Consider the following 56,413-nt stretch of genomic DNA (forward strand, 5'->3'; position numbering starts at 1 on the left):
CCGCGTAGGTGAGGACGGCGCTCATCTGGAGCAGCGTCTTGAGCTTGGCCCTGATGTGGTCGGCGGACACGGCGTCGAAGGCCTCGGCGCAGTCGCCGCCCTGGAGCAGGAACGCCTCGCCACGGGCGACGGCTCCCATCCGGGCGCGCAGCTGGTCGCACTCGCCGGCGAAGACGAGCGGAGGATACGACTCGAGGTCCGCGATCACATCGCGCAGAGCCTCGGCATCGGGGTACTCGGGCTGCTGCGCCGCGGGCAGGTCTCGCCAGGTCGCCTTGGCGACGGCGTGGGAATCAGCGTTCACGGTCACACGGACAACATTACGGGGTTCTTCGTCCGGTCCTGTCCCACCGCCCAGTGGCTGAGACGAGTGCCCGGAATGTCGGGCGCTGATCTTGATGACGGCGGGGGGTGTTACCCTCGGCCCCGTTTCTCGACAACTTCGACGACATTGTCGAACACAGCTGAACACAGGGGTGGGCGTGGCACAGGGACATCGCAGGGACCGCAAGAGGAAACGCCTCCTGTACGGAACCGTGGCCGCGGTCGCCGCCACGGCCGCGATCGGCACCCTCGCGGTCGCCTCGCCGAACCTCCTGGGCTCGGCCGGCGACGACAAGGCGGTCCGGGACGCCTCCCTCCAGGAGCAGTTCGCGAGCGCCGCGCGGGAGTTCGGCGTGCCGCAGAGCGTGCTGATGGCGGTGTCGTACCAGCAGACCCGCTGGGAGTCCCACGACGGCGAGCCGAGCACGACCGGCGCGTACAACGTGATGGGTCTCACGAAGGTCGAGCCCGGGGACGTGGCGCAGAAGGTCACCGACGAGCAGATCGACCACTTCAACGGCTCCGGCCGGCCGGAGATCGAGAAGAAGTTCGACCGCGCGGAGGTCCGGCGGATCCTGGAGAAGGCGCTCGTCGACACCGACGACCCCCGGCTCCACACCCTGGACGAGGCCGCCGGGCTGATCGGCAGCTCCACCGAGGCCGTCCAGAACGACACCCGCGCCTCCGTCCGGGCCGGTGCGGCGCTGCTCGCCGCGTACCAGAAGCGGGCGGGCGCCGAGCTGTCCGACGAGCCGGGCGACTGGTACCCGGCCGTGGCGCGCTACAGCCAGTCCCCGAAGAAGAAGGGCGCCGACCTCTTCGCGAAGCGCGTCTTCGAGTCGATCAGGAAGGGCGAGCGGGCCCTCACCCTCGACGGCGAGTCCGTCGCCCTGCCGGCCGATCCGTCGGCCGAGCCGGTCAAGCCGTCGAACGTGCCGCTGGCGGCGAGCTTCGCGAGCACGGCGGCGGTCCCGACCCCCGAGTGCCCCGCAGGCCTGAACTGCGACTTCGTGCCGGTCCGCACGGACCTCGGCGGCGCGCGCAATTACACCCTCGGCGACCGCCCGAACCAGGGCCTGGACATCCGCCAGATCGTCATCCACGACACCGAGGGCCCCTACCAGGGCTCGCTCGACGCGCTCACCGACCCCAAGGGGGCGGGCAGCGCCCACTATCTGATCCGGGCCCAGGACGGCCAGGTCACCCAGATGCTGGAGAACAGGCAGCTGGCGTGGCACGCGGGCAACTGGACGCACAACATGCACTCCATCGGCGTGGAGCACGAGGGCTACGCCATCAAGGAGGGGAGCTGGTACACCGAGCCGCAGTACCGGTCCTCCGCCGAGCTGGTGAAGTTCCTGGCGAAGACGTACGGCGTGCCGATCGACCGCGAGCACATCATCGGGCACGACGAGGTGGCGCTCCAGACGGACAACCGGCTCAGCAGCCTGCACTGGGACGCGGGCCCGTACTGGGACTGGAACTACTACATGTCCCTCCTGGGCGCCCCGCAGGGCGACAAGGGCGCGGGCGCTCCGCTCCGGGCCGGCCAGGTGGTCCGCGTGGTGCCGCCGTTCACCACGGCGAACCAGCCGAAGCTGTCCACCGGCGGCAAGGCCGTCCCGGCCCGCCCGTCCAACTTCGGCTACCTCTACGCGTCGCCCTCGACGGACGCGGCGACGCTGACCGACCCGTACTTCAACTCCCTGTGGACCGAGGGCTCGAACTACGGCAACAAGGTCCGCGCCGGCGGCCTCTACGTCGTGGCCGAGGCGCAGGCCGACTGGACGGCGATCTGGTACGCGGGCAAGAAGGCCTGGTTCCAGAACCCCGGCGGCCAGTACACCGTCCCGGTGCCCGGCGCCACGACCGTGAAGGTCCGCTCCGGCCTCTCCTCGGTCAAGGTCTTCGGCCGCTCCTTCCCGGAGACCGCCGCCTACACCGCGGCGAACCTGAAGCCGCCGGGCGACGAGAACGACCCGCTGTCGAAGTTCTCGTTCGCCGCCGGCCAGGCCTACGTCAAGGCCGGTCCCGCCGTCGTGGGCGACGACTGGTTCGGCACCGAGCAGAAGAACGTCGTCGGCTCCGTCCCGTACGTGCCGATCCGCTTCCACCACAAGATCGTCTGGGTGAAGCAGAGCGAGGTCACCGAGGCCCCCGGCACCGCCCCCGTCCGCGCCGACAACCGCTACAACCTGCTCTCCCGCGACGCCTCCGGCGTCCTCTGGCAGCACCAGGGCACCGGCGACGCCACCACCCCGTTCCTGGCCCGGTACCGGGTCGGCAGCGGCTGGCAGGGCTACGACGCGATCACCCCGCTGACGGCCCTCGGGGCCGACGGCACCGGGGACGCCGTGGCCCGGGAGCCCGGCGGCGTGCTCTGGTACTACCAGGGCAGCGGCAACCCGTCGGCGCCGTTCAAGGCCCGGCTGCGGGTCGGCGGCGGCTGGCAGGTCTACGACACCGTCGTCGGCATCCGCGACCTGACCGGGGACGGCAGGCCGGACCTGCTCGCCCGCGAGAAGTCGGGCGTCCTGTGGCTGTACCGGGGCACCGGCACCCCGGCGACGCCGTTCGCCCCCCGGGAGCGGATCGGCACCGGCTGGCAGATCTACAACAGCATCATCAGCACCGGCGACCTCAGCGGCGACGGCAAGCCCGACTTCATCGGCCGCGACACCGCCGGCGTGCTGTGGCTGTACCGGGGCACCGGCAACGCCACTTCCCCGTACGCCGCGCGCCTCAAGGTCGGCACCGGCTGGCAGATCTACAACAGCGTCGTCGGGCCGAGCGACCTCACCGGGGACGGCAGGGTCGACTTCGTCGGCCGCGACGCCGCCGGCGACCTGTGGCTCTACCGGGGCACGGGCAACGCCACCTCCCCGTACACCGCGCGCGTCAGGATCGGCGGCGGCTGGCAGGCCTACAACCCGGTCTTCTGACCGGACGGGACCGCTCCGGGGCCCGGCCCGCACCGTCCGCGGTGTGGACCGGGCCCCTTTCCCGTGCCGGCTGGGCTACAGTGCTCGCATGTACGCGCCCCTGAACCAGGACTGGTGGTGGACCGCTCATCCGGCGGCCCACTGACTGCGCGTACACCGACACACGCGAAGGCCGCCCGAGGGGCGGCCTTTCCCGCATCCGGGGCCGTTCCTCTCCGCACCCCCACGGAAGGAACGACCGACCCCATGGACCTCTCCCGTCTGCTCGACGACTCCTGCCCTCCCTTCGCCCTGCTGCGCAGGCGCACCCCGGGCCGCGACCACGACACCGTCGAGGTGCTGATCGGCCGGGTCCACGAGGCCGGGCGCCTCGCGGAGCTGCCCGTGGGCCCGCTGCCGGCGCTCGCGCTCGTGCCCTTCCGGCAGATCCGGGAGCGCGGCTTCGACGTGCGCGACGACGGCACCCCGCTCTCCGTGCTCGTCGCCGACGAGGCGTACGAGCTGCCGCTCGCCGAGGTCCTGGAGCGGCTCCCCGCGCACGACGTGCGGGTCGAGGGCGGCGGGTTCGACGTCTCCGACGAGGAGTACGCGCGGACCGTGCGGCGGGTGATCGACGAGGAGATCGGCTCCGGCGAGGGCGCGAACTTCGTGATCCGGCGCACCTACACCGGGGAGGTCCCGGGCTTCGGGCGCGCCGACGCACTCGCCCTGTTCCGGCGGCTGCTGGCGGGCGAGCGGGGCGCGTACTGGACGTTCGTCGTGCACACCGGGGAGCGGACCCTGGTCGGGGCGAGCCCCGAGGCGCACGTCCGGATGGCGGGCGGGACGGTCGTGATGAACCCGATCAGCGGCACGTACCGCTACCCGGCCGGCGCCGCCCCCACCCCGGAGGACCTGCTCGCCTTCCTCGGCGACCGCAAGGAGACCGAGGAGCTGTCCATGGTGGTGGACGAGGAGCTGAAGATGATGTGCACGGTGGGCGACCGGGGCGGGGTGGTGATCGGCCCGCGCCTGAAGGAGATGGCGCACCTCGCGCACACCGAGTACGAGCTGCGCGGCCGGTCGTCCCTGGACGTGCGGGAGGTGCTGCGGGAGACGATGTTCGCGGCGACCGTCACCGGGTCGCCGGTGCAGAACGCCTGCCGGGTGATCGAGCGTCACGAGAGCGGCGGGCGCGGCTACTACGCGGGCGCCCTCGCCCTGCTCGGCACGGACGGGTCCGGCGCCCAGACGCTGGACTCCCCCATCCTGATCCGTACGGCCGACATCACCGCCGACGGGCGGCTGCGGGTGCCGGTGGGCGCGACCCTGGTGCGGCACTCGGACCCGGCGGGCGAGGTGGCCGAGACCCACGCCAAGGCGGCCGGGATCCTCACCGCGCTCGGCGTGCGGGAGGGCCGGCCGGCGGCGGAGGGGCCCGTCGCTGCCCGGCTGGCCGACGATCCCCGCGTCCGGGCCGCGCTCGACGCCCGCCGGGCGGACCTGGCGCCGTTCTGGCTGAAGATGCAGGTCCGGTCGGCCGAGCTGTCCGGGCACGCGCTGGTGGTGGACGCCGAGGACACCTTCACCGCGATGCTGGCGCACGTGCTGCGCTCCTCCGGCCTGGAGGTGTCGGTGCTGCGGTACGACGAGCCGGGGCTGCGGGAGCTGGCGCTCGCGCACGAGGGGCCGGTCGTCCTCGGTCCCGGGCCCGGCGACCCCTCGGACGCGGCCGACGCCAAGATGCGGTTCCTGCGCGGTCTGACCGCCGAACTGGTCCGGAACCACCGGCACGGCCTGCTCGGAGTGTGCCTCGGGCACGAGCTGATCGCCGCCGAACTGGGCCTGGAGATCGTCCGCAAGCGGGTGCCGTTCCAGGGCGCCCAGGTGCGGATCGACCTCTTCGGGCAGGAGCGGACGGTCGGCTTCTACAACAGCTTCACCGCCCGCTGCGACGACCGGGCGGCCGAGGAGCTGGCGCTGCACCGGATCGAGGTGAGCCGCGACCCGGGGACGGGCGAGGTGCACGCCCTGCGCGGGCCGGGCTTCGCCGGGGTGCAGTTCCACCCCGAGTCGGTCCTGACGACGGAGGGCGCGGCCCTGACGGCCTCGCTCCTCGCGGGCGTCCTGGTCTGAGGTCCCGCGCGTCCCCGGGACCCGGCCGCCGGGTCATCCGGTCCTGGGGACCAGGACGTTCTCGCTGCGGCGGCCGGCGATGTGGTCGAGGACGTTGCGGAGGGTGGTGTCGACGATCTGGCCGACGGCGTCCTCGGTGTAGTACGCCTGGTGGGAGGTGACCACCACGTTCGGGAAGGTGACCAGGCGGGCCAGGGTGTCGTCCTCGACCACCTCCAGGGACTTGTCGAGGAAGAACAGCCCGGCCTCCGCCTCGTACACGTCCAGGCCGACGCCGGTGAAGCGGCCGGCGCGCAGCTCGGTGACCAGGGCGTCGGTGTCGACGAGCCCGCCACGGCTGGAGTTCACCAGGATGGCGTCGTCCTTCATCGCCTTCAGGGCGGTGGCGTCGACGACGTGCCGGGTGGCGGGGAGCAGCGGCACGTGGAGGCTGACCAGGTCCGACTCCGCGAAGAGCCGCTCCTTCTCGACGTACCTCATGCCGAGGTCGACGCAGGCCGGGTTCTCGGCGACGTCCCAGCCGAGGAGCTTCATCCCGAAGCCGTGGGCGATCCGGGTGAAGGCCTCCCCGATCTTGCCGGTGCCGAGGACGCCGACGGTCCGCCCCCGCAGGTCGCGGCCCATCAGCCCGTCGAGCCGGAAGTCGAAGTCGCGGGTCCGGTTGGACGCGCGGACGATCCGGCGGTTGACGGCCATGGCGAGGGTCCAGGCGAACTCCGCGACCGAGTACGGCGAGTAGTACGACACCCGGGCGACGGTGAGGCCGAGGCGCTCGGCGACCTCCAGGTCGATGTTGTTGAAGCCGGTGGAGCGCTGGGCGATCATCTGCGTCCCGCCGGCCGCGAGGATCTGCAGGACGCGGTGGTCCAGGACGGCGTTGACGCTGGTGGAGACGATCTCGTAGCCGGCCGCGATGCGGGCGGTGTCCTCGGTGAGGAAGACGTCCAGGCAGTGGACGTCGTGGTACCCCTCGAAGGCCCGCTCGATGAGCGGCTTCTCGTCCGCCTGCACGCCGAATGCCAGGATTTCCACGCATACCCCTCGGTGCGGTGACGGGCCGGATGCCGGCGCCTGTGTCCTGTCAGCGCGAATATACGGCCTCGCCCCGGACCCGGCCCGTCGGACGGGCCTACGCCTCGTCGAGGCCCCGCTCGATGGCGTACCGGACGAGTTCCACCCGGTTGTGGAGCTGGAGCTTGCCGAGGGTGTTCTGGACGTGGTTCTGCACCGTGCGGTGCGAGATGACCAGGCGCTCGGCGATCTGCTTGTAGCTGAGGCCCTTGGCGACGAGCCGCAGGACCTCGGTCTCGCGCTCGGTCAGCTGGGGGGCCTTCGGCTCGTCGGTGCCGCTGACCGGGGCGGGCTCGGAGGCCAGCCGGCGGTACTCGCCGAGGACCAGGCCGGCCAGGCCGGGGGTGAAGACGGGGTCGCCGACGGCCGTGCGCCGGACCGCGTCGATCAGCTCCTCCGTACTGGCGGACTTGAGGAGGTAGCCGGTGGCGCCGGACTTGACCGCCTCCAGGACGTCGGCGTGCTCGCCGCTCGCCGAGAGCACGAGGACCCGCAGCTCGGGGCGGGCGCCGACGAGCTCCTTGCAGACCTGGACGCCGGGCTTGACCGGCAGGTTCAGGTCCAGGACGAGGACGTCGGGGGCGGCGGCCGCCGCGCGCCGCACGGCCTGCTCGCCGTCGCCCGCGGTGGCGACCACGTCGAAGCCCGCCTCGGCGAGGTCGCGGGCGACCGCATCCCGCCACATCGGGTGGTCGTCGACGACCATGACTCTGATCGGCTGCTCGCTCACTGCTTCTCCGCCTTACCCCGTGGGACCTTCAACTCGACTTCCGTGCCCTGTCCGGGGACCGAGACGACCTCGGCGCTGCCGCCCAGGTCCCGCAGCCTCCCCCGGATGGAGAGCGCGACGCCCATCCTGCCCTCGCCCTCCGCCTGCGCGAGACGGCCCTCCGGGATGCCGGGTCCGTCGTCCCGGACGGTGACGATCACCTCGTCGGGCCAGTCCTCGATCAGGATCCAGGCGTGGGCGTCCTCGCCCGCGTGCACCCTCACATTGTCCAGGGCGGCGCCGACGGCGGCGGCCAGCTCGCGGGCGGCGGGCGGCGGGAGCAGGACGGGGGCGCCGGGCTCGGAGAGGGTGACCCGGGACCCGGCGCGCGGGGCGATCAGGACGCGCAGGTCGACGGGGGCGGAGCCGTCGGCCTCGTCGTCCACCTCCACGACCCGGACCACGGCCCCCTCGGACTCGTCCTCGGAGACCAGGCTGGGCCGGTTGAGCCCGCCCGCCACCAGGGTGCGCAGGGCCACCTCCTGCTCGCCCGCCATCCTGCCGAGGTCGGCGGCCTCGCCGCCGAGCGCGGTGCCGCGCCGCTGGACCATCGCGAGGACCTGGAGGACGCCGTCGTGGATGTCGCGGGCGAGCCGCTCCCGCTCCCGGGTGGCGGCCTCGATCTCCAGGGCGCGGGCGAGGGTGCGCTCGGAGGCGCGGGCGACCTCGACGACGTATCCGATGGCGATGGAGGCGACCCAGACGAGGATCACGTTGTGGACGGTGTCCCGGCTGGGGTGGCCGCGCTCGACGATGTTGGCGACGGCGACGAGGGAGGAGGCGATGCCGGCCCAGCGCCAGCCGCCCTTGATGGCGAACGCGAGGACGGATCCGGCGGTCCATATGGACGGCAGGGTGGGGCCGTCGACCGACTGGGCGTGGGCGTCGGCGAGCGGGGTGAGGAGGATGCCGGTGAGGGCGACGGTGAGGTCGGCGACGAGGAAGCGCTTGGTGCAGCCGGCCGCGTTCGCCACCTTGGGGAGGGTGGCGAGGGTCCAGACGCACATCACCGCCAGGTAGACGACGCCGACCCAGGGCCGCTCGTACCGGTCCCGGCCGAAGACGAAGAGCAGGACGGCATAGACCATGGTCAGGACGCGGTAGCCGGTCAGCGCGCGCCACAGCGGCTGCTCGACCGACATCCGCACGACGCGCTCGCGCTTGGCCATCTCTCCCCCACCCCCTACCGGTACGGTTCCCTCCGCCCCGGCTGCTTCCCTGGACGGTTCTCGCCCGCCCCGGAATCCTCCACGACCGGCCTCCCGGCCTCCGCCCCCACGGCGGAACGATTCTCCCGCTCCGGCCCCTCGGCGAGACGGCCCTCCCCGCCTCCGGACCTTCAGCGGGACGATTCTCCCCCGCCCCGAGCCCCTCGCGGAGCGGCTTTCCGCACCCCCGGGGCCTTGGCGGGCGGCTTTCCCCCGTCTCCGACTCCCCGGCGGGGCGCTTCTCCCCGCCTCCGGACCTCTCGCGGGGCGATTCTCCCCCGGCCCGGGCCCTCGCGGGCGGCTTCCCCCGTCCTCGGGCCCTTCGTGGGGCGTCCTCCCCTGCTCCCCCGGCCTCCCGGGGCGGCTTCCGCTCCGGCCCGGGTCTCTCGGCGGGGAGCTTCTCACGGTCCTCGTCGGGGCGGGGCTTCGCAGGAGGGTGCTGCGGGGCGGGGGCTACGCCCCCGATTCCTCGCGGGCGGCGATCTCCGCCTTCACCGCCTCCTTGGCCGCCTTCTCCGCCTCCGCGATCTGCCGCTTGGCGGCGGTCGCGTAGATGTCGACGTACTCCTGGCCGGAGAGCTTCATGATCTCGTACATGACCTCGTCCGTCACCGAGCGGAGGATGAAGCGGTCGCCCTCCATGCCCCGGTAGCGGCTGAAGTCCAGCGGCTTGCCGATCCGGATCCCCGGGCGCATCAGCTTGGGGACCAGCTTGCCGGGCGGCTGGATCTTCTCGGTGTCGATCATCGCGACCGGGATCACGGGCGCGCCGGTGGCCAGGGCGACCCGCGCCAGGCCGCCGGGCTTGCCCCGGTACAGGCGTCCGTCCGGCGAGCGCGTGCCCTCGGGGTAGATGCCGAAGAGGCCGCCGCCCTCGATGACCTCGATGCCCGCCTTGATGGCCGCCTCGCCGGCGCCCCGCGCGCCCGAGCGGTCCACCGGCAGCTGGCCGACGCCCTTGAAGAAGGCGGCGGTGAGCTTGCCCTTCACCCCGGGGGTGGTGAAGTACTCGGCCTTGGCGATGAAGGTGACCTTGCGGTCGAGCACGGCCGGCAGGAAGAAGGAGTCCGAGAAGGACAGGTGGTTGCTCGCCAGGATGGCGGGCCCGTCGGCGGGAACGTTCTCCAGACCCTCCACCCAGGGCCGGAAGGCGATCTTCAGGGAGCCGCCGAGGGAGAACTTCATTGCGCCGTAGATCAACTCGCCATGCCTTCCGTGTGCCGTCGGCCACGACTTTATCCCGTACCGGCGTACGCCCCCCGCTACGGCCCTGGTCGGTGTCGGTCCGGTCGCGTACGGTGAAGGCCCTTCCCCATTTTCCGTCGCTTCGGCGCACCGGAGGCGCACGCGAGGGCGCCCCCGGGGACGCGTCCGGGGGCGAACGCGAAGCCGAGCGAACAGGAGACCCCGGTGCCGGTCCTTCCCGGAGCCGAGCCGTACCGCCATGAGGGCGGAGAGGTCGGCGTCCTTCTCTGTCACGGATTCACCGGTTCCCCGCAGTCGATGCGCCCGTGGGCCGAGTACCTGGCCGAGCGCGGTCTGTCGGTGTCGGTGCCGCTCCTGCCGGGGCACGGCACCCGCTGGCAGGACATGCGGCTCACCACCTGGCACGACTGGTACGCCGAGGTCGACCGGGCGCTGCGCGAGCTGCGGGAGCGGTGCTCGACCGTCTTCGTCTTCGGCCTCTCCATGGGCGGGGCCCTCGCGCTGCGGCTCGCCGCCCGGCACGGGGACGCGGTGCGGGGGCTCGTCCTGGTCAATCCGGGGAACAAGGTGCACGGCGTGGCCGCGCACGCGCTGCCGGTCGTCCGGCACCTGGTCCCCACCACGAAGGGCGTCGCCAACGACATCGCCAAGGAGGGCGTGACCGAGGTCGGCTACGACCGGGTGCCGCTGCACTCGGCGCACTCCCTGCGCCAGTTCTTCCGTACGGTCGACGGGGAGCTGCCGCAGGTCACGCAGCCGCTCGTACTGCTGCACAGCCCCCGGGACCACGTGGTGCCGCCGGCCGACTCGGCCAGGATCCTGAGCCGGGTCTCCTCGACGGACGTCCGGGAGGTCCTGCTGGAACAGAGCTACCACGTGGCGACGTTGGACCATGACGCGGAGCGCATCTTCGACGAGAGCCTGGCCTTCGTCGAGCGCCTCGCGCCGGAACCGGTCGGCGGGAAGGGGAGCAGGAGCGGTGGCTGATCAGCAGGACGGCGGAGACCGGGAGCCGCAGCCCATCGACGAGGAGGCGGCCTGGGCCGCGATCGTCGCCGGGTACGGCGAGGAGCCCGCGGACCCTCCGGGGACGAGGCCGTTCCGGCCGATCGAGAACCTGTCGCTGCCGGAGCCCGAGGACCCCGACGACGGGGACGGGACCGGGGGCCCGTCCGCCCCGAAGGCGACCGGGAAGCCGGACGCGGTCTGGAAGCCGAGGACGACCGGGCGGCCCGGGCCGGACGACGGGCCCGGGACGGACGGGAAGCCGGAGGCGGGCGGCGAGCCCGAGGCGGACGGGGACGGTCCGGAGAAGCCGGCGCTCGGCGGCTCGATCGTGTTCGCGCCCGGGGTGCGGCCCGCCGGCCCCCGGGACTTCTCCCCCGCCGAGCCGGAGGACGGCCCGGAGGGCTCCGAGGAGGGCCACTTCGTGCCGCCGGAGCCGCCCCCGCTGCCGGAGGCGGACGCGGCGGCCAAGTTCGCCTGGCTCGGCGTGATCGGCGGTCCGGTCCTGCTGCTCCTGGCCGTCCTGCTCCAGTGGGACATGACCTGGTGGCTGACGACGCTCTGCGTGGGCGGCTTCCTGGGCGGCTTCGCGACCCTGGTCGCGCGCATGAAGCACGACGACGACGAGGACGGCTTCGACGACCCGGGGCGCGGGGCGGTCGTCTAGAGGCCCCGGGCCGCGGCGTGGGCGCCTAGAGGTCCCGGGCCGCGGCGTGGGCGTCCAGAGGTCCCGAGTCCCGCGCGGTGGGCACGCGGACCGCCGCGAGGACCGGCAGGTGGTCCGTGGCGGCCCTCAGGTCGGCGGGGTCCAGGCCGGTCGGGACCCCGCAGCCGAGGAACTCGACGCCCGGGGTGGCCAGGACCGCGTCGATGCGCTGGTGGGGGTCCTCGGGGATCGAGGTGTGCTCGCCGCCCCACGGGGCCTCGGCCCAGCCGTCCCTGAGCTTCCCGGTGAGCCGGGTGAAGGCGGGGCCGCCGGGCCGTTCGTTGAGGTCGCCGCCGACGAGGACGTGCGGGGTGCCGAGGGCGGCGACCCGGTCGAGGACCAGGCCGGCCTGGGCGTACCGCTCGTCCTTCCGCAGGCTCAGGTGGCAGCTGATCAGCCCGACCCGGGCCCCGGCGAAGCGGACGACCGCCGTCGCCAGGCCCCGGCGGTGCAGCCCGGGGGTGAGCGGGAGCAGCACGTCCTCGGTGCGTTCCACGGTGGCCCGCAGGGAGCAGAGCAGCAGCGGTCCCGCGGCGGTGGCGCCGCCGCTCAGGACGACGAGGTCGCTCTTGGCGGCGAGCCGGGCGGCGTGCTTGCGCCAGCGGAAGAAGCGCGGGGCCTCCTGGACGAAGACGACGTCCGGGGCGCAGGCCCGGATGACCCGGGCGAGGGCGTCCTCGTCGTCGCGCATCGAGCGGACGTTGTAGCTCAGGACCCGGAGGACGGCCGAACCGTCTTCCTCGGTGCGGGAGTTGGGCAGTTCGGTGATCGCCATGGGGGTCAACATACGACGACCGCCCGCCGGGTCCGGGGGGACGCGGCGGGCGGTCGTCGTACGGCCTTCACAAGCCTTCGTACGGGCGAGTACGGGGGCTTCGCGCGGTGTCAGCCCTGGCGGGCCAGGTCCGCCGCGCCGACCAGGCCGGCCTTGTTGCCGAGCTGGGCGGCGAGGACCTGGGCGTGCGGGCGCCACTGGCCGCCGATCAGCCAGCGCCGGAAGGACTTGCGGATCGGGTCGAGGACGAGGTCGCCCTCGTCCGAGACGCCGCCGCCGACGATGAACGCCGAGGGGTCGAAGAGCGAGGCCAGGTCGGCGAGGCCTGCGCCGGCCCAGCGGGCCAGCTCCCGGAAGGAGTCGACGGCGACCGGGTCGCCGGCGCGGGCGGCCTGGCTGACGTGACGGCCCTCGATGCCCTCGGGGGTGCCGTCGCCGAGGCTCAGCAGGACCTCGGCGTTCTCCGGGGTGGCGTTGGCGCGCTGCCGGGCGTAGCGGACGAGGGCGCGCCCGGAGGCGTACTGCTCCCAGCAGCCCTGGCTGCCGCAGCCGCAGAGCAGGCCGTCGGGGACGACCCGGATGTGGCCGAATTCGGCGGCCACGCCGAAGCGGCCGCGGCGCAGCTTGTTGCCGATGATGATGCCGCCGCCGAGGCCGGTGCCGAGGGTGATGCAGATGACGTCCTCGTGGCCCTGGCCGGCGCCGAAGCGGTACTCGCCCCAGGCGGCGGCGTTGGCGTCGTTCTCGACGACGACGGGCAGGCCGACGCGCTGCTCGACCTTGTCCTTGAGCGGCTCGTGCCGCCAGTCGATGTTCGGCGCGAAGAGGACGGTGGCGCGCTTGTCGTCGACGTAGCCGGCGGCACCGATGCCCACGGCCTCGATCGCGTGGCCCCGGCCGGCCTGGGAGACCGCCGTGCTGATCGCGTCGACGATGCCCTCGGGGGTCGGCGGGGTGGGCACCTTGTGCGTGTCGAGGATGTTGCCCTCCTCGTCGACCACGCCGGCCGCGATCTTCGTGCCGCCGATGTCGACGCCGATGGTGAGTCCCATGTGTCCCTCAGTTTTCGGTCGAGCCCCGCTAGGGCCCACCGTACCCGAGGGGGAGGCGCGTCCTGATCAATCCAGGTCGATGTGCTGGCCGGTTCCGGGCCCTTCGCCGTCCTCGCGGGGCGGCTTCGGGGGCTCTTCCGCGGGGGTCCCTCCCCGGGTCCAGCGGGTCTCGTGGCCCTCGACGGCGGAGCGGTAGGCGGCGAGGAGTTCGCCGCCGGCGGCGGCGAGGTGGTCGAAGACCTGCGGGTTGCGCTCGACGACGGGCTCGACGGCGGCCTTCGCCTGGTCGACGAGCTGCTGGACGGTCCGCGCGGCCTGGGCCGCGAGGAGCGGGTTCCCGAAGCCCTCGGAGACCTTGCCCGCGACGGCGTCGAAGAGCTTCCGGAACTCCTCGGCGGCCGATCCGGGCCCGGCCCCGCGCTCGGCCCTGCGACGGGCCTTCTCCGCCTCCAGGTCCTCGGCGCACGCCTTGGCCCAGGCGTCCGAATCGCTCATGGCGCACTCCTCAGTCGGCTGGTACTTCGACGGTACACGGGGGTCAGGGGGTGCGGGGCCGGTCGGGCCAGAGTCCGGGGTCGGGGGTGAAGCGGACGCGGAGGTCGCCGTCGACGAGGCCGGCGCCGGTGACGGTGCAGCGGCGCAGGGCGCCGGGGAGGGGGAGGTTGCGGCGGAAGGGGCCGGCGGTCAGGAGCAGCTCGTCGCCGCGCCGGACGAGGGAGAGCTCCTCCTTGACGGCGCCGGGCAGGGGGAGGTGCCAGACGAGGACGCCGTCCTCCTCGCGCCGGTCCTCGACGGTCCACCCGGGCACGGGCGCGGGTTCGCCCTCGGCGGGGGCGAGGAGGGCGAGGTCGTCGGCCCCGCGCGGGGCGCGGCCGAGGTGCGGGAGCTCGTGGAGCACGCCGGTGCCGGTACGGAGCTCCGCCAGGTGCCGGTGCTGCTCGGCGGTCAGTCCGGCGAGCCAGGGGTCCTCGGAGCCGGCGGGCAGGAGCCGGTTGGCGACGACGGCGTCGAGGGCGAGGCGGTGGAGGGCGAGGCCGAGGCGGGCGGTGCGCAGGGCGCGGGTGGCGGCGGGTCCGGGTTCGAGGACGAGCCGGACGGTGGTGGCGGGGGCCTCCACGACGGCCTGGACGGCGGCGAGTTCGGCCTCCCAGCGGGCGGTGGTCTCGTACAGCCACTGCGCGGGCATGGGGACCCCGGCGAGCTGGGCGAGCATCGGGCGCAGGGCGCGGGCGGCCTGGCGCTCCTGGGGCAGGAGCCGGCGCAGGTAGCGGCGGAGCTGCTCGGGCAGCGCGAGGACGGCAAGGGCCTCGGGGAGCGGGGGCAGGTCCACGACGGCGAGTTCGTGGTCGCCGGAGGCGGCCTCGCGCAGGGCCCGCAGCAGGGCGAAGGAGCGGCTGCCGGGCAGCTCGGTCAGCTCGGCGTCCTCGAAGGGCGCGGCGCCGAGCAGGTCGAGGGCGACGCCGGAGCGGGCCTGGAGCGCGAGGAACTCACGCCGGAAGTCGACGGCGGGCTCGGGCCGCAGGACCCGCAGGTTCCCGTCCTCCGGCAGCCGCCCGGCGTCCTCGGAGACGAGCAGCACCCGCCGCCCGCCCCGCGCCCCGGCGAGAGCGGTCGCGGCGGCGACGGTGGTGCGCCCGGCGCCGCCGAGGCCGGTGACAAGGATGATCCGCATGAAGAGGACGCTACCCGCCTCCGGCGAGACGGTTTCCGGTGGCCCGTGGCGGAACCCCTCCTACCGGCCTGGGGCCGAAGGCGGCCCCACTCCTAGACCCGACCGGGACGAAGGGAACACCCGCCGCCGCGCCCCGGAAGAGGCCGTGCCCCGGCCCGGGCCGTCCCGCGTCGAGAGCAGCCCCGCCGGTCGCCGCAAGCGGCACACGGGTGCGGGGGCCCGCCCCGGGATACGCCCGGGGGCGAAGGCAGCACCGCCGCAGGCCCGTCCGGGGTGGAAGAAACGCCCGTCGCCGCAGGCGCAGGGGCCCGGGGCCAGCCGGAGGCGGTACGCCTCCCGGGCCCGCCCCGGCATCGAAGCCGACGCCTGCCCCGGGACCGACCCCGTCCCAGGGCCTGCCCATCGCCGCAGGCGACACACGGGTCCGGGAGCCCGCCCCGGGATCCACCCGGTCGCGAAGGCAGCATCCGCCGCAGGCGGCACACGCCCCGGGGCCGGTCCCGCCCATCGCCGCAGGCGCACGGACCCGAGGCCCGCCGCAAGCGGCACACAGCCCCGGGCCCCGCCCAGCGACAGGACCCGCACGGTCCCGGGGACCGTGCTCCCCGACCCCGTACCCGCCCCGCCGCGCAGCGACTACGCTCCGGATTCCACGCGCTTCTTCAGGCCCGCCAGGGCGCGGTCGATGATGACCTTCTCGGCCTTGCGCTTGATCATGCCGAGCATGGGGATCTTGACGTCGACGGTCAGCTGGTAGGTGACCTCGGTGCGGCGGCCGCCGTCGAGCGGGGTCAGGCGGTAGGAGCCGTCGAGGGAGCGGAGCATCTGGGACTTGACCAGGGTCCAGCTGACCTCGTCGGCGCCGGTCCAGGTGTACGCGAGGGTGTGGTCGTCCTTGATCGCGCCCGCGTCGAGGAGCAGCCGGACCTTCTCCGCGCGGCCGGCGGCGTCCTTCTCCAGGACCTCGGCCTCCTTCACCTCGCCCGTCCACTCGGGGTAGCGGGCGAAGTCGGCGATCACGCCCATGACGTCGGCCGGCGCCGCCTCGACGGTGATGCTCGAGCTGGTGTGTTCGGCCATCGCGGTGGCTCCTCCACTGTGCGGTCCGGCGGAAGTCGGGGGGCACGGGCGTGCCGGTGGCAGGCTATCGCGCCCGGGGTCCCGGCCCCGCCACGGGAAGGCCCGGGATCACCACTCCAGGGCGAAGGGCCTGCCGGTCGAGGCGAAGTGGCCGACGTTGACGCACTCGGTGGCGCCCACCCGCATCCGCCGGGCCAGCGGCTGGTGGACGTGGCCGAAGAGCGCGTAGCGCGGCCGGGTGCGCCGGATCGCGTCGAGCAGGGCCCGGCTGCCGCGCTCGAAGCGGCGGGCCACCGTGTCGTAGGTGAGGTCCGGGACCTCCGGCGGGATGTGGGAGCAGAGGACGTCGACCTCGCCGAGCGCCTCGACCTTCGCCGCGTACTCCTCGTCGGAGATCTCGTACGGCGTGCGCATCGGGGTGCGCAGGCCGCCGCCGACGAAGCCGAAGACGCGTCCGCCGAGCTCGACCCGCTCCCCGTCGAGGACGGTGGTCCCGGGCCGGGCGAACTCGGGCCAGAAGCGGGGGATGTCCACGTTCCCGTAGGTGGCGTACGTCGGGGTGGGGAAGGCGGCGAAGAGTTCGGCGTACTGCCGGCGCACGGCGGCCTCGATGGCGGTGGTGCGGTCGATGCCGAGCTCGGCCCAGAGGCGCCGGCCCAGGTCACGGGCCTCGTCGAAGCGGCGGGCGGTGCGCAGCTCGACGAGCCGGTCGGCGTTCTCGACGCCGAAGAGGTCGGGGAAGATGCCCCGGCCGTGGTCGGCGTAGTCGAGGAAGAGGACCAGGTCCCCGAGGCATATCAGGGCGTCGGCGCCGTCCCCCGCCCGGGCGAGGTCCCCGGCGTTGCCGTGCACGTCACTGACCACATGGACTCGCATGGAGCCACCTTAGGGGGCGTCCCCCGGCCCGGGTCGGGAATCGGGCGACGGGCCGTTCCCGGCCGCCCTACCTGCGGTTACTTCCGAGTCCGGAAACCGGTGGACTACTGTTCACAGAGCACCGTCATGCGTGTGTGACGCACGGAACATCTGACCGGGACCCCCTATCGGGAACCACGTACTGATGGGTAACGTCCGGGCAGTCCAGTCGTGCTCACCCCCACTGAGCACCTGACCGAATATGGACTACACCGGTGCATCACACAGAGCCGTGGCGCCGGCGCCCGATGAGGAGCAGCAGTCTTGCGCGAGTTCAGCCTTCCGGCCCTGTACGAGGTCCCCACGGACGGCAACCTGACGGATCTCATCCGCCGCAACGCCTCCCAGCACCCAGACGTCGCCGTGATGGGGCGCAAGGTCGACGGCGTCTGGACGGACGTCACCGCCACCGCGTTCCTCGCCGAGGTCCGGGGGGTCGCCAAGGGTCTGATCGCGGCGGGGGTGGAGCCGGGCGACCGGGTCGCGCTGCTCTCCCGCACCCGGTACGAGTGGGTGCTCCTCGACTTCGCGATCTGGAGCGCGGGCGGCGTGACCGTGCCGGTGTACGAGACCAGCTCACCGGAGCAGATCCAGTGGATCCTGGGCGACTCGGGCGCGAGCGCCGTCCTGGTGGAGAGCGCGGCGCACGAGGAGTCGGTGGCCTCGGTCCGGGCGGACCTGCCGGAGCTGAAGAACGTGTGGCGGATCGAGGACGACGCCGTCGCGCGCCTCACCGCCGAGGGGGCCGGGGTCTCCGACGAGCTGCTCGACGAGCGGATGTCGGCGGCGAACGCGGACGACCCGGCGACGATCGTCTACACCTCGGGCACCACGGGCCGCCCCAAGGGCTGCGTCCTGACCCACCGGGCCTTCTTCGCCGAGTGCGGCAACGTGGTCGAGCGGCTGAAGCCCCTCTTCCGCACGGGCGAGTGCTCGGTGCTGCTGTTCCTGCCGGCCGCGCACGTCTTCGGGCGGCTCGTCGAGGTGGCGTCCGTGATGGCGCCGATCCGGCTGGGCTGCGTCCCGGACATCAAGAACCTCACGGACGAGCTGGCCTCGTTCCGGCCGACGCTGATCCTGGGCGTGCCCCGGGTCTTCGAGAAGGTCTACAACTCGGCGCGGGCGAAGGCGCAGGCCGACGGCAAGGGCAAGATCTTCGACAAGGCCGCGCAGACGGCCATCGCGTACAGCCGGGCGCTCGGCACCCCGCAGGGCCCGTCCCTCGGTCTGCGGCTGAAGCACAAGGTCTTCGACAAGCTGGTCTTCGGCAAGCTGCGGGCGGTGCTCGGCGGGCGCGGCGAGTACGCGATCTCGGGCGGCGCGCCGCTGGGCGAGCGGCTCGGCCACTTCTTCCGGGGCATCGGCTTCACCGTCCTGGAGGGCTACGGCCTGACGGAGTCGTGCGCGGCGACCGCGTTCAACCCGTGGGACCGGCAGAAGATCGGCACGGTCGGGCAGCCGCTTCCGGGCTCGGTGGTGCGGATCGCCGACGACGGCGAGGTGCTGCTGCACGGCGAGCACGTCTTCTCGCGGTACTGGAACAACGAGGCGGCGACGGCCGAGGCGCTGGCCGACGGCTGGTTCCACACGGGTGACATCGGCACGCTCGACGAGGACGGCTATCTGGCGATCACCGGCCGGAAGAAGGAGATCCTGGTGACGGCGGGCGGCAAGAACGTCGCCCCGGCGGTCATCGAGGACCGGATCCGGGCGCACGCGCTGGTCGCGGAGTGCATGGTGGTCGGCGACGGGCGTCCGTTCGTGGGCGCGCTCGTCACCCTGGACGAGGAGTTCCTCGGGCGCTGGGCGGCCGAGCACGGCAAGCCGGCCGGTGCGACGGCGGCGACCCTGCGCGACGACGCGGAGCTCCTGGCCGAGGTCCAGCGGGCGATCGACGACGGCAACACGGCGGTGTCCAAGGCGGAGTCGGTCCGCAAGTTCCGTGTGCTGCCGGCCCAGTTCACGGAGGAGGCGGGGCACATCACCCCGTCCCTGAAGCTGAAGCGGAACGTGGTGGCGAAGGACTTCGCGGACGAGATCGAGGCGATCTACCGGGGCTGATCCCGGTACGCGCACGAAGAGGAGGCCCCGGACGGACCGTCCGGGGCCTCCTGCGTGCGCGCACCGCTCAGAGCAGCTCGCGCAGCCGCTCCGCGAGCAGGTCCCAGCGCCACTTCTCCTCGACCCAGGCCCGGCCGCGTTCGCCCATGCGGGCGCGGAGTTCGGGGTCGAGGAGGAGGGTGGTGACGCGGTCGGCGGTCTCCTCCGGGGAGTCGCCGCGCACGACCCAGCCCGTCTCGCCGTCGAGGACGGCGTCGGGGGCGCCGCCGGAGTCGCCCGCGACGACGGGCAGTCCGGTGGCGGAGGCCTCCAGATAGACGATGCCGAGGCCCTCGACGTCGAGGCCGCCGCGCCGGGTGCGGCAGGGCATGGCGAAGACGTCCCCGGCCCCGTAGTGGGCGGGCAGTTCGGCCCAGGGGACGGCGCCGGTGAAGCGTACGGATCCGGCCACGCCCGTCTCGGCGGCGAGGCGGCGCAGGTCCCTCTCGTACGGGCCGCCGCCGACGATCAGGAGGACGGCGTCCGGGACCCGGCGCAGGATGCCCGGCAGGGCCCTGATCAGGGTGTCCTGGCCCTTGCGCGGGACGAGCCGGGAGACGCAGACGACGACGGGCCGGTCGCTGAGCCCGAGGCGGGCGCGGACCGCGTCGCCGCCGGAGCCGGGGTGGAAGGTCTTCTCGTCGACGCCGGGCGGGAGCTGGACCATCCGGCCGGCGGCGGCCGGGGTGAGGGCCGAGGCGATCCGGGAGCGGGTGTACTCGCCGAGGTAGGTGATCGTGTCGGTGCCCTCGCCGATGCGGCGCAGCAGCTGCCGGGCGGCGGGCAGTTGGGCCCAGCCCGCCTCGTGGCCGTGGGTGGTCGCGACCAGGCGCCGGGCGCCGGCCCGGCGCAGGGCGGGGGCCATCAGGCCGAGCGGGGCGGCGGCGCCGAACCACACGGACGCGCAGCCGTGTTCGCGCAGCAGCGCGGTGGCGCGGGCGGTGACCCGGGGGGTCGGCAGCAGCATCGTGGTGCGGTCCCGGACGACGGTGAAGGGCTGTTCGGCGTCGAACGCGGCCGTCGCCTCGGCCCCTTCGCGGCCCCGCTTCCAGGTGGAGGCGTAGACCACGACCCGTTCGGGGTCCAGGCGGAGGGCCATGTTGTGCAGGAAGGCCTGGATTCCCCCGGGACGCGGCGGGAAGTCGTTGGTTACGATCAGGGTCTTGTGCATCGTGGCCGACAGTACGCGATCGCACCCACAGCCCGGCACCACCACTCCCCCGCGCGAGCGGGCCGACCGGACGAGGACGAGTCAGTGACGACGGGCGCAGTGGGGAAGGGCCCGCGCACGGGCCTGTGGCTTCCCGTCGGCCTCTGGAGCCTCACCCGGGTCCTCCTCCTGCTCTGCGTGTTCGACGTCGTGGAGGTCCCGGGACCGGACATCGCGTACGACGTCGAGAACATCTACCGGGGCTGGTACGAGGTGCTGCGGGCCGGCACCTATCCGCTGGACGACGTCACCTGGCAGTACCCGCCGGCGGCGGCGTTCGTGATGCTGGCCCCCGACCTGCTGCCGTTCCTCGGCTACGCGGCCGCCTTCTTCGTCCTGGCGCTGCTCTGCGACGCGCTGGTCTTCGGGCTCCTCCTGTACACGGGCCGCCGGGCGGGCCGGACGTTCCGGGGCGCCTGGATCTGGCTGGCGGGCGTCGCGCTGCTCGGCCCGACCGCGTACGCCCGGTACGACGTGATGGTGACCGCCGTCGCGGTGGCGGGGCTCCTGGCGGCCGGCCGGAGCCCGCGGGTGCTGGGCGCGCTCGCCGGTTTCGGGACGGTCCTGAAGGTGTGGCCGGCGCTGGTGCTCGTGGGCACCCCGAAGGGGCGGGCGACGCTCCGGTCCTGGTCGGCGGCGGCGGGCGCGGCGGCCGGGGTGCTGCTGCTGTGCGTGCTGTGGAAGCCGGGGGCGCTGTCCTTCCTCTCCTTCCAGCGGGACCGGGGGACCGAGGTGGAGTCCCTGGGCGCGACGGTCTTCCACGTCCTGCGGCACTTCGGCTGGGAGGGCGAGGTGCGGATGAACTACGGCTCGATGGAGTTCCTCGGCCCGTACGTGCCGGCGGTGTCGACGGCCGCGATGGCGGTGACGATCGGCGCCTTCGGCTGGCTGTTGCTCTGGCGGGTCAGGGCGCGCCGGTTCGTCTCCTCGACGGTGGCGGACGCGGCCTTCGTGGCGGTGCTGCTCTTCACGCTGACGAGCCGGGTGCTCTCCCCGCAGTACATGCTGTGGCTGGTCGGTCTGGCGGCGGTGTGCCTGGTCTTCCGGTCGAGCCGGATGGAGCGGCCCGCGCACCTGGTGGTCTGGGCGACGGCGGTGACGCAGTTCGAGTTCCCGGTGTGGTTCTGGCACGTGACGCGGAGCGACGCGCTGGGCATGGCGGTGCTGTTCACCCGCAACGGCCTGCTGGTCGCCGCCGCCGTCCTGGCCTGCCGGATCCTGTGGCGGCAGACGGTCACGGAGCCGCGCCTCGCCGCCGCGACCGTCCCCGCGCAGGCGGCACGCCCGGAGCGCGAGAAGGCCCTGTCGGGCTCGTTCCGCTGAGCGGGGACGCCCCCGCGAGGGTGATCCGGGCGAGGTACGGGCTCGCGGGGGTGCCCTCGAAGACCCCGGCGAGCGCGATGTACCCGCCGAGCGGGATCAGGTACGGGCCGACGCAGCGCAGGAAGAGCGCGCCCGCCGTTCGTCGCGGCCCGCGCCGAGCAGGTGGGCGCTGTGGATGGCGGCGGCCTGCCGGACGGCGTAGAAGGCCATGGTGGCGGCGTACATGGCCTTGGTGGCGATGCCGTGGGCGGCGGCCGGGGCGTGGGCGGGGTGGCCGGGGCCGCCGAGCAGGAGGGCGGCGAACGGTTCGCGCAGCAGGTGTCCGCCGAGCGCGAGCCCGACCCCTTCCGCCGGGGGATGCTGCGGATCGCCCGGGCGGCGGGCACGGCGGAGAAGGCCTGGCCGGCGGAGGTCCTGGAGGAGCTGGAGCGCCGGGCCGGTCAGCCGAGCTGATCCGCCACGTAGGCGCGCCAGTCCTCGGTGAAGGCCTCCGGGGTGGTGTCCAGGACGTCGTGGAGCGCGTTCTCCACCGCACCCTCCCGGCCCGGATGGGCGCCCACCGCCCGGTAGAAGGCGGTGAGCTCCGCCTCGCCCCAGCGCTCCGCGATCAGCTCGCAGGCCAGCCAGCCGCCCTCGTAGGCCCGGGCCAGGGCCTCCGCGTCCCCGCCGAAGGCGAAGTCGGCGTCCTCGGGGAGCCGGACGGGCTGCTCGCCGTCCCGGACCGCGCGGCGCAGCTCGGGGGCGGCCTGCGCGGGGGTGCGGTCCGCGTCCCGGTAGGCGATCCAGTCCGCGAAGCCCTCGGAGAGCCAGACCGGGGTCGACGGGGTGGTGTGGGCGCGGGTGGCGACGTGGACGGTCTCGTGGGTGAGGACCAGCTGCCGGCCGAAGTCGCCGAGCATCCCGTACGCGTCGGGGTTGACGATCACCCGGTCGGCGGGCGCGTCCGCCCCGCCCCTGGTCTCGCCCGTGGTGACGGCCGCTATCCCCCGGTAGGAGTCCCCCGGCGCCCCGAGCAGCTCCCCCATGGCGTCCAGGGAGCCGGGGACGAGGACGACCACCCGGCGGGCCCAGTCCTCGGGCCAGGCGCCGGTGACGGCGGGGACCGCCCGGTCGGCCGCCGCCGCGACCTCCCGGAGCCGCGCCCGGTCCCGGCCGGTGCCGAGGACCAGCGAGCGGGTGCCCCGGACGACCGTGACGTCCCCCTGCTCCCACAGCTGCCGGGGCGCCCCCTGCGCGGGCCGCTCGCCGGTCACGTACCAGCGTCCGCCGCGCTCGGTGAGGTCCAGGATCCGGGCGGTGGTGACGGGCCGCCGGTCGTGACCCCTGAGCCGGTGGCCGAGCTCGGCGCGGGCGGTGACCCGGTCGGGGGCGGTGCGCTCGACGCCGGTGACCTCGTACGACCAGCCGTCGAGCGGGACCGCCGCGAGCCGCCGGTAGACGGTGAGGGCGGCCGGGGCGTAGGCGGGGTCGAGGGCGGCCCGGTAGCCGGGCTCGTCGCGGGCGAGGAGGGCCCTGGCGTGCTCGTCGAGGAGCGCCTGGATCTCCCGGGACTCGGTCCGGGCGACGGGCCCGGTCCCCGCGCAGCCGACGAGGCCCGCCAGGGCGAGCAGCAGGGACAGCAGGCAGAAGACCGCCGGCCGTCGCGCTCCGTACCCCTGACCCGCCACGCCTCCGATCGTACGATCCGAACGGCGGACGCGGCTCCCGGGGCGGGCCCGGCCCGCCGGGGCCGGGGGCGGGGGCGCGTCCGGCTCAGACCCGGGTCACCGTCACGTGCGACATCATGTTCACCGGGTCGTAGCGGACCCGGGCGCCCGGGTAGGGGGCGTGGATGACCTGCCCGTTCCCGACGTAGATCGCCACGTGGCTGGCGTCGCCCCGGTACGTGACGAGGTCCCCGGGCTGCGCCTGCGCGAGCGGCACCTGCCGGCCCGCGTACCGCTGGGCGGCCGAGGTGCGCGGCAGGGCGATCCCGGCCTGGCGGTAGGACCAGACCATCAGGCCCGAGCAGTCGAAGGCGGAGGGGCCGGTCGCCCCCCACACGTACGGCCTGCCGACCGCGCTCCGGGCGGCGGCCACGGCGGCGGCGACCCGCGAGGAGACCGGGCCGGAGCCGACGGCGGCGGTCGGCTCCCCGGCCGGGCCGCCGAAGGCCCCTTCGGCGCGGGCGTCCTCGCGGCCGCCGGTGCGGGAGGCGCGCTCGTCGAAGTCGGCGCGCTGCTCGGCGGTGAGGGAGGCGAGCACCCGGCGGGCCTCGGCGAGCTTGCGCTCGACGATGCGCTTGTGGCGGGCGACCTCGGTCCGGCTGCGCTCCAGCTCGGCCAGGACCGTGCGGGCCTCGCTCCGCTGCTGGCCCAGGCGGCGCTGCTCGCGCCGGAGTTCGCCGAGCGCGTCGCTCTGGCGGGCGGTGAGCCGGTCGAGGGCCGAGGCGCGTTCGAGGTAGCTGTCCGGGTCGGAGGAGAGCAGCAGGGCGAGGGCGGGGTCGATGCCGCCGGAGCGGTACTGGGCCCCGGCGAGCGAGCCGAGGACGCCCCTCATGCGGTTGACGCGCTCCTGGCCCCGGGCCAGTCCGTCGCGGGCCCGGGAGACCGTGCGGCGCAGCTCGTCCGCCTTCTCGTCCGCCGCGTTGTAGCTCTCGGTGGCCCGCTCGGCCTCCTCGAAGAGGCGGTCGACCGTGGTCCGGGCGGCCCCGGTGCCGGCCCCGGGGTCGGCGCTCGCGGGGACGGCCCCGAGGGACGCGGCCGCGGTGGCCGCCGCGGCGGCGGTGAGGACGGTGACCCGGGCGGGTCGGCGGTGGGACGCCACGGATCGCGCTCCGTTCGGCTCGACGCAGACTGGCGCGGCAGACAGTAGCCGCTGCCACCCCCGCGTCCAACGAAGGCGCCGGGCACGCAAAGTGACGCCCCGCCGGAGAACACAGGTCACCGGCGGGGCGTCGGGTCAGCGCGGGTCGCGGGGAACCACCCGTTCGGGCGGCATGACGCGGCGGGTCGCGGGGTCAGCCCCCGATGCGGACGCCGAACTGGAACGTCCCCATGTAGTCCATGGACTCGTAGCGGACGCTGGCGCCCGGCTTGGGGGCGTGCAGGATCGTGTTGTTGCCCGCGTAGAGGCCCACGTGCGACAGGCTGTTGAAGAAGACCAGGTCGCCCGGCTTGAGCTGGCTGCGGCCGATCTTCACGCCGTCGTTCTGCTGGGTGTAGGTGACGCGGCTGAGGTCGGCGCCGGCCTGGCGGTAGGCCCACTGGGTCAGACCGGAGCAGTCGTACGCGTTGGGGCCCTCGGCACCGGAGACGTACGGCTTGCCGATCTGGGTGGCGGCGGCGCTGAGCGCGGCGGCGCCGAGGCCGCTCGCGGGGGCCTCGTTGCCGAGGTCGAGGCGCTCGCCGGCGGCGCGGCTGGCCCGCTGCTCCTTGGCCCGCTCCTCCTCCGCGATCCGGGCCTTCTCGGCCGCGGTGAGGGTGTTGAGGAGCTTCTGGGCCTCGGCCAGCTTGCCCTGGTACTTGCGCTTCTTGTCGCCGAGGGACTTGCGGACGCTCTCGAGGTCGCCGAGCTTCTCGGTGGCCTCGGCGCGCTGCTGGGAGAGGGTGCGCTGCTTGGCCTGGATGGCGGTGAGCACGTCGGCCTGCTGGGCGCTCAGCTGGTCGATCGCGGACGCCTTGTCGAGGTAGGTGTCCGGGTCGCCGGAGAGGAAGAGCTGGAGGGCCGGGTCGATGCCGCCGGAGCGGTACTGGGCGCTGGCGACCGAACCGATCTTGTCGCGCAGGGCGTTGAGCTCCTGCTGACCGCGGGCCACCTTGTCCTGGAGCTGACCGATCTCCTTCTGCAGCTTGCCCCGGCGCTCGTCGGCCTGGTTGTACTGCTCCGTGGCCTCCTCGGCCTCGTGGTGCAGCGCGTCGACCTTCGACTTGACCTCGTCGATCTTGGGCTTGGCGGGGGCCGCCTGGGCGCCGGACTGGGCGGTGAGGGCGACGGCCGCGGCCGCGGTCACGGTGAGCACGGTCACGCGGGTGCGGCTCGGCTGCTTGGGTCGACGGTGGGACGCCACGAAGGCGATCTCCTTCTTCCTCGAGCCGCCAACCGGTCAGGGGCAGGCGGTTCCTCCGCCGTCACCCCGGATGGGTGATCAACCGCGCGAAGGTTCGAGCCCCGACCCTAGTGACCGAGTTGTGATCATTCAAATCCCACCGGAGAAAATCTCGCTCACGCACCACATTATTTACATACATCGCACGGGCAGTGAGGGGCGGTTGACGGTCCGCCGTCCACAATCCGGGCATAAGGGCCAGGAGTTACGAGGGGCTACGAGAGCCGCGAAAGCCGCTTCAGCAACAAGGCGGACGCGACCGGACGCGCCCCCGCCTTCGCCACACCGTCGGCCACCTCGCGGTCCGTGGAGACCACCACCACCGGCCGCCCCGGCGGCTCCGCCCGCACCAGCTGCCGGATCAACTCGTCGGCCGTGACACCGGGCTTGGAGAACAGCACCCGCACCCCGCGCGGCGGCGCGAGCAGCACCGGGGCCGCCAGCTCCGCCCCGTCGAAGACGCAGGTGACCTCGGCGCCCGAGCGGGCCGCGAGGGCCGAGAGCCCGCCGAGCAGCCGCAGCCGCTGCTTCTCCAGCGGCATCGTCGGATAGCCGGTCTTGGTGACGTTGTAGCCGTCGACGACCAGATGGGTCTGCGGCAGCGACAGGAGCTGGTCCAGCAGCGCCGGGTCGGTCTCGGAGAGCGCCCGCGCCGCGATGTCCTTCGGGGACATCCGCCCCGGCTCCACCGCGTCCACGGTGTCCGCCGGATGCGTCGAGACGGGCGGCAGCGCGAGTTCGCGGCGCAGCCCCTGGGCCGCGTCGAGGACCGTGTCGAGCAGCAGTCGCAGCCGCATGTCCTCCACCGAACGCCCCTCGCGGGCGGTCCTGCGACTGGCCTCCAGGGCCGCCTCGACCTCGCCGAGCCGGGCCCGCAGCCGCCGGCTCTCGCTCTCGGCGGCCGACACCTGGGCCGCCGACTCGGCCCGCGCGGCCTCGATCTCGCCCTGGACCTTGCGCAGCGCGGCCTCGCCCCGCTTCACGTCGCTCTGCGCGCTGCGCAGCTTGCGGTGGAGCGACTCGGCCTCCTTGCGGGCCGCCTCCAGGTCGTGCCGCAACTGCTCGGTCTCGCCCCGGGAGCGGTCCCGGGCGGCGGCCAGCTCCTCGCGCAGCCGCTCCAGTTCGCGCCGGCCGGCCTCGTCGGCCCGCTCGGCGTCGGCCCGCAGGGCCTCCTCGCCCGCGGCGGCGACCAGCTTGACCCAGCCGGGCGGACGCAGCACGTAGGCGGCGGCGGCCACGTCGACGGGGTCGGCCGCCGCGGGCGGGGCGCCGCCCTCGACGGCTCCGGCCAGCTCGGGCTGGCCCTGCTTGAACCGCTCGCCGATCCGCTGCCGGAAGAGCGGATCGCTCTCCAGGGCGGCCGCCATCGCGTTGCCGGCGAACTTGGCCCGCCGGCTCGCGGTGAAGCGGGCGTACTGCCGCAGGGGCGCGGGCAGCTCCGCGACGGTCAGCCCGCCGAAGGCGTCCGCGACCAGCGCGACGACCCGCCGCCGCACGCCCTCCGGCAGCGGGTGGTCGAGCGTCTCGGCAGCGTCACCTGCCGCGCCGGCCGGCTCTCCACCGTGCGCGGGCTGCTCCACGATCCGTCACCCCTATGTCGTCCGCGCCGTCCCTCAGGAGGCGGCGCCCGGCCTGTCCACCAGTTCGATCCGGTCCACCGCGTTGCACCAGCGGCAGCGGACCGACTCGATGGTCTCACTGACCACCTGCCGCTCCTCGACCGTCGGCTCCCCCGCGAGGTCCAGATGGACGTACTCGACGACCTTGGACGAGCGGGTCACGTCGAAGCGGGTGAGGTTGCCGCAGAGCGTGCAGCGCCAGCGGGTCTCGGCGGTCGGCAGGGGAACCGTCGTCATCGAGCCGTCCTTCTTCCTGTTGCGTGGTACTCAGGTGCGGGAGCCGCGGTGCGCCGTCGAACTGCGGTCGTACTGCCCGCAACCCTACGGCCTCACGCGCGGGCGGGGGCACGGCGAGGCACTCTGTCCACTTCGTCCCGGGTGCGCCATCATCGGCCCATGATCGATTGGCGAAGCGCGGTGACCGGCACACTGCGGGGCGCCCGCGGCGGACCCGCGGTGACGTACGGGCTCATCGCCGCCTGCTGCCTCCTCTTCGCGTTCGGCCCGGTCTCCGGGCTGAACCCGGCGTACGGCACGGGGGACGCGCTCCTGGCGGCCCAGGGGTCGTACTTCCGCCGCTGGGGGGTCGTCCCCGCCGAGCTGATGAGCGGTGAGCCGCGCGCCCTGCTCACCCCGTTCACCGCGCTCTTCGTCCACGGCAGCTGGCTCCACCTGCTGGGGAACATGCTCTTCCTGTACGTCTTCGGCGCGATGGCCGAGGAGCGCATGGGCCGGGTCGCCTTCGCCCTCTTCTACCTGGCCACCGGCTGCCTCGCCCTCGCCGGGTACGCGGCGGCGCACGCCCACAGCGAGCAGACCCTCGTCGGGGCGTCGGGGGCGATCTCCGGGGTGCTCGGCGCCTTCCTCTTCCTCTTCCCGCGGTCCCGGGTCACCAGCCTCTTCCCCTTCCTCCTCTTCCTGCCGCTGCGCTTCCCCGCCTGGATCGTGCTGATCTTCTGGTTCACGCTCCAGTGGATGGCCGCGCGGGCGGCGGGCGCGGGGCCCGGCGTCGCCTATCTGGCTCATGTGGTGGGCTTCGCGATCGGCTTCCTCTACGCCTGGGTGCGCTATCGGGGTGGGGATAGAGTGAAGGCCCCAGCCGCGGCGACCGAGGGAGAAAGCCAGCCGTGATCACCGCGATCGTGCTCATCAAGACCAGCGTGGACCGCATCCCCGAGATCGCCGAGTCGATCGCGGCGCTCGACAGCGTCAGCGAGGTCTTCTCGGTGACCGGTACGTACGACCTGATCGCCATGGTCCGGGTGCCGCGCCACGACGACCTCGCGGACGTGATCCCCGGCAGCATCAGCAAGATCCCGGGCGTCGAGGCCACGGACACGCACGTCGCGTTCCGCACGTACTCGCAGCACGACCTGGAGGCGGCCTTCGCCATCGGTCTGGAGTCCTGAGGCTCCGTACGCGCGCACAGGGTGAAGGGGCCTCCCGGTCGGGAGGCCCCTTCACCCGTACGAGTGAGTGATCAGCCGCGGTCCGGGACGCAGCGGCCGTCCTCGGTGCGGTACTTCCACTGGGCGCCGTTCCGGACGAGCTCCTTCACGGCGCCGACGAACCGCTCCACGTGCTCGTCGGGCGTACCGGCGCCGAAGCTCACCCGGATGGCGTTGAGGGACCGCTCGCCGGGGGCCGCCTCGGGGGCGCCGCACTCGCCCGGGTCCTGCGGGTCGCTGCCGAGCAGGGTGCGGACCAGCGGGTGGGCGCAGAAGAGGCCGTCGCGGACGCCGATGCCGTACTCGGCGGAGAGCGCGGCAGCGAAGTGGGAGCTGTTCCAGCCCTCCACGACGAAGGAGATGACGCCGACGCGCGGGGCATCGTCGCCGAAGAGCGAGAGGACCCGGACCTCGGGGACCTCGGCCAGGCCCGCGCGGACCGTGGCGATCAGGTGGTTCTCGCGGGCGACGAGGGCGTCGAAGCCGGCCTCGGTGAGGGCCTTGCAGGCGGAGGCGATCGAGTAGACCCCGATGACGTTCGGGGAACCGGCCTCGTGCCGGGCCGCGGTGGTGTGCCACTCCACGTCCACACCACCGTCGGCCCGACGCGCCACCTTGCGGGAGGCGCCGCCGCCCGCGAGGTAGGGCTGGGAATCCTGGAGCCAGTCGGCGCGGCCGGCGAGGACGCCGGAGCCGAAGGGCGCGTACAGCTTGTGCCCGGAGAAGGCGACCCAGTCCACGTCGAGGTCGGTCACGGAGACCGGGTGGTGGGGCGCGAGCTGGGCGGCGTCGAGCACGATCCGGGCGCCGTGGGCGTGCGCGGCGGCGGCCAGCTCCTTGACCGGCCACAGCTCGCCGGTGACGTTGGAGGCGCCGGTGACGCAGACCAGGGCGGGGCCGTAGGGGTCGCGGTCGGCGAGGGCCCGCTCCAGGGTCTCGACGGCCTGGGCCGGGGTGCGGGGCGCGTTGAGGTAGGTGACCCGGGCGTCGCGCCACGGCAGCAGCGAGGCGTGGTGCTCGGTCTCGAAGACGAAGACCTGGCAGCCGGCCGGGATCGCGGCGGCGAGCAGGTTGAGCGAGTCGGTGGTGGAGCGGGTGAAGACGACCTGGTCGCCGGGGCGGCAGTCGAGGAACTCGGCGACGGTGGCCCGGCTGTTCTCGAAGAGGTCGGTGGAGAGCTGGGAGAGGTAGCCGGCGCCGCGGTGGACGCTGCCGTAGTAGGGGGCGTACGCGGCGACGTCGTCCCAGACCCGCTGGAGGGCCGGGGCGCTGGCCGCGTAGTCGAGCGCCGCGTAGGTCACCTCGCCGCCGGTGACGAGCGGGACGGTCACGTCCCGGCCGAGGACGGGCAGCGGGGCGGCGCAGCAGGGGTCGGCGGACTCGGTGGCGGCGGTCTCGACGGCCTCGGCGACGACGGTGGTGACGGCGGTGGCGGCGGCGTTCGGGCGTGCGGACATGGCGGTATCTCCCGGCGGGCGGTGCGGAATGGCTTCGGTGGTCCCGTACGCGGCCGGACACGGCGGGGTACGGGTGAGGCCTCGGAAGACGTGGGGGTACGCGGAAGGAACCCTGATCCGAGGGTGAAGAAGGGGCGGATTCGCCCTATCGCATTCGCTTGCTCACGGAAAAAGCTCCTCGAGAGACCAGGACCCCTGGTGTTCGAGGGGTCCGCGCTTGCCGTAGACCTCGCTGCCTACGGCCTGGTCATCACCCGGGGCACCCCGCCACGGACGGAGGGTTGCCGGACAGCAAGCCGGGGCCAAAACGCTGTCACTCGTGACCTGAAGAGCATCCTGCCACATGATCGCGGATGCGCAAGACCCCGGTCCGCATGGTGGACCGGGGCCGTACGGCGAAGGGGCCGGAGACTACGCGTTGCTGACGGCGATCCAGCGCTCCAGGGCCCGGCGGGCGGCGCCGGAGTCGATCGCCTCGGCGGCCTGCGCAATGCCGGCGCGGATCTGCTCCACCAGGGTCCCGTCCCCCGGCGCGAGGGCCGCGAGGGCCGCCGCCGAGTTGAGCAGCACCGCGTCCCGCACCGGACCGGTCTCCCCCGCGAGCAGCCGGCGGGCCACGTCCGCGTTGTACGAGGCGTCCGCGCCGCGCAGCGCCTCGACGGGCACCAGGTCGATGCCGGCGTCGCGCGGGTCGAAGGCCTCCTCGCGCACCGCGCCGTCGCGGACCACCCAGACCCGCGAGGTGGCCGTGGTGGTCAGCTCGTCGAGCCCGTCGTCGCCGCGGAAGACCAGGGCGGAGGAGCCGCGCTCGGCGAGCACCCCGGCGATGATCGGGGCCATCCGGGCGTCGGCGACCCCGGTCGCCTGGGCCCGGACGCGGGCCGGGTTGGTGAGCGGACCCAGGAAGTTGAAGGTGGTCCGGATGCCGAGCTCCTTGCGGGCCGCGGCGACGTGCCGCAGCGCCGGGTGGAACTTCACCGCGAAGCAGAAGGTGATGCCGGCCTCCTCGGCGACCTCGGCGACCCGGCGCGGGGTCAGCTCCAGGTTGACGCCGAGCTTCTCCAGGACGTCGGAGGCGCCGGAGGCGGAGGAGGCCGCCCGGTTGCCGTGCTTGACGACCTTGGCGCCGGTGCCGGCGACCACGATGGCGGACATGGTGGAGATGTTGACGGTCTTGGCGCCGTCGCCACCGGTGCCGACGATGTCGACGGAGGGGCCGGGCACCTCGATCGTGTTGGCGTGCTCGTACATCGTCCGGACGAGCCCGGCGATCTCCTCGACGGTCTCGCCCTTGGCGCGCAGGGCGACCGCGAAGCCGGCGATCTGCGCGTCGGTGGCCTCGCCGCGCAGGATGCGGTCCATGGCCCAGGCGGTGTCCTCGGCGCTCTGGTCGCGGCCGGACAGCAGGCCGTCCAGGACGACGGGCCAGGAGCGGCCCGCCGTGGTAGGTCCTCCAGCGGGGGTCGCAGCGCTCATGGCAGCTCCTGGTCATCGCGACGTGACGGATACGGCCCCACCCTATCGACCCCCGGGGACGGCAAAGAGCCCCGTCCATCGGATGGACGGGGCTCTCGCCGTGGCGAACTTCAGGTGTTCAGGCGATCAGTGGTGGCCGTGGCCGCTCTGGATCTCCTTGTACTCCTCGACGGTGGGCTTGGCGATCTGGCTGTCCTCGCCGTAGTAGCCCTTGTTGAGCTTGACCCGCAGCTTCTCCAGGCGGCCGATCTTCCGCTCGACGCCGTTCTCGTCGACGGCCGGCGGCAGCTCGGCGGGCGCGTACTGCTCGTGCGCCGTGAGGCGGTGCAGCTCGCCCTGGCTGAGCGGCTCGTGGACCTCGACGAACTCGCCGTGCGGCAGGCGCTTGATGATGCCCGACTCGCGGCCGTGCAGCACCTTGTCCTTGTCCCGGCGCTGGAGGCCGAGGCAGATCCGCTTGGTGACGATGAACGCGATGACCGGACCGGCGAAGAAGAAGATCCGCACGAACCAGGTGATCGAGTTGATCGACAGGTGGAAGTGGGTCGCCCAGAGGTCGTTTCCACCACCCACGAGCATGATCATGTACGCGGTGATCCAGGCGACGCCGAAGGCGGTGCGCGTCGGAGCGTTGCGCGGGCGCTGCGCGATGTGGTGCTCGCGCTTGTCGCCGGTGATCCAGGACTCGATGAACGGGTAGACCGCGATCGCGCCGAGCACCGCCGGGAAGATCGCCAGCGGGATCATCACGCCCAGGACGAGCGTGTGGCCCCAGAGGTTGATCTCCCAGCCCGGCATCACACGGATCAGACCCTCGGCGAAGCCCATGTACCAGTCGGGCTGGGCGCCGGTGGACACCTGGTCCGGGCGGTACGGGCCGAGGGCCCAAATCGGGTTGATCGAGGCGATCGCCGCGATGACCGCGATGACGCCGAAGACCAGGAAGAAGAAGCCTCCGGCCTTCGCCATGTACACGGGCAGCAGCGGCATGCCGACGACGTTCTTGTTCGTGCGGCCGGGGCCCTCGAACTGGGTGTGCTTGTGGACGAACACCAGGATGAGGTGGGCGACCATCAGGCCCAGCATGATGCCGGGCAGCAGCAGCACGTGCGCCGAGTAGAACCGGGCGACGAAGTCGCCGCCGGGGAACTCCCCGCCGAACAGGAACATCGAGAGGTACGTGCCGACGATCGGCACGGACAGGATCGCGCCCTGCATGAAGCGGACACCGGTGCCGGAGAGCAGGTCGTCCGGGAGCGAGTAACCGGTGAAGCCGGTGAACATGCCCAGGAAGAACAGCAGGAAGCCGAACAGCCAGTTGATCTCGCGCGGCTTGCGGAACGCGCCGGTGAAGAACACGCGCATCATGTGCACGAACATGCCGGCGAGGAAGATCAGCGCCGCCCAGTGGTGGATCTGCCGGATGAGCAGACCACCGCGCACCTCGAACGAGATGTGCATGGTCGAGTTGAACGCCTCGGACATCAGCTGTCCCTGGAGCGGGACGTAGGAGCCGGTGTACTCCACCTCGTTCATCGACGGGTGGAAGAACATCGTCAGATAGACGCCCGTCAGGATGATGATGATGAAGCTGTAGAGGCAGATCTCGCCCAGCATGAAGGACCAGTGGTCCGGGAAGATCTTCCGCATGTTGGCCTTGGCCAGCGTGTAGATCCCCAGGCGGCCGTCGGCCCAGTCGGCGACCCGCTCACCGGCGGGCGCCTTCTTCTTCGTATCGGTGACGGTGCTCATCCGCGCTCCCAGAAGGCAGGACCGACGGGCTCGTCGAAGTCGCCGAGCGCCTCCAGGAAGCCCTTGTCGTTCACGCCGATCCGCAGCTGCGGAAGGGCGTGACCGGCCGGGCCGAAGATGACGCGGGCGCCGTCGGAGAGGTCGAAGGTGGACTGGTGGCACGGGCAGAGGACGTGGTGCGTCTGCTGCTCGTACAGGGAGATCGGGCAGCCCACGTGGGTGCAGATCTTCGAGAACGCGACGATGCCCTCGTGCGACCACTCGAGCTCGCGCTTGTCCTTGATGTCCTCCGGCTGGATCCGGACGATCATCAGGGCGGCCTTGGCGATCTCGGTCTGGAAGTCGTGGTCGTGCTCCGAGAGGCCCTCGGGCATCGCGAAGGTCAGCGAACCGACCGCGACGTCCTCGGGACGCAGCGGCTCGTGCGTGTTCATGTTGATGAGCTGAAGACCCTTGGCCCACATCGTGGTCCGGAGCTTCTTCTCGGGCAGCGGGCCCATGTCGCGCAGCAGGACGATGCCGGAGAGCGGCACGAGCGACAGCGCGCCGAACATCGTGTTGCGGATGAGCTTGCGGCGGCCGATGCCGGACTCGGCGGCGCCGGCCGCGAAGTCCGCCATGACCTTCGCCTTGACCTCGGGCGACGCCGCGATCGGGTGGCGCTCGTCGGCGACCTCGACGTCGGACATCAGGGTGCGGGCCCAGTGGACCGCGCCCGCGCCGATGAAGAAGAGGGCCGCGCCGAGGGTCAGACCCAGGGCGAAGTTGAGCGCGGACACCCGGCCGAAGGGCCAGATGTACACGATCTTGTCGACCGGGAAGATCACGTACGAGGCGATGAAGCCGACGGTGGCCAGCATCGACAGCGTGAACATGAAGGCGACCGCGCGCTCGGACCGGCGGGCGGCCCGCTCGTCGATGTCCTGGATGCGGGGCTTGTGGGGCGGGAGGCCCGGGTCGGCGAACGGGTCGTCGGCGACCTTCACCGCGCCGTGCGCGGTGTCCTGCCCTGCCGGCAGGTTCTCTTCTGAAATCTCTTGGCTACTCATGACTTCTTGGCCTTAGCGGTGTGGGCCGCGACCCAGATGGCAACTGCGATCAGCGCACCCAGGCCGAAGACCCAGGCGAACAGGCCCTCGCTGACGGGACCGAGGCCACCGAGCGAGAGACCGCCCGGGCTGTCGGCCTTCTCGCCGTTGACGGCCTGGACGTACGCGATGATGTCCTTCTTCTGCTGCTCCGGCATGGTCGTGTCCGGGAAGGAGGGCATGTTCTGCGGGCCGGTCTGCATGGCCTCGTAGAGGTGCTTCGGGCTCACGCCTTCGAGGCTCGGCGCGTACTTGCCGTGGGTCAGCGCGCCACCCTCACCGGTGAAGTTGTGGCACTGGGCACAGTTGGTGCGGAACAGCTCGCCGCCCTTGGCGGCGTCGGCGCCCGCGGGATTGTACTGCTTCTCGGTCGGCGTGATCGGACCGGCGCCCAGGGAGGCGATGTACGCCGCGAGCTGGTCGATCTCGGCCTGCGAGTAGATGACCTTCTTCTTCGGGACCTGGGCGCCCGGCTGCTGGGCCGGCATACGGCCGGTGCCGACCTGGAAGTCGACGGAGGCCGAACCGACGCCGACGAGGGAGGGGCCGTCAGTGGTGCCCTGACCGCCGGTTCCGTGGCAGCTGGCGCAGCCGACGGAGTAGAGCTTCTTGCCCTCCTCGATGGCGAGGGACTGGGCGGTTTCATCTGCCTTCGCGGTGCCCGCCGGCGCGAACGCGGCGTACAGCCCCCCAGTGGCCGCCAGCGCGAGGAGTAGGACGACGACCGCCGCCAGCGGATGGCGTCGTCGTGCGGAGAGCTTTTTCACGGATTACCCCGGTGTCAGGATCTTCTGCGTCGATGCTTGCTGGATGTCTCGGTCCGCCGGGTCGGCGGGACCGATTACTTGATCATGTAGATCGTGGCGAAGAGGCCGATCCAGACGACATCGACGAAGTGCCAGTAGTAGGACACGACGATGGCGGCGGTTGCCTGCTCGTGAGTGAACCTCTTGGCGGCGTACGTCCGGCCCAGGACCAGCAGGAAGGCGATGAGACCGCCCGTCACGTGCAGGCCGTGGAAGCCGGTGGTCAGGTAGAACACGGAGCCGTACGGGTCCGACGAGAGCGAGAGGCCCTCGTGCTTCACCAGCTCGGTGTACTCGAAGACCTGGCCGCCGATGAAGATCGCACCCATCACGAACGTGATGATGAACCACGTCCTGAGCTTCTTCACGTCGCCCCGCTCGGCGGCGAAGACGCCGAGCTGGCAGGTGAGGGAGGAGAGCACCAGGATCGTGGTGTTGGTCGCCGAGAACGGGAAGTTCAGGGCGTCTGCCTTTTCCGTCCAGAAGTCGGCACCCGTCACCGATCGCAGGGTGAAGTACATCGCGAAGAGGGCCGCGAAGAACATCAGCTCGGAGCTCAACCAGATGATGGTTCCGACGCTGGTGAGGTTCGGTCGATTGACCGACGGGTGTGCGTGCCCTGTTTCTACTGTCGTTACTGTCGCCACGACCGACATTATGTCGGTCGCTTATCCCGCCCTCACTCCGGGGGGTGCCGTTCGGAGTGTCAGGGGGGTGTGTCCAGCCCGAACGGCCCAGTGCGGAGGCCCGGGGACACCCTTCGAACAGGTGTTGAACGGGTGTTGACGGGCTGTGGACCGGAGTAGCATCCGCCGCGTCGGACGACGACCTTCCCACGGACTTCCCCACGGAGGAACGATGCAGTCGAGTGCCACGGTCCTGGTCTACAGCGACGACGCGAACACGCGCGCGCAGGTGCGGCTCGCGGCCGGACGCAGGCCCGCGGCCGACGTTCCCCCGGTCGAGTTCGTGGAGTGCGCCACACTTCCCGCGGTCCTGGAGCGGCTGGACGCGGGCGGCGTCGACGTCTGCGTCCTGGACGGCGAGGCCGTGCCGGCGGGCGGCATGGGCGTCTGCCGGCAGATCAAGGACGAGGTCTTCCGGTGCCCGCCGGTGCTGCTGCTCATCGGGCGCCCGCAGGACGCCTGGCTGGCCACCTGGAGCCGGGCGGACGCCGCGGTCACCCTTCCGGTGGAACCGGTCGAGTTCGCGGCGTCCCTGGCCTCCCTGCTGCGCTCCCGCCTCTCGCTCGACGCGTGAGACGCGGGAGACGCGGGAGACGCGTGGGCTGACCGGGCCGGTCAGAGGGAGGGCCGCAGGCGGGCCTGCTCGGTGGAGACCACCGGTTCGCCGGCGGCCTCCACCAGGGCGCTGCCCTCGCGCCACTTGTCCCAGGACAGGTTCCAGTCGCCGAAGCCGTTGCCGAACCCCTCCATCGTGTCCCCGGAGCTGTTGACGGTCTTCACGATGTCGCCGGCGCGGACGGTCTCGAAGAACCAGGCCGCGTTCCCGGTCGACATGCCGACGCAGCCGTGGCTGACGTTCGCCACGCCCTGCGAGCCGACCGACCAGGGCGCGGCGTGCACGTACTCGCCGCTCCAGGTCACCCGGGTGGCGTAGTACACCGGCAGGTCGTACGACTCGGAGCTGCCCTCCGCGATGCCGACGGTGGTGCCCCGCATCCGGACGTAGTACTCCTTGCCGAGCACCACCTTGACGCCGTTGCGGGTGTCGAAGCCGGGCTTGCCGGTGGTGACCGGAATGGTGTTGATCACTTCTCCGTTGCGCTTCACCGTCATGTGGTGGGTGTCGGCGTCCGCGATGGCCTCGATCCGGTCGCCGATGGTGAGCTTCAGCGGCTGGGACGCGCCGCCGTAGAGCTTGTCGCCGACCTTGAGTCCGTCCAGGTTGCCGCTGACCGTGACGCGCGCGCCCGCGGGCCAGTACTCCTTCGGGCGGAAGTGCAGCTTCTTGTCGTCCACCCAGTACCAGGAGCCCTCGACGGAGGGGGTGGAGCGGACCTTGAGGGCCCGCTCGACGATCGCGCGGGAGGCCCGGTCCTTGACGGGGAGGCTGAGGTCGGCGGTGATGGGCTGTCCGACGCCGTACGTGCCCGCCTCCGGCCCGAAGGCCGCGGTCAGGGCCCGCTCGGCCGGGGCCGTCTCGAAGGTGAACGTACGGGCGCCGGGGGCGCCGTCCTCGTCCTCCGTGGCCACCCGGACCGTGTAGCGGGCGCCGGCCGCCAGGGTGGCGGTGGAGCGCCAGCGCCGCCCGTCCGCGGTGAGCTCGCCCGCGAGGTGGCGTCCGGAGGCGTCGACCGCGGTGACGTCGGTGATCCGGCCCTCGTCGCCCTTGGCGGTGATCTCCAGGGGCTTCTCGGGGTCCGCCTTGGCTCCGTCGGCGGGGGCGCTGACGGCGAGCTGGTCCGCCGCGTCGTACGCCTTCACCGTCAGCGGGTGGTCGTCCGATCCGGCGCACGCGGTGGCGCCCGCGGTGACGGTCACGGCCAACAGGGTGCAGCTCAGAACAGTCCGAATGCGCGGCGTGTCGTTCATGACCTCACCGTAAGAACAATCCTCGGAGGGGGCGCGCCGAGTGCTGCAAAAGAGGGGCCCGGACGCTTCGGTGACGAAGCGTCCGGGCCCCTCGGTGTGCTCCGGTGCGGAGCGGGGTACTGCTACTGGTTCTGGTTCTCGCCGCGGTAGAACTCGAAGACCCAGCCGAACAGGCCGACGAGGATCAGCGGGGCGGAGAAGTACAGGATCCACCAGCCCATCGCGACGGCGAGGAAGGCGAGCGCGCCGCCGATGCCGAGCGAGAGCGGCTGCCAGCTGTGCGGGGCGAAGAAGCCCAGCTCACCGGCCTCGTCCGCGACGTCGGCCTCCTTGTCGTCCTGGGCCATGGCGTCGACGCGCTTGGCCGTGAAGGCCAGGTAGTAGCCGATCATGATGGCCAGGCCGAAGGCCAGGAAGAGCGCCGTCGTGCCGACCGGCTCCTTGGACCAGACGCCGTACAGGATCGCCATGGCAAGGATGAAGACGCTCAGCCAGATGAACATCTTGCCCTGGATCTTCACTTGCCGGCCTCCTTGCTGCCCGTGAGGGCCTCGGCCTCGTGCGGCTTGTTCTCGAGCTGGTCGAGAGCGGCGATCTCAGGGTGGTGCAGGTCGAACGCCGGGGATTCGGAGCGGATCCGCGGCAGGGTGAGGAAGTTGTGCCGCGGCGGCGGGCAGGACGTCGCCCATTCGAGCGAACGGCCGTAGCCCCACGGGTCGTCGACCTCGATCTTCTTGCCGTACTTGGCGGTCTTCCAGACGTTGTAGAAGAACGGCAGGATCGACAGGCCCAGCAGGAAGGAGGAGATCGTCGAGATCGTGTTCAGCGCGGTGAAGCCGTCGGCGTCGAGGTAGTCCGCGTAACGACGCGGCATGCCCTCCGCACCGAGCCAGTGCTGCACCAGGAAGGTGCCGTGGAAGCCGATGAACAGCGTCCAGAAGGTCATCTTGCCGAGGCGCTCGTCCAGCATCTTGCCGGTGAACTTCGGCCACCAGAAGTGGAAGCCGGCGAACATCGCGAAGACGACGGTGCCGAAGACGACGTAGTGGAAGTGCGCCACGACGAAGTACGAGTCGGAGACGTGGAAGTCCATCGGGGGCGAGGCCAGGATGACGCCGGTCAGACCACCGAAGGTGAAGGTGATCAGGAAGCCGATCGTCCAGAGCATCGGTGTCTCGAAGGACAACGAGCCCTTCCACATCGTGCCGATCCAGTTGAAGAACTTCACGCCGGTCGGTACGGCGATGAGGAACGTCATGAAGGAGAAGAACGGCAGGAGCACGCCGCCGGTGACGTACATGTGGTGGGCCCACACGGTCACGGAGAGACCGGCGATGGCGATCGTCGCGGCCACCAGGCCGATGTAGCCGAACATCGGCTTGCGGCTGAAGACCGGGATGATCTCGGAGACGATGCCGAAGAACGGCAGGGCGATGATGTACACCTCTGGGTGTCCGAAGAACCAGAAGAGGTGCTGCCAGAGCAGGGCACCGCCGTTGGCCGCGTCGAAGACGTGGGCACCGAACTTGCGGTCCGCCTCCAGGGCGAACAGCGCGGCCGCCAGGACCGGGAAGGCGAGCAGGACCAGGACACCGGTCAGCAGCACGTTCCAGGTGAAGATCGGCATCCGGAACATCGTCATGCCGGGGGCGCGCATACAGATGATCGTGGTGATGAAGTTGACCGAGCCGAGGATCGTGCCGAAGCCGGAGAAGGCCAGACCCATGATCCACATGTCGGCGCCGACGCCCGGCGAGCGGACGGCGTCCGACAGCGGGGAGTAGGCGAACCAGCCGAAGTCGGCCGCACCCTGCGGGGTGAGGAAGCCGGCCACCGCGATGATCGAGCCGAAGAGGTAGAGCCAGTACGCGAACATGTTCAGCCGCGGGAACGCCACGTCGGGCGCGCCGATCTGCAGCGGCATGATCCAGTTCGCGAATCCGGCGAACAGCGGCGTCGCGAACATCAGCAGCATGATCGTGCCGTGCATCGTGAACGCCTGGTTGAACTGCTCGTTCGACATGATCTGCGTACCCGGACGGGCCAGCTCGGCGCGCATGAAGAGCGCCATCAGGCCGCCGATGCAGAAGAAGGCGAACGACGTGACCAGGTACATGGTCCCGATCGTCTTGTGGTCGGTGGTCGTCAGCCACTTCACCACGACATTGCCGGGCTGCTTGCGCCGGACGGGCAGCTCGTTCTCGTACGAGCCCTCGACCGCGGCGGCACCCTGGGTTTCGTTGTGGATGCTCACAGTTGGTTCTTCTCCGCATTCCTGGCCGGGTCCGTCTGCTCGATGCCAGACGGGATGTAGCCGGTCTGCCCCTTCTCGGCCAGCTCCTTCAGGTGCTGCTGGTAGCGCTCCGGGGAGACCACCTTGACGTTGAAGAGCATCCGGGAGTGGTCGACACCGCACAGCTCGGCGCACTTGCCGAGGAAGGTGCCCTCACGCGTCGGGGTCACCTCGAAGGAGTTGGTGTGACCCGGGATGACGTCCTGCTTCATCAGGAAGGGGACCACCCAGAAGGAGTGGATGACGTCGCGCGAGGTCAGGACGAACCGGACCTTCTCGCCCAGGGGCAGCCACAGGGTCGGGCCCGGGTTGCCGGTCTGCGGGTTCCGGTCGCCGGGGATGCCGGCGTCGTAGACGCCGCCCGCGTTCTCCGGGAAGTCGTCGATGAACTTGTCCGGAATCGAGGCGAGGTTCTTGTCCGTCTTGGCGTCGCCCTTCACACCGGGCACGTTCTCGACGTAGTTGAAGCCCCAGCTCCACTGGTAGCCGACCACGTTGACGGTGTGGGCGGGCTTGTCGGAGAGCTCCAGGAGCTTCGACTCGTCGCGCGCGGTGAAGTAGAAGAGCACCGAGACGATGATGAGCGGGGTGACCGTGTACAGCGCCTCGATGGGCATGTTGTAACGGGTCTGCGGAGGTACCTCGACCTTGGAGCGGGTGCGCCGGTGGAAGACGACGGACCAGAGGATCAGGCCCCACACCAGTACACCGGTGACGAGGGCGGCCGCCCAGGAGCCCTGCCACAGGGAGAGGATCCGGGGAGCCTCTTCCGTGACGGGGGTGGGCATACCAAGGCGGGGGAAGTCTTCCCAGTTGTACGAGCAGCCGGTGGCTGTCGCCAGGATCAGGCCCGCAGTCAGCACCTGCGGCAGCTTCCGCCGCATCGGGCGCCGCGACGAGCGGTCGGAGCCGTTGGGACTCACGTAGCGCCTTCCCGAGAGTCTCGGCCCGCGTTGGTCGGCCACGGCCGTCCGTCTCGCTGGTCGGTCGCCGCCCCGTGCCGCGGGCAGGGGTTTGGATGTTTATGCGGACCAAACCCTACTGGACGCTATTTGGGGTCGCGCGGGGAGGGTGCCCAACGCGCCGTCCGACTCCCCGAAGGGGTGGAGTCCGGGGTTCCGCAGGGGGGTCGGGCGCGCCCGTTCGGCGGCCCGGCGGCCGGTCGGGGGGCGGTTCTGACGGGGGCTCACCGGGGGCGGGCGGGGACGCGTGCGCGGGCCCGTGAGGGAGGGGCCGGGCGACACGCCGGGCGGACGGGGGGTGCCGGTGCGGTGGCGCCGGGAGGGGCGTCCGGGGCGGGCGGGGGCCGGGGCGGCGCACGCTCTACGGTGGGTGGATGCCGTACTTCGACGCCGCGTCCGCCGCCCCGCTGCACCCCGTCGCCCGTCAGGCGCTGCTCGCCTCCCTGGACGAGGGGTGGGCGGATCCGGCCCGGCTGTACCGGGAGGGGCGGAAGGCCCGGCTGCTGCTCGACGCGGCGCGGGAGGCGGCGGCGGAGGCGGTGGGCTGCCGCCCGGACGAGCTCGTGTTCACTCCTTCGGGGACGCGCGCGGTTCACGTGGGGGTCGCCGGGGCGCTCGCGGGCCGCCGGCGCGTCGGGAACCGGCTCGTGGTGTCGGCGGTCGAACACTCCTCCGTGCTGCACGCGGCCGGGACGCACGCGGCGGCCGGCGGGACGGTGTCCGAGGTGCCGGTGGACCGGACGGGGGCGGTGGACGCGGCGGCCTTCGCGGCGGCGCTCGACGGGGGGACGGCCCTGGCGTGTCTCCAGTCGGCCAACCACGAGGTGGGGACCGCGCAGCCGGTGGCCGAGGTCGCCGAGGCCTGCCGGGGGATCGGCGTGCCGCTGCTCGTGGACGCGGCCCAGTCGCTCGGCTGGGGTCCGGTGGAGGGCGGCTGGTCGCTGCTCGCGGCGAGCGCGCACAAGTGGGGCGGCCCGGCGGGGGTGGGGCTGCTCGCCGTGCGGAAGGGGGTGCGGTTCGCCCCGCAAGGCCCCGCGGACGAGCGGGAGTCGGGCCGGGCGCCGGGCTTCGAGAACCTGCCGGCGATCGTGGCGGCGGCGGCCTCGCTGCGGGCGGTCCGGGCGGAGGCGGCCGCCGAGGGGGCCCGGCTGCGGGAGCTCGTGGACCGGATCCGGGCGCGGGTGCCGGAGCTGGTGCCGGACGTGGAGGTGGTGGGCGATCCGGTGCGCCGGCTCCCCCACCTCGTCACCTTCTCCTGTCTCTACGTCGACGGGGAGACGCTGCTGCACGAGCTGGACCGGGAGGGTTTCTCCGTTTCGTCCGGTTCCTCGTGCACGAGTTCGACGCTGACGCCCAGCCATGTGCTGCGCGCGATGGGGGTGCTGAGCGAGGGGAACGTCCGGGTGTCCCTGCCGGCCGGCACCCCGGCGGAGGACGTGGACCGCTTCCTCAACGTGCTGCCGGGGGTGGTGGCGGGGGTGCGGGAACGGCTCGGCGCCCCGGCCGCGCCCGCCGCGGCCCCGGCGGCCGGTCCCGGCTCCCTGGTCGTGGACGCGCTGGGGCGGCGCTGCCCGATCCCGGTGATCGAGCTGGCGAAGGTGATCGGGGACGTCCCGGTGGGCGGCACGGTGACGGTCCTGGCGGACGACGAGGCGGCGCGCCTGGACATCCCGGCGTGGTGCGAGATGCGGGGCCAGGAGTACCTGGGCGAGGAGCCGTCCGAGCGGGGCGGCGTCGCGTACCTGGTGCGCCGGACGTCCTGACCGCGCGGGCCCGGGGCGTCCCGGGCCCGGCGGGGGCGGGGTCAGGCCAGGTGGGCGTGGACCTCGGCGGCGGCCTCGTCGCCGTACGCCTTGGTGAAGCGCTCCATGAAGTTGGCCCGGCCCAGGGTGTACTCCTGGGTGCCCAGGGTCTCGATGACGAGCGTGGCCACCATGCAGCCGACCTGCGCGGCGCGCTCGTGGCCGACGCCCCAGGTCAGACCGGTGAGGAAGCCGGCCCGGAAGGCGTCGCCGACGCCGGTCGGGTCGACCTTGGCCGTCTCCTCGGGGCAGCCGACCTCGATCGGGTCCTCGCCGACCCGCTCGATGCGCACGCCGCGCGAGCCGAGGGTGGTGACGCGGTGGCCGACGCGGGAGAGGATCTCCGCATCGGTCCAGCCGGTCTTGGACTCGATGAGGCCCTTCTCGTACTCGTTGGAGAAGAGGTAGGTGGCGCCGTCCAGGAGGGTGCGGATCTCCTGGCCGTCCATGCGCGCGATCTGCTGCGAGAAGTCCGCGGCGAAGGGGATGGACCGGGTCCGGCACTCCTCCGTGTGGCGGAGCATCGCCTCGGGGTCGTCGGCGCCGATCAGGACCAGGTCGAGGCCGCCCACGCGGTCGGCGACGGCCTTGAGCTCGATCAGCCGGGCCTCGCTCATCGCTCCCGTGTAGAAGGAGCCGATCTGGTTGTGGTCCCGGTCCGTGGTGCAGACGAAGCGGGCGGTGTGCAGGACTTCGGAGATGCGGACCGAGGAGGTGTCGACGCCGTGCCGGTCGAGCCAGGCCCGGTACTCGTCGAAGTCGAAGCCCGCGGCGCCCACCAGGACCGGACGGCTGCCGAGCTGCCCCATGCCGAAGCAGATGTTCGCGGCGACGCCTCCCCGGCGCACGTCCAGGTTGTCCACGAGGAAGGAGAGGGAGACCGTGTGCAGCTGGTCGGCCACCAGCTGGTCGGCGAACCGGCCGGGGAAGGTCATGAGGTGGTCGGTGGCGATGGAGCCGGTGACTGCGATACGCACGGCGGGCGCTCCTGCGGGAAGGCGGTAATGACAGTTCACGCTACCCGCTGGGGGCGGCCCTGCCGAACAGTGGAAACTACCCCAGAGTAGGTCTTTTCTCCGCGGGCCGGTGGTGCGTACGGTGCGCCCATGAGTCTCTACCCCGCTCCCCGTGAGCGACACGAGTCCGAGCTGAGCCTGGCGCAGCTGCGCGGCGACGGCGTCCGGATGGCCCCGCACTGGGTGGCCCCGGTGGAGCCGGAGTCCGCTCCGGTCTCCCCCGCCCTGATCAACGGCGTGGTGGTGCCGGCCGCCTCGGCCCGGCTGATCGCCGCCACCGCCGAGTACGGCGGCTGACGGAACCGTCCGGGCTCCCGCTCCGTCCCACCGGTGTCTTCGCACGGAGACGACCCAGGGCCGAAGGAGCTGAGCCGTGAGCGGTACGGAGAACGGTCGGAGGCGGCGGACGCTGCTCACCGCCTCGGTGGCGGCGGGCGTGCTGCTCGCCGGGGGCGGCGGGGTGTACCTCGCCACCGCGGCGTCCGGCGGCGGCGCGGACGGCGCGAGCCGGTCCGCCGACGCGGCCGGAGCCCCGTCGCCCCCGCGCCCGGGGAGCGACGGGAGTACGGACGGCGGTGCCGGGATCGCGCCCGGCGAGCCCGACCCGGGCGGCGGTCCGCGAGGGACCGTCTACAAAGCCAAGGGCCCACTCCCCCAGGGGCCCTCCTCGGCCGCGGTCCACCGGCCGGAGGGCCTGGTCACCTCGGCGGAGGTGACCAGGCTGGCCGATGCGCTCGGCCTCTCCGGGCGCCCCGTCCTGGCCGGTGACGTCTGGTCGATCGCGCCCGAGAAGGACGGCTCCGGGCCGCGCCTCGACGTGGCGCGGAAGGCGCCGGGGAACTGGACGTACTCCTGGTACGAGGGCGGTCCGGTCGGCGACACCTGTCTCAAGGGCAAGGCGTGCCCGCCGCCCGGGGAGACGAAGCCCTCGCGCGGCGGCTCGCCGGTGAGCGAGGCGGCGGCGAAGGCCGCGGCGGCCCCCGTCCTGAAGGCGATCGGCCAGGACGACGCGAAGGTGACCGCCGCCCAGGTGATGAACGGGTCCGTCCGGGTGGTCAACGCCGAGCCGGTGGTGGGCGGCCTGCCGACCTACGGCTGGTCGACGGGGCTGCACGTCGAGCCGGACGGCCGGGTATCCGGCGGCAGCGGGATGCTCAAGGAGCCGGCCGAGGGCGACTCGTACCCCGTGGTCGGGGCGGCGAAGGCGCTGGCGGAGCTGAACGAGGAATCCAAGGGCACGGGCCCGATCGGCATCGGCGGCTGCGCCACGCCCGTCCCGAACGGGGAGCCGGGGGCGGACGCGCCGGGCGCCGGGAAGCCGGGGGCGGACGTGCCGAGTGCCGGGAAGCCCGGGGCGGACGTGCCGAGTGCCGGGAAGCCGGAGGTCCCGGGGGCCGGGAAGCCCACGGGTGAGCCCGTTCCGCCCTGTCAGTCGCCCGCCGACCAGGGCCCGCCGGTCGAGGTGCCGGTGACGGGCGCGGTGTTCGGTCTCGCCGCGCGGGACGCGGACGGCGAGCGGCTGCTCGTACCGGCGTGGCTGTTCACGGCGGATCCGGTGGACGCGGCGCCGCACACGGTGGTGCGCACGGCGGTCGAGGAGCGGCAGCTGGCGCCGCCGGCGTCGACCCCGCCGGTGCCCGACGAGAGCCCGGCGCCGTCCCGGCAGATCCAGTCGTACAAGCCCGGGGACGACGGCCGGAAGCTGACGGTCGCCTTCTGGGGCGGGGTGTGCAGCACGTACGGGGTCACGGCGGAGCAGACCCCGGAGCGGGTCGTCCTGCGGATCGAGGAGTCCACGCCCGATCCGGACCGGATGTGCGTCGCCATGGCGGTGGAGGTGGTCCTGACGGTGGACCTGGACGCCCCGCTCGGCTCGCGGCCGGTGGTGGACGGGGCGAGCGGCGAGGCGGTGCCGCGCCGCTGACGTCCCCGTACACGCGTGAGGGCGGGCCCCGGAAGGAATTCCGGGGCCCGCCCTCGTTCACGCGTACGACTTAGCTGAACGAGTCGCCGCAGGCGCAGGAGCCCGTGGCGTTCGGGTTGTCGATGGTGAAGCCCTGCTTCTCGATGGTGTCGACGAAGTCGATCGAGGCACCGCCGAGGTACGGGGCGCTCATGCGGTCGGTGACGACCTTGACGCCGTCGAAGTCCTTCACGACGTCGCCGTCGAGCGAGCGCTCGTCGAAGAAGAGCTGGTAACGCAGGCCGGAGCAGCCACCGGGCTGAACGGCGACGCGCAGGGCCAGGTCCTCGCGGCCTTCCTGGTCGAGGAGGGCCTTGACCTTCGCCGCGGCGGCGTCGGACAGGAGGATGCCGTCGCTGACAGTGGTCTTCTCGTCCGATACGGACATCTGCTTCTCTCCCGGTGTGTACGGAGACTGCTTGCCGACGGTGGAAACCGACGGTGCCCCGGATTCATTCCGGGCCGAGTGGGGTTTTCCTTCTTTCATGCTCGCACACCCTGTCCAGCCGCGCGGAAGGCGAATTCGTCACATCGACACTATGGACATCGTCAACGTGACGTGAAGGGGTTATGATAGATAGCGTCATTTAGACGAAAAGGTTCCCCGAAGAAAGGGTGCGTGACGTGACCACGGCCCAAACCCGTCATGAGCTCGACGTTCAGCCGACGCCGCTCGCCCTCCTCCTGCTCGGCCGCGAGGCGGACCCGAAGAGCGAGCGCGGTGTGGAGTGCCCCGGCGATCTGCCGTCACCCTCCGACCCCGACCTCGTGGAACGCGCCCGCGCGGCCAAGGAGAAGCTCGGGGACAAGGTCTTCGTGCTCGGCCACCACTACCAGCGCGACGAGGTCATCCAGTTCGCCGACGTCACCGGCGACTCCTTCAAGCTCGCGCGCGACGCGGCCGCCAAGCCGGAGGCGGAGTACATCGTCTTCTGCGGCGTGCACTTCATGGCGGAGTCGGCCGACATCCTCACCGGCGACGAGCAGAAGGTCGTCCTGCCCGACCTCGCAGCCGGCTGTTCGATGGCCGACATGGCCACCGCCGAGCAGGTCGCCGAGTGCTGGGACGTGCTGACCGAGGCCGGGATCGCCGAGCAGGTCGTGCCCGTCTCGTACATGAACTCCTCGGCCGACATCAAGGCCTTCACCGGCAAGCACGGGGGCACCATCTGCACCTCGTCCAACGCCGAGCGGGCCCTGAACTGGGCGTTCGAGCAGGGGGAGCCCGGCACAACAAAGGTGCTGTTCCTGCCGGACCAGCACCTGGGCCGCAACACCGCCGTCCGCGACATGGGCATGTCCCTGGACGACTGCGTCCTGTACAACCCGCACAAGCCGAACGGCGGCCTGACCGTCGAGCAGCTGCGCGACGCCAAGATGATCCTGTGGCGGGGGCACTGCTCGGTGCACGGCCGGTTCTCGCTGGAGTCGGTCGAGGACGTACGGGCCCGCATCCCCGGGGTGAACGTGCTCGTGCACCCCGAGTGCCGGCACGAGGTCGTCGCCGCCGCGGACTACGTGGGCTCGACCGAGTACATCATCAACACCCTGGAGGCGGCCCCGGCCGGTTCCAAGTGGGCGATCGGCACGGAGCTGAACCTCGTCCGGCGGCTGGCCAACCGGTACGCCGACCAGGGCAAGGAGATCGTCTTCCTCGACAAGACGGTCTGCTTCTGCTCGACCATGAACCGCATCGACCTGCCGCACCTGGTGTGGGCCCTGGAGTCCCTGGCCGAGGGCAAGCTGATCAACCGGATCGAGGTCGACAAGGAGACGGAGAGCTTCGCGAAGCTGGCCCTGGAGCGGATGCTGGCGCTGCCGTAACGATTCACCCGGTACTCCCGCACCTACCGGAGTCCGTACGCCGAAGGGCGCCCCGCGCGTGTCGCGGGGCGCCCTTCGGCACGTGCCGGGTCCGGCTCAGTCCAGGAGGTCCAGCAGGCTCGCGTCCAGCGGCGAGACGTCCGGCTGCTCCGCGTTGTGCGCCATGTCGTCGTCCTTCGCCTTCTTCTTCGCGGCCCGCTTCTCCGCCTTCCTCTTCGCGCGGCGCTCCTTGCGGAGCTCCACCATCGCGTAGAGCGTCGGGACGAGGAGCAGGGTCAGCAGCGTCGAGGTGACCAGACCGCCGATCACGACCACGGCCAGCGGCTGGGCGATGAAGCCGCCCTCGCCGGTGATGCCGAGGGCCATCGGCAGCAGGGCGAAGATCGTCGCCAGGGCGGTCATCAGGATCGGGCGGAGCCGGTGCCGGCCGCCCTCGACGACCGCCTCGACGACGCCGAGGCCCCGCTCCCGGTACTGGTTGATCAGGTCGATCAGGACGATCGCGTTGGTGACGACGATGCCGATGAGCATCAACATGCCGATCATCGCCGGGACGCCCATGGCGGTGTCGGTGACCACCAGGAGGCCGATCGCGCCGGTCGCCGCGAACGGGATCGAGACCAGCAGGATCAGCGGCTGGACCAGCGACCGGAAGGTCGCGACCAGCAGCATGAAGACGATCGCGACGGCCGCGAGCATCGCGAGGAACAGGTTGAGGAAGGCCTCGTTCTGGTCCTCGGAGACGCCGCCGATGGTGGCGGTGGCGCCCGCCGGCAGGTCGAGCGCGTCGATCTCCGACTGCAGGGAGGCGCTGACCGCGCCGGTGTTGTCGCCGACCGGCTTGGCCGTGATCGTCGCGGCGCGGGCGCCGTCGATCCGGGTCATGGAGACCGGGCCGGGGACCAGCTCGACGACGGCGACGTCACCGAGCCGCACCGGGCCGAGGGGCAGCGCCTTCAGCTCGGCGAGCGTGGTGGCGGGCTTCGCCGAGGTGATGAGGACGTCCCGCTCGCTGTCGTCGAGGGTCGCCTTCGCGGCCGGGGTGCCCCGGACGGCCTGGGCGACGGCCATGCCGAGCGAGGCGGAGTCGAAGCCGGCGTCGGCCGCGGCGGGCTTCGCCGTGACGGAGACGCGCGGGACGGACTGCGAGAGGTCGCTCTGGACGTCGGTGACGTCCTCCATGCCGGCGATCGCGGCCCGGACCTGCTCGGAGGCCTTCTTCAGGACCTCGGCGTCGGCGGCCTTGACGACCACGCTCAGGTCCTGGCTGCCGAAGCCGTCACCGGCCGCGAGGGTGGTGTCGCCGATCCCGTCGAGGCCCGCGAGCCCCTTCTGGAGGGCGTCCCGCGTCTTCTCGTACGAGGCGGACTCCTCCAGGCTGATCTGGTACGAGGCCTGGTTCGCGCCCGTGCCGCCGCCGAAGGCCGCCATGAAGCCGGACGAGCCGACGGTGACCTGGTAGTCCTTGACACCCTCGGTCTCCGCGAGGAGCTTCTCGACCTTCTTCGCGGCCTCGTCGGAGGCGCTCAGGGAGGTGCCGGGAGCCAGCTCCTGTTTGATGCTGAGGACCTCCTGCTCGCCCTGGTCGAAGAAGTTCGTCTTCAGGAGCGGGGTCATGCCGAGGGTGACGACCAGGACGGCGAACGCGATGCCCAGGCTGGCGAGCCTGCGCCGGGTCGCGAACCGCAGGACCGGCACGTACAGGCGCTGGAGGCGGCTCTTCTCCTCCGCCTCCTCGGCCTTCCTGCGGGCCTCCGCCAGGTCCTCCGGCGTGCCCTCGGGGGCGCGCAGGAACCAGTACGAGAGGACCGGGACGACGGTCAGGGAGACGAGCAGCGAGGCCAGCAGGGCCGCCGTGATCGTCAGCGAGAACGAGGCGAACAGCTCGCCGACCATGCCGCCGGTCAGGCCGATCGGCAGGAAGACGGCGACGGTGGTGAGGGTGGAGGAGGTGACGGCGCCCGCCACCTCGCGGACCGCGGTGAGGATCGCCTCCCGGCGCTCCTCGCCGTAGCCGAGGTGGCGCTTGATGTTCTCCAGGACCACGATCGAGTCGTCGACGACCCGGCCGATGGCGATGGTGAGCGCGCCGAGCGTCAGCATGTTGAGCGAGAGGTCGCGGGTCCACAGCACGATGAGGGCGAGGACGACCGAGAGCGGGATGGAGACCGCGGTCACCAGGGTCGAGCGGACCGAGGTGAGGAAGACCAGGATGACCAGGACGGCCATGACGAGGCCGAGGGCGCCCTCGGTGGTGAGGCCGGAGACGGCCTTGGCGACGGCCGGGCCCTGGTCGGAGACGACGGTCAGCTCGGCGCCGGCGCCGAGGTCGCGGCGCAGCTCGGGGAGCTTCTCCGCGACGGCGTCGGAGATCGCGACGGCGCTGCCGTCCTTGTCCATGGTGGCCGTGACGGCGAGGCTGGGCTTGCCGTTGGTGCGGGTCAGGGAGGTGCGCGGGGACTCCTCCTGGCGGACGGTGGCCACGTCCGCGAGGCGGACGGCCCGGCCCTTGCCGGGGGCGGCCGCCGGGATGCGCAGGTCCTCGATCTGCTTCAGGGAGGTGTAGCCGCCGCCGACCTGGATCGTGCGGCTCTTGCCGTCCTCGGCGAAGGAGCCGGCCGGCATCGTGCCGCCGCCGGCGCGCAGGGCCTCGGCGAGCCGCATGGTGCTGAGCCCGGCGGCGGCGAGCTTCCGCTCGTCGGGGGTGACGGAGACCTGGAGGTCCTGGACGCCGCTGACGGAGACCTGGCCGACGCCCTCGATGTCCTGGAGGGCGGGCACGACGGTCCGGTCGAGGAGGTCCGCGAGGGCCTGCGGGTCCCTGTCGGAGGCGGCGGCGAGGACGACGGTCGGGATGTCGTCCGTGGAACCGGCCACGACCTGCGGGTCGACCGTGTCGGGGAGCTGGGCGCGGGCGCGGTTCACGGCCTGCTGGACGTCGGCGACGAGCTGCTTGGTGGACTCGTCGCCGTAGTCGAAGGAGGCCATGACGAGGGCCATGCCCTCGGAGGCGGTGGAGGTGACCGACTTCAGGCCGTCGACGGCCTTCAGGTTGTTCTCCAGGGGCTCCACGACCTGCTTCTCGACCACGTCGGGCGAGGCGCCCTGGTACGGGGCGAGGACCGAGACCACGGGCAGCTCGATCGAGGGGAACAGCTGCTGCTTGAGCTGCGGGATCGCGATCGCTCCGAACACGAGCGCGACGATGGACGTGAGCCCGATCAGGGCCCGTTGCGCGAGGCTGAATCTGGACAGCCAGGACATGGGATGGGGTCTCTCTTCCGTGGCGTACGCGTCGGCGGTGGGGAGCGGCCGGAACCGCGGCCTTCGACCGACCCGAGACGCCCCCGTCCATACGATCGGCCATGCGCCGCCGGAATTCCTCGGCCCCCGGGCGCACTTCCCCACGCCGCGCGTACCGCGTCTGGAGTACGCCCGCGGCCGGGGTCACTCCACCCTCGGGCGTACCAGTCCCGACTCGTAGGCGGTGACCACCAGCTGGGCCCGGTCGCGGGCGCCGAGCTTGGCCATGGTCCGGTTGACGTGGGTCTTCACGGTGAGCGGGCTGACGTCGAGCCGCCGGCCGATCTCGTCGTTGGACAGGCCGCCCGCGACGAGGACGAGGACCTCGCGCTCGCGGGCGGTGAGCGCGACGAGGCGCTCGGAGCGGGCCCGGACGCCCTCGCCCGCGGCGCCCGCGCCGTCGTCCCGGGCGCCCTGGGCGAGGAAGGTGGCGATCAGGCCCTTGGTGGCGGCCGGGGAGAGCAGGGCCTCGCCGGCGTGGGCGATCCGGATCGCGCCGAGCAGCTCCTCCGGTTCGGCGCCCTTGCCGAGGAAGCCGGAGGCCCCGGCGCGCAGCGACTGCACGACGTACTCGTCGACCTCGAAGGTGGTCAGCATGACGATCCGCACGCCGGAGAGGGCGGGGTCGGCGGTGATCGCGCGGGTGGCGGCGAGGCCGTCCGTGCCCGGCATCCGGATGTCCATCAGGACGACGTCGGGCCGTTCGGCGCGGGCCAGCTCGACGGCCCGGGCGCCGTCGGCGGCCTCGCCGACGACCTGCATGTCGGGTTCGGAGTCGACCAGGATCCGGAAGGCGCTGCGCAGCAGGGCCTGGTCGTCGGCGAGCAGCACCCGGATCGTCATGTGTCCTCTCCCTCGCCCTCCCCGGTGCGGGGGGCCACGGGCAGTATCGCCTGGACGCGGAAGCCGCCGCCGTAGCGGGGTGCGGTGGTCAGGGTGCCGCCGAGGGCGCCGACCCGCTCGCGCATCCCGAGGAGGCCGTGGCCGCCGGCCGGGGGGCGGGCGGGGGCGGGGGCGGGCGGGCCGTTGTCGAGGACGGTGATCTCGACCGTACGGCCCACCCGCACGACGCTGACCTCGGCCTCGGCGTCCGGTCCCGCGTGCTTGCGCACGTTGGTCAGGGCCTCCTGGACGATCCTGTAGGCGGCCAGGTCGACGGCGGCGGGCAGCGGCTTCTCGCCGTCGGTGCGGGCCAGGGCGACCGGGAGGCCGGCCTTGCGGAAGCTGTCGAGCAGCCCGTCGAGGACGGCGAGGCCGGGGGCGGGCTCGGTGGGGGCCTCGGGGTCGCCGGACTGGCGCAGCAGGCCGACGGTGGCGCGCAGCTCGTCGAGGGCGGAGCGGCTGGCCTCGCGGACGTGCGCGAGGGCCTCCTTGGCCTGGTCGGGGCGCTTCTCCATGAGGTGGGCGGCGACGCCGGCCTGGACGCTCACCAGGGCGATGTGGTGGGCGACGACGTCGTGGAGGTCGCGGGCGATCCGCAGCCGCTCCTCGGCGACCCGGCGCCCGGCCTCCTCCTCGCGGGTGCGTTCGGCGCGTTCGGCGCGCTCCCGGATGGCGTCGACGAAGGCCCGCCGGCTGCGGACGGCGTCCCCGGCGGCGGCCGCCATGCCGGTCCAGGCGAAGACGCCGAGGTTCTCCTGCGCGTACCAGGGGGTCGGGCCGAAGACCATGGCCGCGGCGGTGAGCACCGTCATGGTGGCGAGGCCGACCCGCCAGGTGGTGGGCCGGTCGGTGCGCGCGGCGACCGTGCAGAGCGCGACGACGACGCTCATGGCGATGGGGGCGGGTCTGGTGTCGTCGACCAGCTCGACGAGGGCGACCGACACGGTGAGGCAGAGCACGGCGAAGGGCCTGCGGCGGCGCCACACCAGCGCGACGGCCCCGGCGACCATGAGCAGCACGCTCCACGCGTCGGGCGCCCGGTCCCCGAACGTGGGCCCGCTGGGACTGCCGTGCGGGTCGGTGAAGGACCCGGCGACCATGCAGCCGAGCACCCCGAACGCCAGCACCGCGTCGAAGGCGAGCGGATGCGCCCGGAACCATCCGAGAAGCCGCCGAGCGGAAAGACCGCCGACGGCGGATCCGGTGGGAGTCACGGGAGGCAACGGTACGGGGCGGGGGGCGGTGACCGGGCCGCCGGGCCCGGAGGCGGGACCTGTGCCCCGGGCTCGGGGGCCGGGGGTCAGGGGCCCGGGGGCCAGAGGCCGGGGCCAGGGCTCAGGGTCCGGGGGCCGGAAGCCCGGTGGCCGGGGAGCCGGGCCCGCGACCGGGCCACCCGCTCCGGGGCGGGCAGGGACGGGGTCCGCGGTACGGGCCCGGGGGGCCGAAGGCGGAGGGTCCGGGTGTCCGGGATCGGGCCGCCTGCTCCGGGAGGGGCACGGATGGGGGTCCGGTACGAGCACGGGGCCGGAGGCCAAGGGGGCGGGGGCCCGGGGGTTCGGAGCCCGGGCGTTCGGCTCGGGGTCGTGGGGCCGCCGGGGCCGGCAGCGCGAAGGTCCCGGACCCCGAGGGGGCCGGGACCTTCGAGGCGAGAAAGGGTCAGCCGGGGATGAGGCCGTCGTCGGAGAGCATCTTCCTGACTTCCTCCAGGCTCGCGTCCGGGGCCGGGAGGATCAGTTCCGAGGGTTCCAGGACGTCGTCGGGGAGGGGATCGCCGAGGCGGCGGACCGCGTCGAGGAGGGCGCCGAGCGTGCGCCGGAAGCCGGTCGTGTCGCCGGTCTCCATCTCCGCGAGCAGTTCGTCGTCGAGCCGGTTCAGCTCGACGAAGTGGCTGTCGGCCAGCTTCCACTGGCCCTCCCCCATGATCCGTACGATCATGACGCGTCCTGTCTTCCGGAGAACCGAGGGCTACTTCTCGAAGCGCGGGTGGGACTGCTGCTGGTTCTGCTGCTGCGGCGCCGCCGTGCCGTTGCCGCCCTCCAGCGCCTGCTGCTGCGCCGACGGGCCCCCGGCCAGCTCGGCCTTCATCCGCTGGAGCTCCAGCTCGACGTCCGTGCCGCCGGAGAGCCGGTCCAGCTCCGCCTGGATGTCGTCCTTCGCGAGCCCGGACTGGTCGTCCAGGGCGCCCGAGGCGAGCAGCTCGTCGATCGCGCCGGCGCGCGCCTGGAGCTGGGCGGTCTTGTCCTCGGCCCGCTGGATCGCCAGGCCGACGTCGCTCATCTCCTCCGAGATGCCGGAGAAGGACTCCGCGATCCGGGTCTGGGCCTGGGCCGCCGTGTAGGTCGCCTTGATCGTCTCCTTCTTGGTGCGGAAGGCGTCGACCTTGGCCTGGAGACGCTGGGCGGCGAGGGTGAGCTTCTCCTCCTCGCCCTGGAGCGTCTGGTGCTGCACCTCCAGGTCGCTGACCTGCTGCTGGAGCGCGGCCCGCCGGGACAGCGCCTCGCGCGCCAGGTCCTCGCGGCCGAGCGCCAGCGCCTTGCGGCCCTGGTCCTCCAGCTTGGCGGACTGGCCCTGCAGCTGGTTCAGCTGGAGTTCGAGCCGCTTGCGGGAGGTGGCGACGTCGGCGACGCCCCGTCGCACCTTCTGCAGCAGCTCCAGCTGCTTCTGGTAGGAGTAGTCGAGCGTCTCGCGCGGATCCTCGGCCCGGTCAAGGGCCTTGTTCGCCTTCGCGCGGAAGATCATCCCCATACGCTTCATGACACCGCTCATGGGCTTCGCGCGCCCCCTTCTGACGGACTCGGCTCCAGCTCTTCAACAAGGTCCACAGTACGGGCCCCGACTCCATTACCGCACTGTTCGGAGCGGGATGCGCTCCTCCCCAAGGACGACTGCGTGCGGCGTCCCCTCCCGCGCAGGGAGTAGACGGAGTCCGGGGAAACCCGTGGCCTTCCCCCGTACGTACCGCCCAAGACGCAGTCCGTTAGCGGATCGTTCCCGCCCGGCATGGGGTTCATGCCCCCTACCCCGTACCCTTGGGTTTTGTGTTCCGTAGCCGTTCGAAGGACGAGAAGGCCCCCACCGACAAGGTGACGGCGGACCTCTCCACCCAGCAGCCCCGCGACCCCGAGGCCCCCAAGGGCCGCCCGACACCGAAGCGGAGCGAGGCGCAGTCCCAGCGCCGTCGCGCCTCGACGGTGCCGCTCGACCGCAAGGAGGCCGCCAAGCGCCAGCGCGAGGCACGCCGCTCGGACCTGGCCCGTCAGCGCGAGGCGTTGGCCAGTGGCGACGAGCGTTACCTGCCGGCCCGTGACAAGGGTCCGGTGCGCCGCTTCGTGCGCGACTTCGTCGACTCGCGGTTCGCGATCGCCGAGTTCTTCCTGCCGATGGCCGTGGTGATCCTCGTGCTGTCGCTGTTCGGCAACGCCAACCGGGCGCTGCAGAACATCTCGCTGCTCCTCTGGCTCGGCGTGATCATCCTGATCGTCATCGACTCGATCGGTCTGTGGATCCGGCTCAGGAAGCAGCTCAACGCCCGCTTCCCGAACGAGCCGAAGCGCGGAGCCGTGGCCTACGGTCTGATGCGTACGCTCCAGATGCGCCGACTGAGGCTGCCGAAGCCGCAGGTCAAGCGCGGAGAGCGACCCTGAGCGCCGACCGCTCGGAGTTCGGCGGCCCCCCGTTCGAGGGGTCCGCGTCGGAGGCGGCCGCTCCCGTGCTGCCCGCCGTCGCGCACTGGCCCGCCGGGACCGGCGGGCTGCGCGACACCATCCGTCAGGAGATCGTCGCGCGCCAGCTCGACGAGCAGATAACCGGCCGCTACCCCGTGGGGCAGCGGCTGCGGATCCTCGACGCGGGCATGGGGCAGGGCAACCAGGCCCTGCGCCTGGCCAGGGCCGGTCACACCGTGACCGGCCTCGAAGCCGATCCCGACCTCCTGAAGGCGGCCCGCGAGTCGCTGGCGACGGAGCCCGCCGGGATCCGCGAGCGGGTCCGGATGATCGAGGGCGACGGGCGCGAGACCGGGGTGCACTTCCTGCCCGGCAGCTTCGACGTAGTCCTCTGCCACGGCGTCCTCATGTACGCGGACGAGCCGGACGCGCTGCTCGCGGGCCTGGCCCGGATGCTGGCCCCCGGGGGGCTGCTCTCCCTGGTGGTGCGGAACGCCGACGCCCTGGCCATGCGGCCGGGGCTCGCCGGGGACTGGGCGGGGGCGCTCGGGGGCTTCGACTCGGACGTCTACACCGACGACGACGGGGTGAAGGTGCGGGCCGACCGGCTCGACGCGCTCACCTCGACGCTGGCGGGGATCGCGGCGCCGCTGCACGCCTGGTACGGGGTGCGGGTCTTCACGGACGGCGTCCCGGCCGAGGTGGGCCTGCCGGCCGCCGACGAGCTGGACCGGCTGTTCGCGGCCGAGGAGCGGGCGGGCCGTACGGATCCGTACCGGCGGATCGCGGCGCTGCTGCACCTGTGCGGGGTGCGGGGGTAGCGGGACCCCGGGAGCGGTGGGGCCCGGACGCCCCCTGATCGGGTGCGCTCGCCGGGCCCGGGACGGGGAGGAAACGGATACTCCGGACATGGACGTATCCCGTGCCCCTGCCCGTACCCGC

General features: G+C 72.6%; 52 protein-coding genes and 1 riboswitch (2 of these 53 cut by a window edge). Of the genes, 18 read left to right on the plus strand and 34 right to left on the minus strand.

What is annotated here, in order from left to right; genetic code table 11:
• On the minus strand, positions 1–310 hold the 5' portion of the coding sequence (locus ACIQD7_RS12830) for a class II 3-deoxy-7-phosphoheptulonate synthase (RefSeq protein WP_121828490.1). The gene continues 1,043 nt to the left of window position 1, outside the view; the window shows 310 of its 1,353 coding nt (coding positions 1–310); it begins with the start codon at positions 308–310; its stop codon lies off the left edge, out of view.
• A 172-nt stretch (positions 311–482) separates the two neighbouring features.
• On the opposite strand from ACIQD7_RS12830, the gene ACIQD7_RS12835 reads away from it, so the two are divergent.
• The 3 genes from ACIQD7_RS12835 (at position 483) to ACIQD7_RS12845 (ending at position 5,381) form a co-directional block, all read left to right on the plus strand.
• Positions 483–3,266, plus strand: a complete 2,784-nt coding sequence (locus ACIQD7_RS12835) for an N-acetylmuramoyl-L-alanine amidase (RefSeq protein WP_402441578.1) — start codon at positions 483–485, stop codon at positions 3,264–3,266.
• 88 nt (positions 3,267–3,354) lie between these two features.
• Positions 3,355–3,411, plus strand: a complete 57-nt coding sequence (locus ACIQD7_RS12840) for a trp operon leader peptide (protein WP_351970036.1) — start codon at positions 3,355–3,357, stop codon at positions 3,409–3,411.
• Between the two features lie 101 nt (positions 3,412–3,512).
• On the plus strand, positions 3,513–5,381 hold the full coding sequence (locus ACIQD7_RS12845; protein ID WP_402441579.1) for an anthranilate synthase family protein: 1,869 nt from the start codon (positions 3,513–3,515) through the stop codon (positions 5,379–5,381).
• 33 nt (positions 5,382–5,414) lie between these two features.
• On the opposite strand, the gene ACIQD7_RS12850 is transcribed toward ACIQD7_RS12845, so the two are convergent.
• From ACIQD7_RS12850 to ACIQD7_RS12865, 4 genes are all read right to left on the minus strand, one after another.
• A complete protein-coding gene (locus tag ACIQD7_RS12850; RefSeq protein ID WP_121828486.1) occupies positions 5,415–6,413 on the minus strand; it encodes a 2-hydroxyacid dehydrogenase in 999 nt (332 codons plus the stop codon).
• A gap of 97 nt (positions 6,414–6,510) precedes the next feature.
• Positions 6,511–7,182 (minus strand): response regulator transcription factor, encoded by a 672-nt coding sequence (locus tag ACIQD7_RS12855; RefSeq protein WP_240449841.1) that lies wholly within the window; start codon positions 7,180–7,182, stop codon positions 6,511–6,513.
• Positions 7,179–8,390: a MacS family sensor histidine kinase gene (macS, locus tag ACIQD7_RS12860; RefSeq protein WP_121828485.1), complete on the minus strand. Its 1,212-nt coding sequence runs from the start codon at positions 8,388–8,390 to the stop codon at positions 7,179–7,181. The genes ACIQD7_RS12855 and macS overlap by 4 nt, the downstream gene beginning before the upstream one ends.
• Positions 8,391–8,882: 492 nt before the next feature.
• On the minus strand, positions 8,883–9,629 hold the full coding sequence (locus ACIQD7_RS12865; RefSeq protein ID WP_202528924.1) for a 1-acyl-sn-glycerol-3-phosphate acyltransferase: 747 nt from the start codon (positions 9,627–9,629) through the stop codon (positions 8,883–8,885).
• A gap of 210 nt (positions 9,630–9,839) precedes the next feature.
• On the opposite strand from ACIQD7_RS12865, the gene ACIQD7_RS12870 reads away from it, so the two are divergent.
• Both ACIQD7_RS12870 and ACIQD7_RS12875 read left to right on the plus strand, forming a co-directional pair.
• Positions 9,840–10,622: a carboxylesterase gene (locus ACIQD7_RS12870; protein ID WP_121828483.1), complete on the plus strand. Its 783-nt coding sequence runs from the start codon at positions 9,840–9,842 to the stop codon at positions 10,620–10,622.
• Entirely contained in the window at positions 10,615–11,307 is a 693-nt protein-coding gene (locus ACIQD7_RS12875) for a hypothetical protein (protein ID WP_402441580.1), read from the plus strand. The genes ACIQD7_RS12870 and ACIQD7_RS12875 overlap by 8 nt, the downstream gene beginning before the upstream one ends.
• A gap of 25 nt (positions 11,308–11,332) precedes the next feature.
• Here ACIQD7_RS12875 and ACIQD7_RS12880 read toward each other — a convergent pair whose 3' ends face one another.
• The 6 genes from ACIQD7_RS12880 to ACIQD7_RS12905 form a co-directional block, all read right to left on the minus strand.
• Positions 11,333–12,121: an endonuclease/exonuclease/phosphatase family protein gene (locus tag ACIQD7_RS12880; protein WP_402441581.1), complete on the minus strand. Its 789-nt coding sequence runs from the start codon at positions 12,119–12,121 to the stop codon at positions 11,333–11,335.
• A gap of 110 nt (positions 12,122–12,231) precedes the next feature.
• Positions 12,232–13,173: an ROK family glucokinase gene (locus ACIQD7_RS12885; RefSeq protein WP_121828480.1), complete on the minus strand. Its 942-nt coding sequence runs from the start codon at positions 13,171–13,173 to the stop codon at positions 12,232–12,234.
• A 66-nt stretch (positions 13,174–13,239) separates the two neighbouring features.
• Positions 13,240–13,668 (minus strand): DUF5304 domain-containing protein, encoded by a 429-nt coding sequence (locus ACIQD7_RS12890; RefSeq protein WP_402441582.1) that lies wholly within the window; start codon positions 13,666–13,668, stop codon positions 13,240–13,242.
• A gap of 43 nt (positions 13,669–13,711) precedes the next feature.
• Positions 13,712–14,845, minus strand: coding sequence for an ArsA family ATPase (locus tag ACIQD7_RS12895; protein WP_402441583.1), 1,134 nt, complete (start codon positions 14,843–14,845; stop codon positions 13,712–13,714).
• Positions 14,846–15,481: 636 nt separating this feature from the next.
• Positions 15,482–15,925 (minus strand): SRPBCC family protein, encoded by a 444-nt coding sequence (locus ACIQD7_RS12900; RefSeq protein WP_121828477.1) that lies wholly within the window; start codon positions 15,923–15,925, stop codon positions 15,482–15,484.
• A 108-nt stretch (positions 15,926–16,033) separates the two neighbouring features.
• Positions 16,034–16,801, minus strand: a complete 768-nt coding sequence (locus tag ACIQD7_RS12905) for a metallophosphoesterase (RefSeq protein WP_402441584.1) — start codon at positions 16,799–16,801, stop codon at positions 16,034–16,036.
• Between the two features lie 303 nt (positions 16,802–17,104).
• On the opposite strand from ACIQD7_RS12905, the gene ACIQD7_RS12910 reads away from it, so the two are divergent.
• Positions 17,105–18,901 (plus strand): AMP-dependent synthetase/ligase, encoded by a 1,797-nt coding sequence (locus ACIQD7_RS12910; RefSeq protein WP_402441585.1) that lies wholly within the window; start codon positions 17,105–17,107, stop codon positions 18,899–18,901.
• Between the two features lie 67 nt (positions 18,902–18,968).
• On the opposite strand, the gene ACIQD7_RS12915 is transcribed toward ACIQD7_RS12910, so the two are convergent.
• Positions 18,969–20,111 carry a glycosyltransferase family 4 protein gene (locus ACIQD7_RS12915; RefSeq protein ID WP_402441586.1) on the minus strand — a complete coding sequence of 381 codons (1,143 nt, stop codon included), beginning with the start codon at positions 20,109–20,111 and terminating at the stop codon, positions 18,969–18,971.
• Positions 20,112–20,195: 84 nt separating this feature from the next.
• Here ACIQD7_RS12915 and ACIQD7_RS12920 point away from each other — a divergent pair, with 84 nt between their 5' ends.
• Together ACIQD7_RS12920 and ACIQD7_RS12925 are read left to right on the plus strand one after the other, a co-directional pair.
• Positions 20,196–21,473 carry a glycosyltransferase 87 family protein gene (locus ACIQD7_RS12920; protein ID WP_402441587.1) on the plus strand — a complete coding sequence of 426 codons (1,278 nt, stop codon included), beginning with the start codon at positions 20,196–20,198 and terminating at the stop codon, positions 21,471–21,473.
• A gap of 243 nt (positions 21,474–21,716) precedes the next feature.
• Entirely contained in the window at positions 21,717–21,926 is a 210-nt protein-coding gene (locus ACIQD7_RS12925; RefSeq protein WP_402441588.1) for a hypothetical protein, read from the plus strand.
• Here the strand turns inward: ACIQD7_RS12925 and ACIQD7_RS12930 are convergent.
• The 5 genes from ACIQD7_RS12930 to ACIQD7_RS12950 all read right to left on the minus strand — a co-directional run bounded on the left by ACIQD7_RS12930 (position 21,914) and on the right by ACIQD7_RS12950 (position 27,416).
• Positions 21,914–23,140, minus strand: a complete 1,227-nt coding sequence (locus tag ACIQD7_RS12930; protein ID WP_402441589.1) for a hypothetical protein — start codon at positions 23,138–23,140, stop codon at positions 21,914–21,916. The genes ACIQD7_RS12925 and ACIQD7_RS12930 overlap by 13 nt on opposite strands.
• An 85-nt stretch (positions 23,141–23,225) precedes the next feature.
• Positions 23,226–24,278, minus strand: coding sequence for an NlpC/P60 family protein (locus ACIQD7_RS12935; RefSeq protein ID WP_402441590.1), 1,053 nt, complete (start codon positions 24,276–24,278; stop codon positions 23,226–23,228).
• A 193-nt stretch (positions 24,279–24,471) separates the two neighbouring features.
• Positions 24,472–25,521: an NlpC/P60 family protein gene (locus tag ACIQD7_RS12940; RefSeq protein WP_402441591.1), complete on the minus strand. Its 1,050-nt coding sequence runs from the start codon at positions 25,519–25,521 to the stop codon at positions 24,472–24,474.
• Positions 25,522–25,775: 254 nt separating this feature from the next.
• Positions 25,776–27,140 (minus strand): NYN domain-containing protein, encoded by a 1,365-nt coding sequence (locus tag ACIQD7_RS12945; RefSeq protein ID WP_121828468.1) that lies wholly within the window; start codon positions 27,138–27,140, stop codon positions 25,776–25,778.
• A gap of 33 nt (positions 27,141–27,173) precedes the next feature.
• On the minus strand, positions 27,174–27,416 hold the full coding sequence (locus ACIQD7_RS12950) for a hypothetical protein (RefSeq protein ID WP_030205668.1): 243 nt from the start codon (positions 27,414–27,416) through the stop codon (positions 27,174–27,176).
• Between the two features lie 159 nt (positions 27,417–27,575).
• Here ACIQD7_RS12950 and ACIQD7_RS12955 point away from each other — a divergent pair, with 159 nt between their 5' ends.
• Complete coding sequence (locus ACIQD7_RS12955) at positions 27,576–28,310, plus strand: rhomboid family intramembrane serine protease (RefSeq protein WP_402441592.1); 735 nt, start codon at positions 27,576–27,578, stop codon at positions 28,308–28,310.
• Positions 28,307–28,588: an Lrp/AsnC family transcriptional regulator gene (locus ACIQD7_RS12960; RefSeq protein ID WP_030205672.1), complete on the plus strand. Its 282-nt coding sequence runs from the start codon at positions 28,307–28,309 to the stop codon at positions 28,586–28,588. Before ACIQD7_RS12955 ends, ACIQD7_RS12960 begins: the two co-directional genes overlap by 4 nt.
• A 71-nt stretch (positions 28,589–28,659) precedes the next feature.
• On the opposite strand, the gene ACIQD7_RS12965 is transcribed toward ACIQD7_RS12960, so the two are convergent.
• From ACIQD7_RS12965 to ACIQD7_RS12990, 6 genes are all read right to left on the minus strand, one after another.
• Positions 28,660–30,084: an aminotransferase class V-fold PLP-dependent enzyme gene (locus ACIQD7_RS12965; protein ID WP_402441593.1), complete on the minus strand. Its 1,425-nt coding sequence runs from the start codon at positions 30,082–30,084 to the stop codon at positions 28,660–28,662.
• A gap of 208 nt (positions 30,085–30,292) precedes the next feature.
• Positions 30,293–30,409: riboswitch (SAM riboswitch) on the minus strand.
• 86 nt (positions 30,410–30,495) lie between these two features.
• Positions 30,496–31,560: an anthranilate phosphoribosyltransferase gene (gene trpD, locus ACIQD7_RS12970; protein WP_161373674.1), complete on the minus strand. Its 1,065-nt coding sequence runs from the start codon at positions 31,558–31,560 to the stop codon at positions 30,496–30,498.
• 126 nt (positions 31,561–31,686) lie between these two features.
• A complete protein-coding gene (locus tag ACIQD7_RS12975; protein WP_161373675.1) occupies positions 31,687–33,312 on the minus strand; it encodes a cytochrome bc complex cytochrome b subunit in 1,626 nt (541 codons plus the stop codon).
• Complete coding sequence (locus ACIQD7_RS12980) at positions 33,309–34,361, minus strand: Rieske 2Fe-2S domain-containing protein (protein ID WP_121828463.1); 1,053 nt, start codon at positions 34,359–34,361, stop codon at positions 33,309–33,311. Before ACIQD7_RS12980 ends, ACIQD7_RS12975 begins: the two co-directional genes overlap by 4 nt.
• Positions 34,358–35,167, minus strand: a complete 810-nt coding sequence (locus ACIQD7_RS12985; RefSeq protein WP_402441594.1) for a c-type cytochrome — start codon at positions 35,165–35,167, stop codon at positions 34,358–34,360. Before ACIQD7_RS12985 ends, ACIQD7_RS12980 begins: the two co-directional genes overlap by 4 nt.
• 74 nt (positions 35,168–35,241) lie before the next feature.
• A complete protein-coding gene (locus ACIQD7_RS12990) occupies positions 35,242–35,862 on the minus strand; it encodes a heme-copper oxidase subunit III (protein WP_121828461.1) in 621 nt (206 codons plus the stop codon).
• 202 nt (positions 35,863–36,064) lie between these two features.
• On the opposite strand from ACIQD7_RS12990, the gene ACIQD7_RS12995 reads away from it, so the two are divergent.
• Positions 36,065–36,466 (plus strand): hypothetical protein, encoded by a 402-nt coding sequence (locus ACIQD7_RS12995; RefSeq protein ID WP_121828460.1) that lies wholly within the window; start codon positions 36,065–36,067, stop codon positions 36,464–36,466.
• A 41-nt stretch (positions 36,467–36,507) separates the two neighbouring features.
• On the opposite strand, the gene ACIQD7_RS13000 is transcribed toward ACIQD7_RS12995, so the two are convergent.
• The 4 genes from ACIQD7_RS13000 to coxB all read right to left on the minus strand — a co-directional run bounded on the left by ACIQD7_RS13000 (position 36,508) and on the right by coxB (position 40,977).
• A complete protein-coding gene (locus tag ACIQD7_RS13000; protein WP_121828459.1) occupies positions 36,508–37,761 on the minus strand; it encodes an Ig-like domain-containing protein in 1,254 nt (417 codons plus the stop codon).
• Between the two features lie 122 nt (positions 37,762–37,883).
• Positions 37,884–38,282 carry a cytochrome c oxidase subunit 4 gene (locus tag ACIQD7_RS13005; RefSeq protein WP_121828458.1) on the minus strand — a complete coding sequence of 133 codons (399 nt, stop codon included), beginning with the start codon at positions 38,280–38,282 and terminating at the stop codon, positions 37,884–37,886.
• Complete coding sequence (gene ctaD / locus ACIQD7_RS13010; protein WP_121828457.1) at positions 38,279–40,015, minus strand: cytochrome c oxidase subunit I; 1,737 nt, start codon at positions 40,013–40,015, stop codon at positions 38,279–38,281. Before ctaD ends, ACIQD7_RS13005 begins: the two co-directional genes overlap by 4 nt.
• Entirely contained in the window at positions 40,012–40,977 is a 966-nt protein-coding gene (gene coxB / locus ACIQD7_RS13015; RefSeq protein WP_402441595.1) for a cytochrome c oxidase subunit II, read from the minus strand. Before coxB ends, ctaD begins: the two co-directional genes overlap by 4 nt.
• A gap of 413 nt (positions 40,978–41,390) precedes the next feature.
• On the opposite strand from coxB, the gene ACIQD7_RS13020 reads away from it, so the two are divergent.
• Positions 41,391–42,779, plus strand: coding sequence for a cysteine desulfurase/sulfurtransferase TusA family protein (locus tag ACIQD7_RS13020; RefSeq protein WP_402441596.1), 1,389 nt, complete (start codon positions 41,391–41,393; stop codon positions 42,777–42,779).
• A 41-nt stretch (positions 42,780–42,820) separates the two neighbouring features.
• Here the strand turns inward: ACIQD7_RS13020 and ACIQD7_RS13025 are convergent, their stop codons facing one another.
• A complete protein-coding gene (locus tag ACIQD7_RS13025) occupies positions 42,821–43,795 on the minus strand; it encodes a carbohydrate kinase family protein (protein ID WP_402441597.1) in 975 nt (324 codons plus the stop codon).
• Positions 43,796–43,924: 129 nt separating this feature from the next.
• Between ACIQD7_RS13025 and ACIQD7_RS13030 the strand changes: the two genes are divergently transcribed.
• Together ACIQD7_RS13030 and ACIQD7_RS13035 are read left to right on the plus strand one after the other, a co-directional pair.
• Positions 43,925–44,131, plus strand: a complete 207-nt coding sequence (locus tag ACIQD7_RS13030) for a hypothetical protein (RefSeq protein WP_402441598.1) — start codon at positions 43,925–43,927, stop codon at positions 44,129–44,131.
• Positions 44,132–44,207: 76 nt separating this feature from the next.
• Complete coding sequence (locus ACIQD7_RS13035; protein ID WP_402441599.1) at positions 44,208–45,758, plus strand: hypothetical protein; 1,551 nt, start codon at positions 44,208–44,210, stop codon at positions 45,756–45,758.
• Between the two features lie 70 nt (positions 45,759–45,828).
• Here the strand turns inward: ACIQD7_RS13035 and ACIQD7_RS13040 are convergent, their stop codons facing one another.
• Positions 45,829–46,185, minus strand: a complete 357-nt coding sequence (locus tag ACIQD7_RS13040) for an iron-sulfur cluster assembly accessory protein (RefSeq protein ID WP_015033024.1) — start codon at positions 46,183–46,185, stop codon at positions 45,829–45,831.
• Positions 46,186–46,421: 236 nt separating this feature from the next.
• Between ACIQD7_RS13040 and nadA the strand changes: the two genes are divergently transcribed.
• Positions 46,422–47,621 carry a quinolinate synthase NadA gene (nadA, locus tag ACIQD7_RS13045; protein WP_402441600.1) on the plus strand — a complete coding sequence of 400 codons (1,200 nt, stop codon included), beginning with the start codon at positions 46,422–46,424 and terminating at the stop codon, positions 47,619–47,621.
• 96 nt (positions 47,622–47,717) lie between these two features.
• Here the strand turns inward: nadA and ACIQD7_RS13050 are convergent, their stop codons facing one another.
• The 5 genes from ACIQD7_RS13050 to ACIQD7_RS13070 form a co-directional block, all read right to left on the minus strand.
• Positions 47,718–50,885: an efflux RND transporter permease subunit gene (locus ACIQD7_RS13050; protein WP_402441601.1), complete on the minus strand. Its 3,168-nt coding sequence runs from the start codon at positions 50,883–50,885 to the stop codon at positions 47,718–47,720.
• 183 nt (positions 50,886–51,068) lie between these two features.
• On the minus strand, positions 51,069–51,767 hold the full coding sequence (locus ACIQD7_RS13055; RefSeq protein ID WP_402441602.1) for a response regulator: 699 nt from the start codon (positions 51,765–51,767) through the stop codon (positions 51,069–51,071).
• On the minus strand, positions 51,764–53,020 hold the full coding sequence (locus tag ACIQD7_RS13060; protein WP_402441603.1) for a sensor histidine kinase: 1,257 nt from the start codon (positions 53,018–53,020) through the stop codon (positions 51,764–51,766). Before ACIQD7_RS13060 ends, ACIQD7_RS13055 begins: the two co-directional genes overlap by 4 nt.
• Positions 53,021–53,462: 442 nt before the next feature.
• The gene (locus ACIQD7_RS13065) at positions 53,463–53,741 is read right to left on the minus strand and encodes a hypothetical protein (protein ID WP_402441604.1); all 279 of its coding nucleotides are present in this window, start codon (positions 53,739–53,741) and stop codon (positions 53,463–53,465) included.
• Between the two features lie 30 nt (positions 53,742–53,771).
• Positions 53,772–54,572 carry a PspA/IM30 family protein gene (locus ACIQD7_RS13070; RefSeq protein ID WP_121828447.1) on the minus strand — a complete coding sequence of 267 codons (801 nt, stop codon included), beginning with the start codon at positions 54,570–54,572 and terminating at the stop codon, positions 53,772–53,774.
• 272 nt (positions 54,573–54,844) lie between these two features.
• Here ACIQD7_RS13070 and ACIQD7_RS13075 point away from each other — a divergent pair, with 272 nt between their 5' ends.
• The 3 genes from ACIQD7_RS13075 to ACIQD7_RS13085 form a co-directional block, all read left to right on the plus strand.
• Positions 54,845–55,450 (plus strand): DUF3043 domain-containing protein, encoded by a 606-nt coding sequence (locus tag ACIQD7_RS13075; RefSeq protein ID WP_053640362.1) that lies wholly within the window; start codon positions 54,845–54,847, stop codon positions 55,448–55,450.
• Between the two features lie 65 nt (positions 55,451–55,515).
• A complete protein-coding gene (locus ACIQD7_RS13080; protein WP_240449839.1) occupies positions 55,516–56,292 on the plus strand; it encodes a bifunctional 2-polyprenyl-6-hydroxyphenol methylase/3-demethylubiquinol 3-O-methyltransferase UbiG in 777 nt (258 codons plus the stop codon).
• A gap of 88 nt (positions 56,293–56,380) precedes the next feature.
• On the plus strand, positions 56,381–56,413 hold the beginning of the coding sequence (locus tag ACIQD7_RS13085) for a S1C family serine protease (protein WP_121828446.1). It continues 1,041 nt past the right edge of the window; 33 of the gene's 1,074 nt are visible here — the first part of the coding sequence; it begins with the start codon at positions 56,381–56,383; its stop codon lies beyond the right edge, outside the window.

It is taken from the genome of Streptomyces sp. NPDC093071, from assembly GCF_044754545.1.
GTDB lineage: Bacteria > Actinomycetota > Actinomycetes > Streptomycetales > Streptomycetaceae > Streptomyces.

Excerpts from the sequence above, each read along its gene's own strand:
- ACIQD7_RS12845 (WP_402441579.1), top strand. The coding sequence starts at position 3,513 with ATGGACCTCTCCCGTCTGCTCGACGACTCCTGCCCTCCCTTCGCCCTG.
- macS (WP_121828485.1), bottom strand. The coding sequence starts at position 8,390 with ATGGCCAAGCGCGAGCGCGTCGTGCGGATGTCGGTCGAGCAGCCGCTG.
- ACIQD7_RS12880 (WP_402441581.1), bottom strand. The coding sequence starts at position 12,121 with ATGGCGATCACCGAACTGCCCAACTCCCGCACCGAGGAAGACGGTTCG.
- ACIQD7_RS12885 (WP_121828480.1), bottom strand. The coding sequence starts at position 13,173 with ATGGGACTCACCATCGGCGTCGACATCGGCGGCACGAAGATCGCGGCC.
- ACIQD7_RS12890 (WP_402441582.1), bottom strand. The coding sequence starts at position 13,668 with ATGAGCGATTCGGACGCCTGGGCCAAGGCGTGCGCCGAGGACCTGGAG.
- ACIQD7_RS12895 (WP_402441583.1), bottom strand. The coding sequence starts at position 14,845 with ATGCGGATCATCCTTGTCACCGGCCTCGGCGGCGCCGGGCGCACCACC.
- ACIQD7_RS12900 (WP_121828477.1), bottom strand. The coding sequence starts at position 15,925 with ATGGCCGAACACACCAGCTCGAGCATCACCGTCGAGGCGGCGCCGGCC.
- ACIQD7_RS12905 (WP_402441584.1), bottom strand. The coding sequence starts at position 16,801 with ATGCGAGTCCATGTGGTCAGTGACGTGCACGGCAACGCCGGGGACCTC.
- ACIQD7_RS12915 (WP_402441586.1), bottom strand. The coding sequence starts at position 20,111 with ATGCACAAGACCCTGATCGTAACCAACGACTTCCCGCCGCGTCCCGGG.
- ACIQD7_RS12950 (WP_030205668.1), bottom strand. The coding sequence starts at position 27,416 with ATGACGACGGTTCCCCTGCCGACCGCCGAGACCCGCTGGCGCTGCACG.
- ACIQD7_RS12955 (WP_402441592.1), top strand. The coding sequence starts at position 27,576 with ATGATCGATTGGCGAAGCGCGGTGACCGGCACACTGCGGGGCGCCCGC.
- ACIQD7_RS12965 (WP_402441593.1), bottom strand. The coding sequence starts at position 30,084 with ATGTCCGCACGCCCGAACGCCGCCGCCACCGCCGTCACCACCGTCGTC.
- trpD (WP_161373674.1), bottom strand. The coding sequence starts at position 31,560 with ATGAGCGCTGCGACCCCCGCTGGAGGACCTACCACGGCGGGCCGCTCC.
- ACIQD7_RS12975 (WP_161373675.1), bottom strand. The coding sequence starts at position 33,312 with ATGAGCACCGTCACCGATACGAAGAAGAAGGCGCCCGCCGGTGAGCGG.
- ACIQD7_RS12980 (WP_121828463.1), bottom strand. The coding sequence starts at position 34,361 with ATGAGTAGCCAAGAGATTTCAGAAGAGAACCTGCCGGCAGGGCAGGAC.
- ACIQD7_RS12990 (WP_121828461.1), bottom strand. The coding sequence starts at position 35,862 with ATGTCGGTCGTGGCGACAGTAACGACAGTAGAAACAGGGCACGCACAC.
- ACIQD7_RS12995 (WP_121828460.1), top strand. The coding sequence starts at position 36,065 with ATGCAGTCGAGTGCCACGGTCCTGGTCTACAGCGACGACGCGAACACG.
- ACIQD7_RS13000 (WP_121828459.1), bottom strand. The coding sequence starts at position 37,761 with ATGAACGACACGCCGCGCATTCGGACTGTTCTGAGCTGCACCCTGTTG.
- ACIQD7_RS13020 (WP_402441596.1), top strand. The coding sequence starts at position 41,391 with ATGCCGTACTTCGACGCCGCGTCCGCCGCCCCGCTGCACCCCGTCGCC.
- ACIQD7_RS13030 (WP_402441598.1), top strand. The coding sequence starts at position 43,925 with ATGAGTCTCTACCCCGCTCCCCGTGAGCGACACGAGTCCGAGCTGAGC.
- ACIQD7_RS13040 (WP_015033024.1), bottom strand. The coding sequence starts at position 46,185 with ATGTCCGTATCGGACGAGAAGACCACTGTCAGCGACGGCATCCTCCTG.
- ACIQD7_RS13050 (WP_402441601.1), bottom strand. The coding sequence starts at position 50,885 with ATGTCCTGGCTGTCCAGATTCAGCCTCGCGCAACGGGCCCTGATCGGG.
- ACIQD7_RS13055 (WP_402441602.1), bottom strand. The coding sequence starts at position 51,767 with ATGACGATCCGGGTGCTGCTCGCCGACGACCAGGCCCTGCTGCGCAGC.
- ACIQD7_RS13065 (WP_402441604.1), bottom strand. The coding sequence starts at position 53,741 with ATGATCGTACGGATCATGGGGGAGGGCCAGTGGAAGCTGGCCGACAGC.
- ACIQD7_RS13070 (WP_121828447.1), bottom strand. The coding sequence starts at position 54,572 with ATGAGCGGTGTCATGAAGCGTATGGGGATGATCTTCCGCGCGAAGGCG.